The organism is Agrobacterium sp. SORGH_AS_0745 (assembly GCF_030818995.1).
GTDB classification, from domain to species: domain Bacteria; phylum Pseudomonadota; class Alphaproteobacteria; order Rhizobiales; family Rhizobiaceae; genus Agrobacterium; species Agrobacterium tumefaciens.
On record NZ_JAUTBI010000003.1, the window covers coordinates 286,955 to 344,625 of the forward strand.

The 57,671-nt window shown below is 59.1% G+C and carries 47 protein-coding genes and 3 pseudogenes; 24 read left to right on the forward strand and 26 right to left on the reverse strand.

The features are described 5' to 3' along the window. Window positions 1-42 precede the first annotated feature (42 nt). From QE432_RS11340 to QE432_RS11350, 3 genes are all read left to right on the forward strand, one after another. Window positions 43-1,233: an efflux RND transporter periplasmic adaptor subunit gene (locus QE432_RS11340; protein ID WP_306624291.1), complete on the forward strand. Its 1,191-nt coding sequence runs from the start codon at window positions 43-45 to the stop codon at window positions 1,231-1,233. A gap of 114 nt (window positions 1,234-1,347) precedes the next feature. After that, window positions 1,348-4,542 carry an efflux RND transporter permease subunit gene (locus QE432_RS11345; protein ID WP_019565072.1) on the forward strand — a complete coding sequence of 1,065 codons (3,195 nt, stop codon included), beginning with the start codon at window positions 1,348-1,350 and terminating at the stop codon, window positions 4,540-4,542. Between the two features lie 288 nt (window positions 4,543-4,830). Then, complete coding sequence (locus tag QE432_RS11350; protein WP_306624292.1) at window positions 4,831-5,034, forward strand: hypothetical protein; 204 nt, start codon at window positions 4,831-4,833, stop codon at window positions 5,032-5,034. 32 nt (window positions 5,035-5,066) lie between these two features. On the opposite strand, the gene QE432_RS11355 is transcribed toward QE432_RS11350, so the two are convergent. Beyond that, window positions 5,067-5,912, reverse strand: coding sequence for an endonuclease/exonuclease/phosphatase family protein (locus tag QE432_RS11355; RefSeq protein WP_013636769.1), 846 nt, complete (start codon window positions 5,910-5,912; stop codon window positions 5,067-5,069). A 59-nt stretch (window positions 5,913-5,971) separates the two neighbouring features. After that, the gene (locus QE432_RS11360) at window positions 5,972-7,432 is read right to left on the reverse strand and encodes a phospholipase D-like domain-containing protein (RefSeq protein WP_025594389.1); all 1,461 of its coding nucleotides are present in this window, start codon (window positions 7,430-7,432) and stop codon (window positions 5,972-5,974) included. Between the two features lie 270 nt (window positions 7,433-7,702). Here QE432_RS11360 and pdxY point away from each other — a divergent pair, with 270 nt between their 5' ends. Both pdxY and QE432_RS11370 read left to right on the forward strand, forming a co-directional pair. Continuing rightward, window positions 7,703-8,578 (forward strand): pyridoxal kinase PdxY, encoded by an 876-nt coding sequence (gene pdxY / locus QE432_RS11365; protein WP_306624294.1) that lies wholly within the window; start codon window positions 7,703-7,705, stop codon window positions 8,576-8,578. Between the two features lie 74 nt (window positions 8,579-8,652). Further along, a pseudogene (locus QE432_RS11370) lies at window positions 8,653-9,295 on the forward strand (carbonic anhydrase). Between the two features lie 168 nt (window positions 9,296-9,463). Here the strand turns inward: QE432_RS11370 and QE432_RS11375 are convergent. Together QE432_RS11375 and QE432_RS11380 are read right to left on the reverse strand one after the other, a co-directional pair. Then, window positions 9,464-10,279 (reverse strand): lytic murein transglycosylase, encoded by an 816-nt coding sequence (locus QE432_RS11375; protein ID WP_003514072.1) that lies wholly within the window; start codon window positions 10,277-10,279, stop codon window positions 9,464-9,466. 215 nt (window positions 10,280-10,494) lie between these two features. Then, window positions 10,495-11,529 carry an aspartate-semialdehyde dehydrogenase gene (locus QE432_RS11380; protein ID WP_003514078.1) on the reverse strand — a complete coding sequence of 345 codons (1,035 nt, stop codon included), beginning with the start codon at window positions 11,527-11,529 and terminating at the stop codon, window positions 10,495-10,497. 508 nt (window positions 11,530-12,037) lie between these two features. Between QE432_RS11380 and QE432_RS11385 the strand changes: the two genes are divergently transcribed. The 3 genes from QE432_RS11385 to QE432_RS11395 all read left to right on the forward strand — a co-directional run bounded on the left by QE432_RS11385 (window position 12,038) and on the right by QE432_RS11395 (window position 17,137). Continuing rightward, window positions 12,038-13,921 carry an MFS transporter gene (locus QE432_RS11385; RefSeq protein ID WP_003514082.1) on the forward strand — a complete coding sequence of 628 codons (1,884 nt, stop codon included), beginning with the start codon at window positions 12,038-12,040 and terminating at the stop codon, window positions 13,919-13,921. 188 nt (window positions 13,922-14,109) lie between these two features. Continuing rightward, window positions 14,110-15,684, forward strand: a complete 1,575-nt coding sequence (locus tag QE432_RS11390) for a Re/Si-specific NAD(P)(+) transhydrogenase subunit alpha (protein WP_003514084.1) — start codon at window positions 14,110-14,112, stop codon at window positions 15,682-15,684. A 19-nt stretch (window positions 15,685-15,703) separates the two neighbouring features. Continuing rightward, window positions 15,704-17,137 carry an NAD(P)(+) transhydrogenase (Re/Si-specific) subunit beta gene (locus tag QE432_RS11395; RefSeq protein ID WP_003514086.1) on the forward strand — a complete coding sequence of 478 codons (1,434 nt, stop codon included), beginning with the start codon at window positions 15,704-15,706 and terminating at the stop codon, window positions 17,135-17,137. A gap of 170 nt (window positions 17,138-17,307) precedes the next feature. Here QE432_RS11395 and rutF read toward each other — a convergent pair whose 3' ends face one another. The 7 genes from rutF to QE432_RS11430 form a co-directional block, all read right to left on the reverse strand. Then, a complete protein-coding gene (gene rutF, locus QE432_RS11400) occupies window positions 17,308-17,832 on the reverse strand; it encodes an NADH-dependent FMN reductase RutF (protein ID WP_013636774.1) in 525 nt (174 codons plus the stop codon). 26 nt (window positions 17,833-17,858) lie between these two features. After that, window positions 17,859-18,449, reverse strand: a complete 591-nt coding sequence (locus tag QE432_RS11405) for a malonic semialdehyde reductase (protein WP_003514089.1) — start codon at window positions 18,447-18,449, stop codon at window positions 17,859-17,861. 17 nt (window positions 18,450-18,466) lie between these two features. Then, entirely contained in the window at window positions 18,467-19,258 is a 792-nt protein-coding gene (gene rutD, locus QE432_RS11410) for a pyrimidine utilization protein D (protein ID WP_162763604.1), read from the reverse strand. 14 nt (window positions 19,259-19,272) lie between these two features. Next, window positions 19,273-19,659, reverse strand: coding sequence for a pyrimidine utilization protein C (gene rutC / locus QE432_RS11415; protein ID WP_003492069.1), 387 nt, complete (start codon window positions 19,657-19,659; stop codon window positions 19,273-19,275). Window positions 19,660-19,685: 26 nt separating this feature from the next. Next, window positions 19,686-20,426 carry a pyrimidine utilization protein B gene (rutB, locus tag QE432_RS11420; protein ID WP_003514094.1) on the reverse strand — a complete coding sequence of 247 codons (741 nt, stop codon included), beginning with the start codon at window positions 20,424-20,426 and terminating at the stop codon, window positions 19,686-19,688. Beyond that, window positions 20,423-21,514 (reverse strand): pyrimidine utilization protein A, encoded by a 1,092-nt coding sequence (gene rutA / locus QE432_RS11425; RefSeq protein WP_003504013.1) that lies wholly within the window; start codon window positions 21,512-21,514, stop codon window positions 20,423-20,425. The genes rutB and rutA overlap by 4 nt, the downstream gene beginning before the upstream one ends. Before the next feature lie 464 nt (window positions 21,515-21,978). After that, entirely contained in the window at window positions 21,979-22,590 is a 612-nt protein-coding gene (locus QE432_RS11430) for a biliverdin-producing heme oxygenase (protein WP_112154327.1), read from the reverse strand. Between the two features lie 281 nt (window positions 22,591-22,871). Here QE432_RS11430 and QE432_RS11435 point away from each other — a divergent pair, with 281 nt between their 5' ends. The 9 genes from QE432_RS11435 to QE432_RS11475 all read left to right on the forward strand — a co-directional run bounded on the left by QE432_RS11435 (window position 22,872) and on the right by QE432_RS11475 (window position 31,842). After that, a complete protein-coding gene (locus tag QE432_RS11435; protein ID WP_111783468.1) occupies window positions 22,872-23,756 on the forward strand; it encodes a dihydrodipicolinate synthase family protein in 885 nt (294 codons plus the stop codon). A gap of 21 nt (window positions 23,757-23,777) precedes the next feature. Beyond that, window positions 23,778-24,434 carry a GntR family transcriptional regulator gene (locus tag QE432_RS11440; protein ID WP_003504009.1) on the forward strand — a complete coding sequence of 219 codons (657 nt, stop codon included), beginning with the start codon at window positions 23,778-23,780 and terminating at the stop codon, window positions 24,432-24,434. A gap of 104 nt (window positions 24,435-24,538) precedes the next feature. Further along, complete coding sequence (locus QE432_RS11445) at window positions 24,539-25,870, forward strand: ABC transporter substrate-binding protein (protein WP_003514099.1); 1,332 nt, start codon at window positions 24,539-24,541, stop codon at window positions 25,868-25,870. Further along, on the forward strand, window positions 25,870-26,808 hold the full coding sequence (locus QE432_RS11450; protein WP_111795904.1) for a carbohydrate ABC transporter permease: 939 nt from the start codon (window positions 25,870-25,872) through the stop codon (window positions 26,806-26,808). Before QE432_RS11445 ends, QE432_RS11450 begins: the two co-directional genes overlap by 1 nt. Next, window positions 26,808-27,644: a carbohydrate ABC transporter permease gene (locus QE432_RS11455; RefSeq protein WP_003504003.1), complete on the forward strand. Its 837-nt coding sequence runs from the start codon at window positions 26,808-26,810 to the stop codon at window positions 27,642-27,644. Before QE432_RS11450 ends, QE432_RS11455 begins: the two co-directional genes overlap by 1 nt. A gap of 32 nt (window positions 27,645-27,676) precedes the next feature. Next, entirely contained in the window at window positions 27,677-28,735 is a 1,059-nt protein-coding gene (locus tag QE432_RS11460; protein WP_013636780.1) for an ABC transporter ATP-binding protein, read from the forward strand. 49 nt (window positions 28,736-28,784) lie between these two features. After that, complete coding sequence (locus QE432_RS11465; protein WP_111790584.1) at window positions 28,785-29,753, forward strand: sugar kinase; 969 nt, start codon at window positions 28,785-28,787, stop codon at window positions 29,751-29,753. Window positions 29,754-29,896: 143 nt separating this feature from the next. Further along, window positions 29,897-30,955: a P1 family peptidase gene (locus QE432_RS11470; protein ID WP_111790583.1), complete on the forward strand. Its 1,059-nt coding sequence runs from the start codon at window positions 29,897-29,899 to the stop codon at window positions 30,953-30,955. Between the two features lie 20 nt (window positions 30,956-30,975). Then, complete coding sequence (locus QE432_RS11475) at window positions 30,976-31,842, forward strand: D-amino-acid transaminase (RefSeq protein ID WP_003514109.1); 867 nt, start codon at window positions 30,976-30,978, stop codon at window positions 31,840-31,842. A gap of 6 nt (window positions 31,843-31,848) precedes the next feature. Here the strand turns inward: QE432_RS11475 and QE432_RS11480 are convergent, their stop codons facing one another. The 7 genes from QE432_RS11480 to QE432_RS11510 form a co-directional block, all read right to left on the reverse strand. Continuing rightward, entirely contained in the window at window positions 31,849-32,745 is an 897-nt protein-coding gene (locus QE432_RS11480) for a LysR substrate-binding domain-containing protein (RefSeq protein ID WP_080797741.1), read from the reverse strand. A gap of 88 nt (window positions 32,746-32,833) precedes the next feature. Continuing rightward, complete coding sequence (locus QE432_RS11485) at window positions 32,834-34,345, reverse strand: serine hydrolase domain-containing protein (RefSeq protein ID WP_111790582.1); 1,512 nt, start codon at window positions 34,343-34,345, stop codon at window positions 32,834-32,836. A gap of 116 nt (window positions 34,346-34,461) precedes the next feature. After that, on the reverse strand, window positions 34,462-35,202 hold the full coding sequence (locus tag QE432_RS11490; protein WP_111790581.1) for an ABC transporter ATP-binding protein: 741 nt from the start codon (window positions 35,200-35,202) through the stop codon (window positions 34,462-34,464). Next, window positions 35,199-36,029, reverse strand: coding sequence for an ABC transporter ATP-binding protein (locus QE432_RS11495; protein WP_003503986.1), 831 nt, complete (start codon window positions 36,027-36,029; stop codon window positions 35,199-35,201). The genes QE432_RS11490 and QE432_RS11495 overlap by 4 nt, the downstream gene beginning before the upstream one ends. Before the next feature lie 3 nt (window positions 36,030-36,032). Continuing rightward, entirely contained in the window at window positions 36,033-36,935 is a 903-nt protein-coding gene (nikC, locus tag QE432_RS11500; protein ID WP_003514116.1) for a nickel transporter permease, read from the reverse strand. Continuing rightward, a complete protein-coding gene (locus tag QE432_RS11505; RefSeq protein ID WP_003514118.1) occupies window positions 36,932-37,945 on the reverse strand; it encodes an ABC transporter permease in 1,014 nt (337 codons plus the stop codon). Before QE432_RS11505 ends, nikC begins: the two co-directional genes overlap by 4 nt. Before the next feature lie 2 nt (window positions 37,946-37,947). Further along, window positions 37,948-39,543: an ABC transporter substrate-binding protein gene (locus tag QE432_RS11510; protein ID WP_003514121.1), complete on the reverse strand. Its 1,596-nt coding sequence runs from the start codon at window positions 39,541-39,543 to the stop codon at window positions 37,948-37,950. 235 nt (window positions 39,544-39,778) lie between these two features. On the opposite strand from QE432_RS11510, the gene QE432_RS11515 reads away from it, so the two are divergent. Further along, the gene (locus tag QE432_RS11515; protein ID WP_013636788.1) at window positions 39,779-40,819 is read left to right on the forward strand and encodes a dipeptidase; all 1,041 of its coding nucleotides are present in this window, start codon (window positions 39,779-39,781) and stop codon (window positions 40,817-40,819) included. Between the two features lie 60 nt (window positions 40,820-40,879). Here QE432_RS11515 and QE432_RS11520 read toward each other — a convergent pair whose 3' ends face one another. After that, a complete protein-coding gene (locus QE432_RS11520; protein ID WP_003514125.1) occupies window positions 40,880-41,173 on the reverse strand; it encodes a hypothetical protein in 294 nt (97 codons plus the stop codon). Window positions 41,174-41,448: 275 nt separating this feature from the next. On the opposite strand from QE432_RS11520, the pseudogene mprF reads away from it, so the two are divergent. The 4 genes and pseudogenes from mprF (at window position 41,449) to QE432_RS11540 (ending at window position 49,751) form a co-directional block, all read left to right on the forward strand. Then, a pseudogene (gene mprF, locus QE432_RS11525) lies at window positions 41,449-44,050 on the forward strand (bifunctional lysylphosphatidylglycerol flippase/synthetase MprF). Window positions 44,051-44,061: 11 nt separating this feature from the next. Beyond that, the gene (locus QE432_RS11530; RefSeq protein WP_019565052.1) at window positions 44,062-45,432 is read left to right on the forward strand and encodes a virulence factor; all 1,371 of its coding nucleotides are present in this window, start codon (window positions 44,062-44,064) and stop codon (window positions 45,430-45,432) included. Between the two features lie 288 nt (window positions 45,433-45,720). After that, window positions 45,721-47,046 (forward strand): telomere resolvase, encoded by a 1,326-nt coding sequence (locus QE432_RS11535; protein WP_306624316.1) that lies wholly within the window; start codon window positions 45,721-45,723, stop codon window positions 47,044-47,046. Between the two features lie 377 nt (window positions 47,047-47,423). Beyond that, on the forward strand, window positions 47,424-49,751 hold the full coding sequence (locus tag QE432_RS11540; RefSeq protein ID WP_162632858.1) for a DUF1217 domain-containing protein: 2,328 nt from the start codon (window positions 47,424-47,426) through the stop codon (window positions 49,749-49,751). Between the two features lie 53 nt (window positions 49,752-49,804). Here QE432_RS11540 and QE432_RS11545 read toward each other — a convergent pair whose 3' ends face one another. The 7 genes from QE432_RS11545 to graD form a co-directional block, all read right to left on the reverse strand. Then, entirely contained in the window at window positions 49,805-51,091 is a 1,287-nt protein-coding gene (locus QE432_RS11545; protein ID WP_013636793.1) for an MFS transporter, read from the reverse strand. 220 nt (window positions 51,092-51,311) lie between these two features. Continuing rightward, a complete protein-coding gene (locus QE432_RS11550) occupies window positions 51,312-51,650 on the reverse strand; it encodes a YciI family protein (protein WP_113555675.1) in 339 nt (112 codons plus the stop codon). Next, window positions 51,647-52,534 carry a hydroxyquinol 1,2-dioxygenase gene (gene graB, locus QE432_RS11555; RefSeq protein WP_065662121.1) on the reverse strand — a complete coding sequence of 296 codons (888 nt, stop codon included), beginning with the start codon at window positions 52,532-52,534 and terminating at the stop codon, window positions 51,647-51,649. The genes QE432_RS11550 and graB overlap by 4 nt, the downstream gene beginning before the upstream one ends. 40 nt (window positions 52,535-52,574) lie before the next feature. Next, window positions 52,575-53,630, reverse strand: coding sequence for a maleylacetate reductase (gene graC, locus QE432_RS11560; protein ID WP_306624318.1), 1,056 nt, complete (start codon window positions 53,628-53,630; stop codon window positions 52,575-52,577). A 3-nt stretch (window positions 53,631-53,633) separates the two neighbouring features. Further along, entirely contained in the window at window positions 53,634-54,617 is a 984-nt protein-coding gene (gene tsdA / locus QE432_RS11565) for a gamma-resorcylate decarboxylase (RefSeq protein ID WP_174049974.1), read from the reverse strand. A gap of 46 nt (window positions 54,618-54,663) precedes the next feature. After that, window positions 54,664-55,893, reverse strand: a complete 1,230-nt coding sequence (gene graA, locus QE432_RS11570) for an FADH(2)-dependent resorcinol hydroxylase oxygenase component (protein WP_306624320.1) — start codon at window positions 55,891-55,893, stop codon at window positions 54,664-54,666. A 36-nt stretch (window positions 55,894-55,929) separates the two neighbouring features. Further along, window positions 55,930-56,469, reverse strand: a complete 540-nt coding sequence (gene graD / locus QE432_RS11575; protein WP_003514147.1) for an FADH(2)-dependent resorcinol hydroxylase reductase component — start codon at window positions 56,467-56,469, stop codon at window positions 55,930-55,932. 206 nt (window positions 56,470-56,675) lie between these two features. On the opposite strand from graD, the pseudogene QE432_RS11580 reads away from it, so the two are divergent. After that, window positions 56,676-57,108: pseudogene (locus QE432_RS11580) on the forward strand (MarR family winged helix-turn-helix transcriptional regulator). Between the two features lie 104 nt (window positions 57,109-57,212). Further along, window positions 57,213-57,599, forward strand: coding sequence for a hypothetical protein (locus QE432_RS11585; RefSeq protein WP_025594437.1), 387 nt, complete (start codon window positions 57,213-57,215; stop codon window positions 57,597-57,599). Window positions 57,600-57,671 lie beyond the last annotated feature (72 nt).

A 57,671-nucleotide genomic window follows, 5' to 3' on the forward strand; every position in this document is an offset into this window, starting at 1 on the left:
AGAGAAACTGACCGGCTCCTGATCCGAGCCAAGGAGAGACCCATGACGCTGACCACAAAGCGCCGGGCCCTGACGGGCGCCGGTATCGGGCTTGCTATGTCCGTTGCAGCCGCAGCACTCATTTTCGACCTGCCCACCAGCCGTGATGCGACGGCAGCTTCCACCCCGGCTGAAACGCCGGCTATCCCAGTCACCGTCGCCAAGGTGGAAAGCCGCGATGTGATGCGCTGGGAAGAATTTTCCGGCCGTCTCGAAGCCGTCGACCGCGTGCAGATCCGCTCCCGCGTCGCTGGCCAGATCAAGGCCGTGCATTTCCGCGAAGGCGCGCTGGTGAAGGAAGGCGACCCCCTCTTCACCATCGATCCGGCCCCCTATCAGGCAGCCGTTGCAGGTGCTGAAGCCCAGGTCGCCTCCGCCGAAGCCAAGGTCAGCCTTGCCAAGACGGAACTCGACCGTGGCCGCAGGCTTTCCGACAATCGCACGATCTCCCAGAGCGATCTCGACCAGCGGCAAAGCTCGTTTGCGGATGCCGAAGCCCAGCTTCGCGCCGCCCGCGCGACGTTGACGACGGCTCAGCTCGATCTTGGTTACACCGAAATCGTTGCACCGGTTTCCGGCAGGGTCGGCCGCATCGAAATCACCGCCGGCAACCTCGTTGCCGCCGGCTCGACATCGCCTGCCCTGACGACGCTGGTTTCGGTCAACCCGATCTATGCCAGCTTCAACGCCAGCGAAGGAACGGTAGCGAAAGCGCTTTCCGAGCTGCCGAAGACAACCGACGCCCTGCCCGCGCTCGAACAGATCCCGGTGGAAATCGGCACGCTTTCGGATGACGGCACGCCGATCAAGGGCACCCTGCACCTCATCGACAACCAGGTCGATTCCGCCAGCGGCACCATTGGTGTGCGTGCGGTCTTCGAAAATCCTGATGGCAGGCTCATTCCCGGCCAGTTCGTGCGGGTGCGCATGGGTGAACCGAAGCCGGAAAACCGGATAGTCATCAGCGACCGCGCCATCGGCACGGATCAGGACAAGCGGTTCGTCTTTGTCGTCGATGCCGAAAACAAGGTGAGCTACCGCCAGATCAAGCCCGGCGCACCGGCTGACGGCCAGCGCATCATCGACAGCGGCCTTGCCGCCGGCGATACGATCGTCGTCAACGGCCTGCAGCGCATTCGCCCCGGTGCAACCATCGCACCGCAGGCGGAAGACAAGGTCGCCGCCTCGCAATAACGCCGTCCCGCCTCCGGCGAGACGCATTTCACAAAGAACCGGCCCTCACCGGCGGCCATGATGCCGCCGGAACGGTCCTTGCATTTCCAAATCTACCCGGAGAGGGGACTGGATATGAATATTTCCAGATTTTTTGTCGACAGGCCGGTCTTCGCCGGCGTGCTGTCGATCCTGATCGTGGTCGCAGGCCTTCTCGGCATGCGCGCCCTGCCGATTTCCGAATATCCGGAAGTCGTGCCGCCATCCGTCGTCGTCCGCGCCACCTATCCCGGTGCGAACCCGGCCGTTATTGCCGAAACCGTCGCCACGCCGCTTGAAGAACAAATCAACGGCGTCGAGGACATGCTCTATATGGGCAGCCAGGCGACATCGGACGGCGTGCTGACGCTGACCGTAACGTTCAAGCTGGGCACCGACCCGGACAAGGCGCAGCAGCTGGTGCAGAACCGCGTGTCGCAGGCCGAACCGCGCCTGCCCGCGGAAGTGCGCGCACTCGGCATCACCACCGTCAAAAGCTCGCCCGACTTCATCATGGTCGTCAATCTCGTGTCGAAGACCGATGCCTATGACATCACCTATCTGCGCAACTATGCGACGCTGAACGTCAAGGATCGCCTCGCCCGTATCGAAGGCGTGGGTCAGGTGCAGGTCTTCGGCGCGGGTGACTATTCCATGCGCGTCTGGCTGGATCCGCAAAAGGTGGCCGAACACGATCTCGCCGCGAGTGACGTATCCGACGCCATCCGTCAGCAGAACGTCCAGGCCGCGGCCGGCGTCATCGGCGCATCGCCAAGCCCCAACGGCGTCGACCTGCAGCTCAACGTTAATGCCCAGGGCCGTCTGACGACGCCGGAGGAATTCGGCAACATCATCGTCAAGAGCGGCGCGAACGGCCAGATCACCCGTCTTCGCGATGTCGCCCGCATCGAACTCGGCGCTGCCGACTATACGCTGCGCTCGCTGCTCGACGGCGAACCCGCCGTGGCGATCGCCGTATTGCAGGCTCCCGGCTCCAACTCCATCGAAATCGCCGACAATGTCCGCGCGACAATGGACAATCTGCAACTGGCGATGCCTGATGGCGTGAAATATGAAATCGTCTACGACACGACGAAGTTCGTTCGCTCGTCCATCGAAAAGGTCGTTGATACGCTCCTCGAGGCCGTTGGCCTCGTGGTACTGGTGGTCATCCTGTTCCTCCAGACCTGGCGCGCCTCGATCATTCCGCTGATCGCCGTTCCGGTGTCGATCATCGGCACCTTCGCCGTCATGTATGCCTTCGGTTTCTCCATTAACGCGTTGACCCTGTTCGGCCTCGTGCTGGCCATCGGCATCGTGGTGGATGACGCCATCGTGGTGGTGGAAAACGTCGAGCGAAACATCGAAAACGGGCTTTCTCCGCGTGATGCCACCTACAAGGCGATGCGCGAAGTCTCCGGGCCGATCATAGCAATCGCGCTTGTGCTGGTCGCCGTTTTCGTCCCACTGGCTTTTATCTCCGGCCTTTCCGGCCAGTTCTACCGGCAGTTCGCGCTGACGATCGCGATTTCCACCGTCATTTCGGCGATCAATTCTCTGACGCTGTCACCCGCTCTTGCGGCCCTGCTGCTGAAAGAGCACGACGCACCGAAAGACTGGCTGACCCGATTCATGGACCGGATTTTCGGCTGGTTCTTCCGTGGATTCAACCGCGCCTTCGGGGCCGCCTCCAACGGTTACGGCAAAACCGTAGGCGGGCTGGTAACGCGCAAAAGCCTCGTCATGATCGTCTATATGGCGCTGGTGGCTGCCACCTACGGCATGTTCAGCGCGGTCCCAAGCGGGTTCGTACCGGCGCAGGACAAGCAATATCTCATCGGCTTCGCCCAGCTTCCGGACGGCGCAACGCTTGACCGCACGGAAAGTGTCATCAAGCGGATGAGCGATATCGCCATGCAACAGCCGGGCGTCAGCCACGCCATCGCCTTCCCCGGCCTGTCGATCAACGGCTTCACCATCGGCTCCAATTCCGGCATCGTCTTTGCAGTTCTCGACGACTTCGAAAACCGCAAGACGCCGGAACTGTCAGGCGGCGCCATCGCAATGCAGCTGAACCAGAAGTTTGCCGGCATTCAGGATGCCTTCATCGCCATGTTCCCGCCGCCGCCGGTTAACGGTCTCGGCCAGACGGGCGGCTTCAAGCTGCAGATCGAGGACCGTGCCGGTTACGGCTACCAGACGCTTGACGAAGCGGCCAAGGCGGTCATCGCCAAGGCATACCAGACACCGGAACTGGCAGGCATCTTCTCCAGCTTCCAGATCAACGTGCCGCAGCTCTTCGCCGATCTCGACCGCGCCAAGGCCGAGCAGCTGGGTGTTTCGGTCAGCGACGTCTTCCAGACGCTGCAGATCTATCTGGGCTCGCTTTATGTCAACGACTTCAACGCCTTCGGGCGGACATACAGCGTGCGTGTGCAGGCAGATGCGCAATTCCGCGCCCATGCCGAAGATATCGGCCGCCTGAAGGTCCGCTCGTCCACCGGTCAGATGATCCCGCTTTCCACGCTGTTGAAGGTAGATGCAACGACAGGACCGGAGCGCACAAACCGTTATAACGGCTTCCTTGCAGCAGATATCAACGGCGGTCCGGCACCGGGCTTCTCCTCTGGACAGGCGCAGGCAGCGATCGAGAAAATCCTTGCCGAAAACCTGCCGGCCGGGATCGAATACGAATGGACGGACCTGACTTACCAGCAGATTCTTGCCGGTAATTCCAGCCTCGTGGTCTTCCCGCTGGCGCTGCTGCTCGTCTATCTCGTATTGGCTGCGCAATATGAAAGCCTGACCCTGCCGATCGCGATCATTCTGATCGTTCCGCTCGGCGTTCTCGCCGCATTGACAGGCGTCTGGCTGACGGGAGGGGACAACAACATCTTTACGCAGATCGGCCTTGTCGTCCTTGTCGGACTATCGGCGAAGAACGCGATCCTGATCGTGGAATTCGCCCGCGAGCTGGAATTCGAAGGACGAACGCCGCTTCAGGCCGCAGTCGAGGCAAGTCGCCTGCGCCTCCGCCCGATCCTGATGACCTCACTCGCCTTCATCATGGGCGTGGTGCCTCTGGTCATCTCCACCGGTGCGGGTGCGGAAATGCGCGCGGCCATGGGTGTCGCAGTGTTCTCCGGCATGATCGGGGTGACGTTCTTCGGCATCTTCATGACACCGGTATTCTACGTGCTGGTTCGCAAGCTGTCGGGTAACCGTCCTCTCATCCAGCACAAACAGGAAGAACCTGCCAATTCGGACTACAAGCTCGAAAAGGCCGGCTGAGACCTGATCCAATCCACCGCAAACTTCGACGAAAGCCCGCCGCGCATCTAACGATGCGCGGCGTTTTTGTTGGTGGGAACGTCCATGTGCATCGCCTGAAACAGAATCTGTTTCAATGACTTAAGCAGCAAGCACATACATGTTGCGCCGCAATAAAGAAATAACGAATACACTATATCCGCATAAGGCAGCAGATACGTAAAGGAACAACGCTATTTTATGCTTTCCATTTTGTGGTAATTTCAAGAACAGGGTGATTCGGGCTAAATGATTTAGTTCAGGGGTGACATGATGGAGCAGGAATACGAAAACTGGGCGACAACCATTGCCTATTCGATAGTAATGGATGAAGGTCTGGATCTGGCGCTTGCCGCGCAGAATCTGGACAGATGCAAGACCAGAAACAACCGTGAACGGCTGATGGAAGCCATCCGCACATCGCTGCTGGAGGCCCGTTCGCGCAGCCATCTGACGGTAGCGCAGCGGCTCTGAAGTCTGTCGCCGTATCCGATGCTGCCACAGGATCAGGTTGGAAGCAGATCGGTCCTTATCGCGGCTTTCAGCGGCAGGTGGTCCGAGGCAATGCGCGCCAGCGCACTGTCATGCGCTTCCACCTGCTCGATCAGCCCTTCGCGGTTGGCGATGATCCTGTCGAGCGCAAGCACCGGCAGGTTGGATGGAAAACTGGGCACTGCTGGCGGCAGGGCGCCGAATGCATCCCTCAGAGTATTGAGCGACGAGCCATTGCCGAGACGCCATTCGTTCAGGTCTCCCATGAGGATGGTCGCGCATTCGTTTCGCGCTTCCAGAAGACCGATAAGCGCCTTCGCCTGCTGGGCACGGGAATGCCTCAAAAGACCGAAATGCGCGGCGATTATTCGCAGTGCGCCACCGCTTTTCAAATCCAGTTCCACCACCAGCGCGCCGCGCGGCTCCAGCCCCGGCAATTTCAGCGTATGAACATCCCGCACCGCACCTTCCTTGAACAACAGGACATTACCGTGCCATCCATGCGCCTTCACACCCGCCAGAACAGGCACGGGGACAAGCCCGCTTTCCCGCTCCAGCCGGGCAAGATCGAGCAGGCCCGTGCGCTCGCCGAAACGGCTGTCCGCCTCTTGTAGCGCGATGATATCCGCGCCGATTTCCTGAATAACGCGGCTGGTGCGATCAGGATCGAACCTGCGGTCGCGGCCGACGCATTTATGGACGTTGTAGGACGCGATGACCGGAAAGGAGTGATCTCTCTCCACCTGCCCGGCATTCTTCCGTTGGTGGCGGTCGCGCAGCGACTGCATGACGAAGGCGGGCAGGCTGCTGTTTTTCGCCAGTGCCGTTTTTCCACGCTCCAGCAAACTGTTTTTCTTCACGCTGCGACGCCTCCGATGCGCAAATTAAAAGTTTTAGAGCGTTTCCGACGCATGGCGCTCTAAAGATACGGCGAAGCGAGCCACAGGACGCGCTCCACAAAACGGACAACGAATGGCCGCGCATTCAGTTCGCTCAGTCGCACGGGTAAAGCGGTTGCCCGTGCTTCCCGGATGCGGTTTCCGATGGTCGCGGCGAATTCCTCATCCATAACTTCCAGATCGACTTCGAAGTTCAGCCGCAATGAACGAGGGTCCAGGTTGGAAGAACCGATGTAGCTCCAGCGCTCGTCGATCACCAGAAGCTTGGAGTGATTGAAGGGCCCTGTCGCCCGCCAGATGCGGCAGTAATTCTTCAACATCTGGTCGAATTGCGCCGTCATCGCCCTGTCCACAAGCACCAGATTGTTGCTTTGCGGCACGATGATATCCACCACGACTCCCCGCCTCGCTGCGGTAATGAGCGCTGAAATAAGCTCCCGATCGGGGAGAAAATAGGGCGACATGACGAGAATGGAGGAGCGGGCGACGGAAAACGCCCCCATCAGCATCTTGTGATTGGTCTCTATGCTCTTATCCGGCCCCGAGGAGGAAACGCGCGCAACGATCTGTGAACCCGGCACACCATCGGGAATGGCGATATCCCAGACCGGCGTGTGCAGAAGCTCCCCCGTCGTGAACCTCCAGTCCTCCGCCGCAATGGAGAAAAAATCAGAGACAACCGGCCCGCTGATCTTGAAATGAGTGTCGTGCGCCTGTTTTTCGCCGCCGAATTCAAGGGTGAAGCCCTCGCGGATATTCATGCCGCCGCTAAAGGCGAGGCGCCCGTCCACTACCAGGATCTTGCGGTGGGTGCGCAAATTCGCATAGGGCAGCCGCAGCCCCATGATGACATTGCCGTTGAACACATCGGCAACGATGCCTTTTTCCCGGAGCGTCGGCAGGATGCTCGGCACGGAATAACGCGCGCCCACCGCATCCACCAGCACCCGCACCTCCACGCCCCGGAACTTCGCCCTTTCCAGCGCCGCGACAAAACGCGCACCGATCCTGTCATTGTCGAAAATATATGTTTCGAGGATGATCGACCGCTTCGCCTCGCCTATCGCTTCAAGCATGGCGGCATAGGCCGCGTCGCCGGTGACAAGCGGCTCGATGCGGTTACCGGTCGTCAGTGCGTGGCGCGTCACCCGGTCGCCGAGCGTCTTCATCGCCTCGAAACGGCGTCCGAACCGCGCGGCAATCACCTCGCCGCTCGCATCCAGGCGCGCCACGCGATCCATGATCTCGTCCTGCATGAAAGACCGCTGCTGCCTGATACTGGACCGGCGAATCCGGTTGATGCCGGCAATCGCATAAATGACTGCACCGACGATCGGCGACAGAACGATGACGCCCACCCAGCCAAGCGCGGAGCGGACCTCTTCCTTCGTCATCGTGGCATGTACGGCCGCCACGGTTCCCATCAAAATGGAAAGAGCGGCAAGGATATGAGGCCAATAGGCGATGACGAGATCGAGCATGATGCAACTATAGGGCATCGTGCCGAAAAGTGTACCGCAGTTTTGGGAAAACCCGATGCGTAAACAAAAAGGTAGGGCAGTTCGCCGATCCCGCAATACCGGACCGGCACCGGAAAGGCCAAGAAGACCGGACGCCCATCATTTTACGGGATAGACCCTTGCGGGATTAACGGTGGAAAGTGACGATGCGATATGTCATGAGAGCGCATCTTGATCTGTGAGCAGGGGCACTTGCGGGCTTCTGTGGCGTTTGAAAGCAAGAAGGCCGTGATGCAGGAAAATACCCAGGGCGCCGTCATCGTCATTTCCAGCCACGTCATGCGTGGATCGGTCGGCAACCGTGCCGCAGTCTTCGCGCTGGAGACCCTTGGCTATCCGGTATGGGCGGTACCCACAATCGTTTTGCCCTGGCACCCCGGCCATGGCCCGTCCACCCGGATGCGCTTTCAGGACGACGACTTCGACAAGGCCATGACCGACCTCGAAAACGCCAAATGGATCGGCGAGGTCAAGGCTGTCCTGACCGGTTATTTCGGCAGCGCGGCGCAGGTGCGCTCCGTCGCAAGGCTGATCCGCAATCTCAAGGAAAAGAACCCGTCGCTGATTTATGCCTGTGACCCGGTCATGGGCGATCTGGGCGGACTCTACATTCCCCTTGAGACTGCCGAAGCCATCCGCGATCACCTCATTCCGCTTGCCACCGTCGCCACGCCAAACCGTTATGAACTGGCCTGGATGAGCGGTGCCGAGCTTGAGACCAACAATGCCATCATGGATGCCGCGCTCGCACTCGGCCCGCCGAAAATGCTGGTCACCTCAGCCGTGTCGATGATGGCGGGCGGCACGGGAAATCTCTATTTGAGCGGCCGGCACGCGCTGATGGCGGAACACCGCGCCATAGAAAACGCACCGAACGGTCTCGGCGACCTGATGGCGGCGCTGTTCCTTGCCCGGCTGCTGGAAGGCATGGACGACGAGAAGGCGCTGCAACTGGCCACCGCCAGCGTGTTCGAAATTCTGGCGCGAACCAAAAAACGCGACATGAACGAATTGACGCTGGAGACGGATTCTTCAAGTCTCTCCACACCCATGGCGATGGTGCAGATGCGCCATCTCTTGCATCCTTCGCGCAGCAAGCGCAAATAGCGGCTAAAGGATTGGTCTTCAACGCACCGAGTTCTTCTCTTGATCTTGGTCCAAGCACAACGGTACTGCGATAGATGAAAGATTTTCCGGAAAACCTTCTCAACGGCTACAAGAACTTCATGAGCGGCCGCTATGCCGACGAGCGCGAAAGATACCGCGTTCTGGCTGATACCGGACAGAAACCGCAGACCCTGTTCATTGCCTGTTGTGACTCCCGTTCGGCGCCGGAAACGATTTTCGACTGCGGACCGGGAGAACTTTTCGTCGTGCGGAACGTCGCCAACATGGTGCCGCCCTTTGAGCCTGACGGTCAGTACCACGCCACATCAGCCGCCATCGAATATGCCGTGCAGGTTCTGAAGGTGAAGGACATCGTCGTCATGGGCCATGGCCGCTGCGGCGGCATTCAGGCCGCACTCGACCCCAATCTTGAACCTCTGTCACCCGGCGACTTCATCGGCAAATGGATTGAACATGGTGAAATCCGCCGCCGAGCAGATCCAGAGCAACGACGTCATGACCGCTTCCGAGCGCCAGACGGCGCTGGAGCGCGTTTCCATTCGCAACTCCATCGCCAACCTGCGCGGCTTCCCCTTCGTCAAGGCGCAGGAAACCGCTGGCAAGGTGAAGCTGCATGGTGCCTGGTTCGATATCTCGACCGGCGAATTGTGGGTGATGGACGGCAAAACGGGCGACTTTCGCCGCCCGGACCTGTGATTGTCGAAACCTTCTCAAAGCTTCGTCACCCCGGACGTGATCCGGGGCCAAGCGCGATCAAGTCTTTGATTGCTTAGTATTGTTTTCACGGCGCAGACGCGCCGTGACTGGATGCCGGAACTAGTCCGGCATCACGGAAGTGGACGTTCCAATTGGGATAAAGCGGCCTTATTGGCCGTCAATCGCCTTGCCGATAAACGCAATCGCCTGCTGATAAACGCTTGCAGCGTTCCAGCCCTGAATGGCCGCGTAATTCGTCTGCCCCTGCTGATAACCCGCACCGCGCTGCCAGCCGTGGCCGACAAGGAAGTTGGCCGTGGAGGCCAGCGCATCGGCGCGCGAACCGACGAGATCGATGCGTCCGTCGCGGTCGAAATCCACGCCGTAGCGCACAACGTTCAACGGCAGGAACTGCGTCTGGCCGATTTCGCCATGGGCAGCACCCTTGGCGTTAACGTTCAGCGATCCGCTGCCGACGAGCTTCAGGGCCGCATAAAGCTGCTCGGTAAAATAATCCGAACGGCGGCAGTCGAAAGAAAGCGTCGCCACGGCGGACAGCGTGTGCTGGTTGCCCATGAAGCCGCCAAATCCGGTTTCCATGCCCCAGATGGCGAGCAGCGGGCCGGCCGGCACACCATAGGCCTTTTCAATCGAGGCGAAGAGAGCCGCATTGTTCTTCTTCATGGTCTTGCCGCGCGAGATGATCGTCTGGCCGCCACGCTTCTGCATGAACTGGTCGAAGGACAGCTTGAAGCTGTGCTGGCCGCGATCGGCGCGGATGGTCGGCTGATTGTAGGAGACGCCGGAGAAGGCACGATCAAGCACCGAGGCGCTGACACCGCGGCTCGCCGCTTCCTGCTTGAAGGCACCGACCCAGGCGTCGAACCCTGCCGAAGTGTTGCCGCATTGCGCAGCCACAACCGGCGTCGCCGCCAAAACCGAGACCATGGCCACACCAGCCAGAATTGCCTTCATTGCCCGCATCAAAATCTGCCTTCGATATCCTTTGGGGAATTTATCCCGAGAACCAAAACGTCGCTGCTGTATGGGCTCGGGTGCCAAATTGCTTTTTGGCCGCCTAAATTGCCTTTTGGCAGCAAGGCCTGCAAATAAACTGGCCGTGATGATAGCCAATTGGAAAACCCGCCTGCCCCACACAGAACAGACGGGTTATACTTAACGAACCTTAAAAAATCGTATCAAGCCGCCGCCTTGCGGGGCTTGATGAGACCACGATTGACCAGGAGTTCGGCGATCTGGATGGCATTGAGGGCAGCGCCCTTGCGCAGATTGTCCGAAACAACCCAGATGTTGAGGCCGTTTTCAACCGTCGCATCCTCACGGATACGCGAAATATAGGTCGCATCCTCGCCAGCGGATTCAACCGGGGTGATGTAGCCGCCATCTTCATGCTTGTCGATCACGAGGCAACCCGGCGCTTCGCGCAGGATATCACGCGCCTGATCGGCGGTGATCTCGTTTTCGAACTCGATGTTGACCGATTCCGAATGACCGATGAAAACAGGAACGCGCACGGCCGTGCAGGTTACCTTGATCTTCGGATCGAGCATCTTCTTGGTTTCGGCCAGAACCTTCCATTCTTCCTTGGTATAGCCGTCTTCCATGAAGACGTCGATATGCGGGATGACGTTGAAGGCGATGCGCTTGGTGAACTTCTTCGTTTCGACCGGATCGGCCACGAAGACGGCGCGTGTCTGCTGGAACAGTTCGTCCATGCCTTCCTTGCCAGCGCCGGAAACGGACTGGTAGGTGGAGACAACGACGCGCTTGATCTTGGCAAAGTCATGCAGCGGCTTCAGCGCGACAACGAGCTGGGCCGTGGAGCAATTCGGATTGGCGATGATGTTCTTGCGGGTGAAGCCCGAGATCGCGTCGGCATTGACTTCCGGAACGATCAGCGGAACGTCCTGGTCGTAGCGCCATGCGGACGAGTTATCGATGACGACGCAACCCTGCTGGCCGATCTTCGGCGACCACTTCTTGGAAATCTCGCCGCCGGCCGACATCAGGCAAATATCCGTGTCGGAAAAATCGTAGTTTTCGAGGTTGGAAACCTTCAGCGTGCGGTCGCCATAGGAGACTTCCGTGCCCTGCGAGCGGGAGGAAGCGAGCGGCACGACTTCATCTGCGGGAAAACCACGTTCGGCCAGGATGTTGAGCATTTCGCGACCGACATTGCCGGTGGCGCCTACAATTGCAACTTTGAAACCCATGATCAAGCTCTCTTTCTGTCTCTCCTCTTTTGGGTGAGGTGGGGAACCCGCATCGCATTGCGGCTTCCTCGATCCCCAGCCAAACCGGGGAGAGAGCGGTGGCCAGAGACGTCAGACGGTTTTAATCGTCGTTTTGGCCGTAATTCGGATAGAATAAGAAAGACGCGGATCATCGCCGGCGGATTGTGCCGGTCCTTCCATGACAATCATGTCTGCAACATGCCTGCGCAAGGTGATGCTCCTTCTTCGCGAGAAGCTATTAGAAGGTTTGGTGTTCGTGTCAAGAAAAAAGGCACGTTGCGAGCGACCCGGCGCATGAGCGCAAATGCCACCTCGCGACATTTTTGCACGTTATGCATTAGACTAAAGTCATAATCCGAAAGCATCGCTCTCATTGGGGTTAATTTTCTGTCACTCTAACATTACGCGCATTGCACCCTTACGGGGGAGTCCGGAGGAGAGACAGGGCTCTGCAATGCGCTCATTTGACATCTGTGGAGGACAGACAATGGCAAACGTAGCAGCCGTGAGCGGCGCCGCCCGTCCCATGACGGGTGAGGAGAAGAAGGTGATTTTCGCCTCTTCTCTCGGAACAGTCTTCGAATGGTACGATTTTTATCTGTACGGCTCGCTCGCGATCTATATCGGCGCGAACTTCTTCAGCCAATATCCGGAAACGACACGTAACATCTTCGCGCTTCTGGCATTTGCCGCCGGCTTCCTCGTGCGCCCCTTCGGCGCCCTGGTGTTCGGGCGTCTCGGCGACATTGTCGGCCGTAAATACACCTTCCTGATCACCATTCTCATCATGGGCGTTTCGACATTCCTCGTCGGCGTCCTGCCCGGTGCATCGCAGATCGGCATCGCAGCCCCGATCATCCTGATCATCCTGCGCATGCTTCAGGGTCTGGCGCTTGGCGGCGAATATGGCGGTGCTGCAACTTATGTGGCCGAACACGCGCCCAACGGTCGCAGAGGCTATTACACCTCATGGATCCAGACGACGGCGACGCTCGGCCTCTTCCTGTCGCTGATGGTCATTCTCGGCGTGCAGTTCGCACTCGGCAAGGAAGCCTTCGCCGCTTGGGGCTGGCGTATTCCCTTCCTCGTTTCGGTTCTGCTGCTTGGCGTATCGGTCTGGATTCGTCTGAAAATGAACGAATCTCCTGCCTTCAAGAAGATGAAAGAAGAAGGCAAGACCTCCAAGGCACCGCTCAGCGAAGCCTTCGGCCAGTGGAAAAACGCAAAGATCGCCCTGCTTGCCCTCGTCGGCGCCGTCATCGGTCAGGCCGTCGTCTGGTATACGGGCCAGTTCTATGCACTCTTCTTCCTGCAGAGCATTCTGAAGGTGGACGGCCAGTCGGCCAACATCATGGTCGCGGCGGCCCTCATCCTCGGCACGGGCTTCTTCGTGCTCTTCGGCTGGCTTTCCGACAAGATCGGCCGCAAGCCGATCATCATGGCGGGTCTCGTTCTCGCGATGCTGACCTACTTCCCGCTGTTCAAGGCGCTCACATGGGCGGGCAACCCGGCACTGGCGCAAGCGCAGGCCAGCGTTCGCGCAACCGTGACCGCTGCTCCGGGCGACTGCAAATTCCAGTTCAACCCGACAGGTACGGCGAAATTCACCACATCCTGCGATATCGCCACCTCGTTCCTGACACGCAACTCCGTTCCCTATGACGTCGTTGCTGGAGCGGCTGGAACGCCGGCAAGCGTCAAGATCGGCGACGCCACCATTGCGAGCTACGACGCCATCGCAGCCGGCGCGGATGCTGCCGCAAAAGACAGGGCCTTCCAGAAACAGGTCAACATCGCGCTGCATGACGGCGGCTACCCGCTGGTGCGCGGCGTAGCACAGGTGCCGGACGCAAAACTGGATGCCTTCATTGCCGCCAACCCGGAACTCAACCTCAATGCGGAAGCCGTTCGCGCAGCCGACAAGAAGATGGTGGCGACCGACAAGCTGGTGGCCGACAAGTTGCTGACGCCGGCCGAGACCGCCGGAGCGGCGGAAATGGCCGTCTACAGCATTGCCGGTGGTGGTACCTTCGCCATGGTCGCCGATCCGGCTGCCGTGAACTGGGTCGTCATCATCGCGGTCCTGACCGTCCTCGTGATCTACGTGACGATGGTCTACGGCCCGATTGCGGCCCTGCTGGTCGAACTGTTCCCGACCCGCATCCGCTACTCCGGCATGTCGCTGCCCTACCATATCGGCAACGGCTGGTTCGGCGGCCTGCTGCCCGCCACCGCTTTTGCGATGAGCGCGGCGAAGGGCGATATCTATTACGGCCTCTGGTACCCGATCGTTTTCGCAGGCATCACGCTGGTCATCGGCCTGCTGTTCCTGCCGGAAACCAAGGATCGCGACATCCACACCATGGAGTGAGCGGTTTCGCTCCCGACGATAGAGACCCGGCGCTGACGCGCCGGGTTTTTTATTGCCGCAGTACCGCCAGTGCCCGAACTGGCCTTTCGCAGGCTGTCAATCCGCCGCAGGTAGAAACCGCCAAAAACAAGACAAAAACGCTCGAAATAGGCTATGACGCCGTATCGTGCGGAAAAGGGAGAGCCATTTTGAAAATCGGGACGCCTAAGGAATTATATGATGGCGAGGCGCGCGTCGGCATGACGCCCGACAGCGCGCAAGGCCTGCAGAAACTCGGATATGATTGCATCCTCGAAACAGGCGCGGGCAAGGCGGCGGGATTTTCCGACGACGCCTATCGCGCAGCCGGTGTCACCATCGTCGATAGCGCCGATGCGCTTTATACCGGTGCCGACATCATCGCCAAGGTTCGTCCGCCGGAAACGTCGGAGATTGATCGCCTGTCTTCGGACAAGACGCTGATCTCGTTCTTCTATCCCGCACAGAACAAGGACCTTCTGGAGCAGGCGAAGGAAAAGGGCGCAAATGTCATCGCCATGGACATGGTGCCGCGCATTTCCCGCGCCCAGAAAATGGACGCGCTGTCCTCCATGGCCAACATCGCCGGCTATCGCGCCGTCATCGAGGCCGGCAATAATTTCGGCCGCTTCTTCACCGGCCAGGTAACCGCCGCCGGCAAGGTGCCGCCCGCCAAGGTGCTGGTCATCGGTGCCGGCGTTGCCGGTCTTGCCGCCATCGGCACGGCAACCTCGCTTGGCGCCATTACCTATGCCTTCGACGTGCGCCCGGAAGTGGCCGAACAGATCGAATCCATGGGCGCCGAATTCGTCTATCTCGATTTCGCCGACCAGAGCCAGGATGGCGCAGCGACCGGCGGTTACGCCGCCCCCTCGTCGCCGGAATTCCGCGAAAAGCAGCTTGAGAAATTCCGCGAGCTGGCACCGCAGATCGATATCGTCATCACCACGGCGCTGATCCCCGGCCGTGACGCCCCGAAGCTGTGGCTGGCCGACATGGTAGCGGCAATGAAGCCGGGTTCGGTCATCATCGACCTCGCCGCCGAGCGCGGCGGCAATTGCGATCTCACGGTGCCCGACCAGCGCGTCGTCTCCGACAATGGCGTCATCGTCATCGGCTATACGGATTTCCCGAGCCGCATGGCCACGCAGGCCTCAACGCTCTATTCCACCAACATCCGTCACATGATGACCGATCTGACGCCCGCAAAGGACGGGAAGGTCGTTCACAACATGGAAGACGACGTCATCCGCGGTGCGACCGTCACCTATCAGGGCGACATCACCTTTCCGCCACCGCCACCGAAGATCCAGGCCATCGCCGCGCAGAAACCCAAGGAACGAGCAAAAGAGCTTACGCCTGAGGAAAAGCACGCCAAGGAACGGGCCGAGTTCAAGGCGCAGACGAAAAGCCAGGTCGGTCTGCTCGTCATCGGTACGGCGGCCCTGCTTCTCGTCGGCCTTTACGCGCCGGCAAGCTTCATGAGCCATTTCATCGTCTTCGTGCTCGCCTGCTTTATCGGCTTCTCCGTCATCTGGAATGTCAGCCACTCGCTGCACACGCCGCTGATGGCGGTGACGAACGCGATTTCCGGCATCGTCATTATCGGCGCGCTGCTGCAGATCGGTTCCGGCAACTGGCTGGTGGTGATCCTTGCCTCACTTTCCGTCCTGATCGCGACGATCAACATCGTCGGCGGTTTCCTCGTGACACGGCGCATGCTCGCCATGTTCCAGAAGTCCTGAGCCGTGTAGGGGACACATAATGACCATTGGTATCGTTTCCGCGGCCTATGTTGCCGCAGCCGTTCTATTCATCCTCTCTCTCGGTGGTCTTTCCGGGCAGGAAAGCGCCAAGCGCGCCGTCTGGTACGGCATAACAGGCATGGGTCTTGCCATTGTCGCCACGGTCTTCGGACCTGATGTCGGCAACTGGTTCATCGTACTTCTGATGCTGGCGGGTGGCGCCGTTCTCGGCTACTTCGTCGCAAACCGCGTGCAGATGACCGAGATGCCGCAGCTTGTTGCAGCACTTCACTCCTTTGTCGGTCTGGCCGCCGTCTTCATCGGCTTCAACGCCCATATCGAGGAAGCGCATGTCGCCTCGCTCGATGAGACGGCGCGTTCCCTGTTGACAGGCTTTTCCGCCCTCCTCGCCCACAAGACGCCGGTAGAACTGGCAATCATGAAGGTCGAGGTCTTCCTCGGCGTCTTCATCGGCGCCGTCACCTTCACCGGTTCCGTCGTCGCCTTCGGCAAGCTTGCCGGCAAGGTGGACGGCAAGGCGAAGAAGCTTCCGGGCGGACACGTCCTCAATGCCGGTGCCGCGATCCTGTCGCTCGTCCTGCTCATCATGTATTGCAACGGTGCTGGCGCATGGACGCTGGTGCTGATGACGCTTGCCGCCTTCTTCATCGGCTATCACCTGATCATGGGTATCGGCGGCGCAGATATGCCTGTCGTCGTCTCGATGCTGAACAGCTATTCCGGCTGGGCGGCGGCCGCCATCGGCTTCACGCTCGGCAACGATCTCCTGATCGTTACCGGTGCGCTTGTCGGCTCCTCGGGTGCGATCCTGTCCTACATCATGTGCAAGGCCATGAACCGCTCCTTCATCTCGGTCATCCTCGGCGGCTTCGGCGGCACGACGGGTCCGGCGATGGAAATCGAGGGCGAGCAGGTGGCAATCGATGCCGAAGGCGTGGCATCAGCGCTGAACGACGCTGACAGCGTCATCATCGTGCCCGGTTACGGCATGGCGGTGGCACAGGCGCAACAGGCCGTTTCCGAACTGACCCGCAAGCTGCGCGCCGACGGCAAGACCGTGCGTTTCGCCATCCACCCGGTTGCGGGTCGTCTTCCCGGCCACATGAACGTGCTGCTCGCCGAAGCAAAGGTGCCCTACGACATCGTGCTGGAAATGGACGAGATCAACGACGATTTCCCCAATACCGACGTCGTCATCGTCATCGGCTCCAACGACATCGTCAACCCGGCGGCACAGGACGATCCCAACTCGCCCATCGCCGGCATGCCGGTTCTGGAAGTATGGAAATCCAAACTGGTCATCGTTTCCAAGCGCGGCCAGGGCACGGGCTATTCCGGCATCGAGAACCCGCTGTTCTACAAGGACAACACCCGCATGTTCTACGGCGATGCGAAGAAGTCGATCAACGATCTTTTGCCGCTGATCAAGTAATGAAAAGGGCGTTTCCGGTTTCCGGGAGCGCCTTCTTACTGACGTGAAAAGAAAGCTCCGCCGTCATCCTCGGGCTTGTCCCGGTTGCAGATCCTCGGGACAAGCCCGAGGATGACGGCGCGCAAATAGCTGATCGTGAGTTAAGGGTAAACCGGCCCCAGAGACCGCTCTCAAAGCACCCGGTAACGCCGGTTGAAATACATCAGTGCTTCGTCGCCCTCATTGATCTTCATATCGACGACATCGCAGATCAGGATATCGTGCGTGCCGCCATCATGTGCCTCGCGAATGCGGCAATCGAAGGAGACCAGTGCGTCTTCCAGAACAGGCGCGCCGGTTTCGAGCACGCCCCAGCTTCCGGCAGCGAAACGTTCTTCCGCCGGTGTCTTGCCGCCGAACAGGGTGCTTAGTACCTCGTGCTTGGAAGCAAGCGTGTTGACGCAGATGACGCCATTGCCCTTCACCACATTATAAGCGGAAGAGCCGCGGTTGAGGCAGACGAGAAGCGTGGGCGGATTGTCGGAAACGCTGCAAACGGCCGTCGCTGCAAATCCCGCACGGCCTGCCGCACCGTCCGTGGTGACGATGTTGACTGCCGCACCGAGCCGCGCCATGGCGTTTCTATAATCGAGGCTGCGTTCCTGTGCAGTCTTCGTCTCCATTTCCGCTTCCTTTTCAAGAGACATCATCCGCATCTAAACCATCCTTCCTTAACAGGCCCTCAAGCCAGAACACAGGCGTCTTCGAACGCAAGTCGCGGCAGGCGGCCGAACAGCTTCGACGGATCGCCGTAACCAAGATTGATGAGGAAATTGGATTTCCATGTCGTACCCGCAAAAAATGCGGCATCCACCTTGCCCTTGTCGAAACCGGACATGGCTCCGGTATCAAGCCCGAGCGCGCGGGCGGCAAGAATGAGATAACCGGCTTGCAGCGTGGCATTGCGGAATGCCGTTTCCTCGGCCATCGCCGCACTGGAGGTGAACCAGGAACGCGCATCGGCATGGGGAAACAGCACCGGCAGCTTCTCGTAAAATTCGCTGTCGATGGCAGCGATGACCGTGACGGGTGCTGCCATGGTCTTTTCCAGATTGCCCGAAGAAAGCGCTGGCCTCAATTTTTCCTTGGCTTCCGGGCTGCGCACGAACACGAAACGCGCCGGCGAGCAATTGGCCGAAGTCGGCCCCATCTTCGTCAGGTCATAAAGCGCTGTCAGCGTCTCATCCCCGATTGGCTTGTCCGTCCAGCCATTGTGGGTGCGTGCCTCGGTGAAAAGTGTTGCCAATGCAGCGTCGTCCAATGCTCTCGTCATTTTACTCTCAAATCCCGTCAGAATGTTTGTGTTGCCGGTAGCAGAAACTGCAAAAGCCGCGCGTTGAAAAGGTCAGAATCGGTGATATTGACCGCATGCGCTCCGAAATCGAGAAGGCAAAGCTCGCTTTGCGGCAAACCCTCCACAAGACGCAGCGACCGGGTATAGGGCACCAGAAGATCGTCCTTGGTCGCCACTACCAGAACCGGATTGCCGATCTCGCCGAGGCGCGCGTCGATATCAAATGCCCGGAGCGCCGCGATGCGCCGAAGCACATTCGCCCTGCCCTGAAAATGCGCGACGCCATGCGCATCGTCACGTGCCAGCCGCTCCTGATGCTCTGACATCCAGGCCGCCGGATAAAGAAACAGCGGCTGGGCTTTCACGAAAGCCTCGACACCGGATTTTTCCAGAAGCTCGATCCGCACATCGAAGCAGCGCCCGGAATGCGGATCGGCCTTGCTCCAGGCATTGATAAGAACAAGCCTGTCGATGAGGCCGGGCTTGCGAAGCGCGATATCAAGTCCGATCAGACCGCCAAGCGCATGGCCCATGAAGTGAAATTTTTCGAGGTTCAGGGCCGAGACGATCTCCAGCACATCATCGGCCATCGCCGATATGCCGCCATCTGCCGGCACCTCGCCGCCGGTCCGGCCAGTTCCGTGATGGTCATAGGTAACGATCCGGAAATGGCTGGAAAGGGCCTCGATCTGCGGCGCCCAATAAGCGCCCGATCCACCCAGCCCCGATGACAGCAGGATAGTGGGCGCCTCAGGCTCGGCCCGGCCATGAACCTCGAAATGCATCATTTTGCCGTTTCGCCTTACTTGCCGATATGTGCGACGGTGGCGATTTCCACCAGTGCATCAGGCTTTACGAGGCCGCACTGGATGCAATAACGCGCGGGCTTGTCGCCGGGGAAATATTCGGCATAGACCGTGTTCACGGCCTGGTAATTCGCCCAGTCGGTGATGAAGATGTGGTTCATCGTCACGTCCTCCATCGTGCCGCCGGCGGTCTCAATAACGGATTTGATGGTTTCCAGAACATGGCGTGTCTGGGCGCTGGCATCGCCCACATGCACGACATTATTGTCCTTGTCGAACGGCAGCGTACCGGAAACGTAAACCACGCCATCGGCAAGGGTTCCCGGCGAAAAAGGGGCGATGGGTTTGCTTGTACCGGCAGGCACGACGATCTTCTTCGGCATTTCATTCTCCTCTTTGTGTTTGGGGATCAATCCCTGACGGGTGCGGCCTGCGAGATGACGCCGCAGAAATCATTGACGGTCGCCACCCAGCCGAAAAATTTCTCGACATTATAGACCGTCGCCTGCTGGATGTAGTCCGGGCCCAGATGATGCGTGGCATCCTCCAGCATCACCCCGAAATATTCGAGATGGAAAGCGTCGCGCAGCGAGCTTTCGACGCAGACATTGGTGGCGATGCCGACGAACACCAGATTGCGGATGCCGCGGGCACGCAGAACGCTGTCCATATTGGTGTTAAAGAAGCCGCTATAACGCGTCTTCGGCACCAAGATATCGCCGGGCTGCGGCTGCAACTCATCAACGATGGCATAGTCCCATGTGCCCTTGGCCAACAGCTGGCCCTGCAATTCAGGCCTTTTGCGCATTGTTTTCAGCGCGTTGGACTTGTGCCAGTTGGGCGAACCCGGCCCACCGGCCTCGACATAATCCTTGTCCCAGCCATTCTGAAAATAAATGACCTGAACACCTGCCGCCCGCGCTGCATCCAGCGTCTTCTTGATGTTGGCGATGGTGCCCTTGGCGCCGGAAATATCGAACCCGGCAAGATCGACATAACCGCCCTCGGTCGAATAGGCGTTCTGCATGTCGACCACGACAACGGCGGTCTCGCTGGGCTTGAGGGTAATCGGCTCCGGCCTTGCGGGAAGTGTGACACTTTCCGAACGGCTTTCCGGCCCCTTGTAACCCGCCACGACGGCTTCACTCATTCCGCTGCCTCCAGTTCGGCCAGCACATGCTGGCGGCTCTTCATCAGCGGTTGTACATATTTGCCGAATTTTTCGACGCCTTCGAGAAAATCGTCAAAGGTCAGCATCACGCCGCCCGTTCCCGGCACTTCGCTCATTTCATCCAGCATCGCCGCTACTTCCTCATAGGAGCCAATCAGCGTTCCCATGTTGATGTTGACCGCCGAGACGGGATTGGACATGTGCCGGACATTGGTATCAGAGCCGGACTTGGTGTCGACAGAACTCTGCAGGCCGAGCCACTTGATCGCGTCCTCATCCGCGCCCGCCTTGTAATGCTCCCACTTCGCCCAGGCATCCTCGGATTTTTCTTCCGCGAGGATCATGGTCAGCACGACGGATTTAACCTCGCGACCAGACTTTTCCGTTGCCGCCAGAAGTCGCTCATTGGTGGGTGCAAAAGCCTTTGGCGTATTGACGCCGACGCCGAAGCAGAAGCTGTAATCGGCGAATTTGGCAGAGAACGCCATGCCGGAATTGGAGGAACCGGCGCAGATGAGCTTCACATCCCCCTGCGGCACCGGCTTCATGCGGCAATCATCCATCTGGAAGAACTTGCCCTTGAAGTCCGACTGCCCTTCCGTCAGCAACTCTTTCAGCACGGAGGTATATTCGCCGAGATATTCATAGCGATCACCGAAATAATCGTCGCCCGGCCAAAGCCCCATCTGGCTATATTCAGGACGCTGCCAGCCGGTAATCAGGTTGATGCCGAAACGCCCGCCGGAAATGGAATCGATCGTCGTCGCCATGCGCGCAACGATGGCCGGCGGCATGACCAGCGTGGCGGCAGTGCCGAACAGCTTGATCTTGGAGGTCACGGCGGCGAGGCCCGCCATCAGGGTGAAGGATTCCAGATTATAGTCCCAGAACTCGGTCTTGCCGCCAAAGCCGCGCAGCTTGATCATCGACAGCGCGAAATCGAAGCCGTACTTTTCCGCCTTCAGCGTGATTTCCTTGTTCAGGTCGAAGCTTGGCTTGTATTGCGGCGCGTTCTCGGAAAGGAGCCACCCATTATTCCCGATCGGTATAAAAACACCAACTTCCATCTTGCTGTTCCCTTTTTTGGCATCAGGCGTTTTCCTGATTTGAAGAAAGAGTAGCAGGTTCCGTGCCAGACGAAAAAAAATAATTTTATCAATTGGATAATTTTTTGGAGGCCAATTTCTTTTTACCAAAAGATAAAATTTTTATCATTTGGTAAATTAATATGCCTGTTTATTCGGCAAATATCGAACGCAATGTGCGGGAAATGAGCGGCTCTCACAGTGGTTCTGAAGCGTTGCACGACAGCCGAAAACCACTCCTCCGTCACGCCGGACTTGATCCTGTATCCAGCCGCGGCCCGTCCGCGCCGCGAATAGAGCTCCACGCGATCAAGCACTTGATCGCACTAGACCCCGGACCAAGCCCGGGGTGACGGCGTGAGGATGCTAAGACGAGGTCAGCACGAATGTGCAACGAGGCATTTCAAGCGCTGTGAAGACAACCAGCGACAAGCTATGCCAAAACTTCAACCGAGGCGTTGCTGCGCGTAGGCATGCACGGCCCTGAAGGCGGCTTCGGCGCCGGCGACGACCCGCTCCTCTTCTTCGATGGTCAGCGAAATTTCATCGAGCGCGGCCGTAAAGGTACGCCAATGCAGGCCGCGCCCTTCCGGAGCACCGGCCAGATGGCGCGCGCCGAATTCTTCGGTGAGGCCAAGCCTGGCTGCATCTTTAAGAAGGAAGGCCGCGCCGAGGTTCGAGCCTTCGACCACATAAAGCCAGCCCATGGCCTCAGGTAGATCGAACGGCGTTTCGCTGGTAAAGCGCGGCTCGTTTGTTTCAGGAATGGCGTGTCCCAGATCGGCAAGGTCCTGCTCTATCATGGAGAGACGGCGACGACCCTTAAGATCAGGCAGCAGGCCATCAAGCGTTTCATTGGAGAAAAACGCATCGAGGTCCCGATGGAAAAGATATTGCGTTTCCACGAATTTGCCGAAGTTCTCCCGGCTCTCGAACGGCTTCGCTGCCATGATGAAAGTATCGAGACCACCATGCGCGCCACGCGTGGCAGCCCTCAGGCGCTTCACGCGGCTCTGCTCGATCTCTTCCACAGGCGCTGATGGCTCGACAATGGTCATGACGCTTCCCTTTATCCCATATTCAGATTGCCTGATAAAAATCTTTACTTAAACAGTCAAATTTATTTTAGCATTTTTCCTGTGCATCGCTAAAAAATGGCATTCGCGTAAACCGGTGTAAACATTCCATGCCCCCACCGGGCGCAACACAGATCCTGAGGCAGCTTTAGAAGCCAATTCCCCCCGTTCCAGCCTCCCGAACAATCATTCTGTAATTACCGCTTTACAACTAACATGTCAGTGTGCCATCAATCTGCAGCCACCTTGGAGGAGCATCTTAATTGACCCAGAAATTCGGCCTTTCGGCAGCACTGACGACCCCTTTCAAAACTGACGGAACCGTCGATACAGACGCCATGATCGCGCATGCCCGCCGTTGCCTTGCAAATGGTTGCGACAGCGTGACACTCTTCGGCACCACCGGCGAGGGATGCTCCGTCGGCAGCCGCGAACGGCAGTTCATTCTCTCCCGCTTCATTGAGGCAGGCATTGCGCCTTCCCGTCTGGTCACCGGCGTTCTCGTGGATTCCATCGAAGATGCGGCCGACCAATCTGCCGAGGCCCTGAACGCAGGTGCCCGCAATATTCTTCTGGCCCCACCATCCTATTTCAAGAATGTCAGCGATGACGGCCTGTTTGCCTGGTTCTCGGCGGTTTTCGAAAAGATCGGCAAGGGCGCGCGCGACATTCTCGTCTATAACATCCCTTCCGTGACCATGGTAACACTGTCGGTCGAACTGGTGGGGCGGCTGAGACAAGCGTTTCCGGGCATCGTCACCGGCGTGAAGGACTCCTCAGGCAACTGGAGCCACACAGAGCGCCTGCTGAAAGAACACGGCGATCTCGCAATTCTGATCGGCGATGAGCGTGATCTGGCCAAGGGCGTTCGCCTGGGCGGTCAGGGAGCCATCTCCGGCGTTGCCAATTTCCTGACGCAGGAAGTCCGCGCCATGGCCGTTGACGGCAAGGACGATGCGCGCATCGTCGATCTTGTTGTGGAACTTCTGAAATTTCCGGTTACGCCCGCCGTCAAGGTGCTGGTATCACACACGACAGGGGAAAATATCTGGTCTGACGTGCGCGCGCCGCTCGTTGCCATTTCACCGGAGGGCCGGCGGCAGATCGAAGGCGCATTCGACGCGCTGTTTCGCAAACAGGCCGCCTGAACAGACCTTGAAAGGTTGAGCATGGACGATACCGGCGAACAGACATTGCGGGAACGGGCGTATGAAAGCTTTACGCATCACCTTCTCTCGCGCGACGTTCGCCCTGGACAATTCATCTCGCAACGCCGCCTCGTGGAATTGACGGGTCTGCCGCTGGGCGCGATCCGGGAAGCAATTCCACGGCTGGAGGCGGAAGGTCTGATCAAGACCGTGCCGCAGCGGGGATTGCAGGTCGCCCATATCGACATCAACCTCATCCGCGAGGCGTTCCAGTTCCGGATCTTTCTCGAGAAGGAGGCCGTGGCGCTCTTTACGCGTTCGGCCTCGGACGAGACCATCGCCAAGCTGTTGAAACAGCACCGCGATATCGTCGAGGCGACGGAAAACGGTGGGGAATCGCCGGAGCTGGACCAGCACGCGCAGCAGGTGGACTGGGGCATGCACGACGCCTTCATCGATAGTCTCGGCAACTCGATCATCTCGAACGCCTACAGGGTCAATTCCATCAAGATGCGCCTCATCAATCAGGAGCGCTTTCGCATCGCAGGCCATGTCAAATCGGTGATGAAAGAACACCTCGCCATTCTCGAAGCCATTGAGAAGCGATCCGTCGAAGACGCCGTGGAGCGGCTGACCGCCCATATCCGCAACGCAAGGGACAGGGCGCTGGCAGTATAGGGCAATTCCGGTAGGGCAGAAGAAAGGTCCTGGCCGGAATTGCATGAAAATAAGCAACAAGCCGGAGGTGAGGAGAATTTCCGGCTAACTGGAGGAGAACTGACATGACGCATTCATTGCTCAACCCGACGCGTCGCGCCTTTCTGGCAGGCACGGCAGCGATCGGTGGCAGCGCGGTGCTCGGCATCCGCCCCGCATCGGCGGCGGTGAACTGGAAAAAACACGCCGGCACCACGCTTGAAGTCAACCTGGTCAAAAGCCCGCGCAGCGAAACGCTGATCAAATATCTGGGCGAATTCGAGGAACTGACCGGCATCAAGGTCAATGCCGAAGCAACGCCTGAACAGCAGCAGCGCCAGAAGGTGGTAATCGAGCTTTCCTCCGGCAAGCCGAGCTTCGACGTCGTTCATCTGAGCTACCACGTGCAGAAGCGACAGTTCGAAAAGGGCAAGTGGCTGGCCGATATCAGCGGCTTCCTGAAGGACCCGTCGCTGACCGATCCTTCCCTCGTCGAAAAGGATTTTGCCGAAGCCGGCATGCTGTTTGCCAAGGATAGCGACGGCGTGCTGCGCTCGCTGCCATTCTCGGTGGATTACTGGATCGTCTACTGGAACAAGGAACTCTTCGAAGCCAAGGGCCTGAAATACCCTGAGACCTTCGAGGAACTGGTGACGGCAGCGGAAAAGATCACCGATCCCGCAACCAACACCTACGGTTTCGTCGCCCGCGGCCTGAAGAACGCCAATACCCCGGTCTGGACTTCGTTGATGCTGGGTTACGGCGCAAAGCCGATCGGCGCGGACGGAAAGGTCGACACCGAATCCAAGGAAGCGGTCGAGGCCGCGAAACTCTATCAACGCTTGATGACCAAAGCCGCCCCTCCCGGCGTTTCCGGCTTCAACTGGGCCGAAGCGCAGTCTGCCTTCCTTCAGGGCAAGATCGGCATGTGGTTCGATGGCGTCGGTTTTGCACCGCCGATCGAAAACCCGGAAAAATCCCGCGTTGTCGGCAAGGTCGGTTACGGTGTCATGCCGAAGGGCCCGGCAGTACAGGCGGCCGGCACCTTTGGCGATGGCCTTGGTGTCGTCGAAGCCAGCAGCAAGAAGGAAGCGGCCTACCTCTTCTGCCAATGGGCGATCTCGCACGACATGGGCGCGCGCCTGTTGCAGGCGGGTGCAGGCGTCCCGTTCCGCCAGTCCATCCTCGAAGACCAGAAGGTGCGTGAGGGCGTGAAGATGCCGGCCGCCTGGCTGGATGCGGTCGTCGGTTCTGGCAAGGTCTCGCAGCTTGCCCTGCCGGTCATCATTCCGGTCACGGAATTCCGCGACATCTACGGCGTCGGCCTCACCAACATGATCGGCGGCGCCGACCCGGCAGCTGAGCTGAAAAAAGCGACGGAACAGTTCGCACCCGTTCTGGCGCGTAGCGAGGGATAATGGTCTCCGTGAGCATCGAAAACACCAAAACAGGCGTCAGCCGGAAAGAAGGGAGCAGGCCCGCAAGGCTTGCTCCCAACTACTGGCCTTTCGTCATACCGGCACTTGTCGTCATCTCGGCGGTGATCGTTTTTCCGTGGGTCTTCACCCTGTGGATGAGCGTGCATCGCTGGACGCTCGGACAGGAGCAGAGCTTTATCGGTTTCGATAACTATATAAGGCTCGCAAGCGACGTGAGGTTCTGGGAATCGCTCTGGCACACCCTCATCTATACCGTGCTGTCGGTCGTCGCTCCGCTGTTTCTGGGAACGTTGGCGGCGCTGGTTTTCGATGCGCAGTTTCCGCTGCGCGGTTTTCTGCGCGGCGTGTTCGTGATGCCGATGATGGCGACCCCGGTCGCCATCGCGCTCGTCTGGACCATGATGTTCCACCCGCAGCTCGGCGTTCTGAACTATCTCTTGTCCTTCATCCATATCGGACCGCTGGAATGGATCTACAACCAGTCCACCGTCATCCCCTCGCTGGTGCTGGTGGAAACCTGGCAGTGGACGCCGCTCGTCATGCTGATCGTGCTCGGCGGACTGGCTGCAGTACCCCGCGAACCCTATGAGAGCGCCGAAATCGACGGTGCCAACGCTTGGCAGAAGTTTCGTTACCTGACCATGCCGATGATCGCGCCGTTCCTGATGATCGCCGTCATCATCCGTTCCATCGATGCCGTCAAAAGCTTCGACATCATCTACGCGATGACGCAGGGCGGCCCTGGCACGGCCTCGGAAACCATCAACATCTACCTCTACAACACGGCGTTTTCCTACTACGACATCGGTTACGGCTCGGCCATGGCCGTCGTCTTCTTCATCATCATCGTAGCGCTGTCCTTTGTGCTTTTGATGGTGCGCCAGCGTGCGCAATGGAACGAGATGGAGGATCGCTGATGGCTCGCCAATTGCTCAAACGTAAAAACCTCGACCGCATCGGCCTGTTTTTCGTGGCGCTGGTGATGATTTCGCCTGTCATCCTGTTCTTCATCTGGATGATTTCGCTATCGCTGAAATATGAAATCGACAACGGCGCCTATCCGCCGATCCTCATCCCCGAACGCTTCGCATGGTCGAACTATGTGAAGGTGTTCGAGGAGAATAATTTCTTCCTCTATTTCTGGAATTCGGTGCTCGTCACCGGTGCGGCCACTATTCTGGCGCTGGTGATCGGCGTGCCTGCCGGTTACGGCATCGCCCGGCTGAAGGCGGAAAAGTCGGCTGTCGTCATCATGATCGCGCGCATGACGCCCGGCCTCTCCTTCCTCATTCCGCTATTCCTCCTGTTCCAATGGCTGAACCTGCTCGGCACGCTCTGGCCGCAGATCATCATCCATCTCGTGGTGACGGTTCCGATCGTGGTCTGGATCATGATCGGTTATTTCGAAACCACGCCGAAGGAACTGGAAGAAGCGGCAAGCATCGATGGCGCATCCTCCTGGCAGGTGTTCCGGCTGGTGGCGTTGCCGATTGCCAAGCCCGGCATCGTCGTTTCCTTCATTCTGGCGGTCATCTTCTCGTGGAACAACTTCGTCTTCGGCATCGTGCTGGCCAGCCGTGAAACGCGCACCCTGCCGGTGGCGGTCTACAACATGCTGTCCTTCGAACAGGTGAGCTGGGGACCGCTTGCCGCAGCCGCGCTGATCGTGACGCTGCCGGTGCTGCTGCTCACCATGTTCGCGCAGAAACAGATCGTGGCGGGCCTGACCGCCGGCGCCGTCAAGGGCGGCTGAATCAACCAATTAAAAATACGGGAACCAAAAACATGGCACCGGTCAATATTCTAAACGTCCAGAAGCGCTTCGGCGCAGTCAACATCATCCACGGCATCGATATCGATATCAAGGATGGCGAATTCGTCGTGCTGGTCGGCCCTTCCGGCTGCGGCAAATCCACCCTGCTGCGCATGATTGCGGGCCTGGAAGAAGTCAGCGACGGCGAAATCCACATCGGCGCGCGTGAGGTGAGCAACCTGCCCGCCCGCGACCGCGATATCGCCATGGTCTTCCAGAACTACGCCCTTTATCCGCACATGACGGTGAAGGATAATATGGGCTTCGCGCTGAAGCTGAAGAAGGTGAGCGCCGACGAAACCAAGGCCAAGGTCGATAAGGCTGCCGCCATTCTGGGACTGGACAAGCTGCTCGACCGTTATCCGCGCCAGCTTTCCGGCGGCCAGCGCCAGCGTGTGGCCATGGGACGCGCGCTGGTGCGCGATCCGCAGGTCTTCCTGTTTGACGAACCGCTGTCAAACCTCGACGCCAAGCTGCGCGTGCAGATGCGCGGCGAGATCAAGGCCATGCACCAGCGCATCGGCACCACCACCATCTACGTCACCCACGACCAGGTGGAAGCCATGACCATGGCCGACAAGATCGTGGTGCTGCATGACGGCGTGATCGAGCAGATCGGCGCGCCGCTCGAGCTTTACGACCGCCCGGCCAACCTCTTTGTTGCCGGTTTCATCGGTTCGCCTGCGATGAACTTCATTCGTGGACGCGTCGAAGAAGGCGTGTTCCGCACCGTGAAGGGCTTAAGCCTTCCCCTGCCCGCCAACAGCGACATTGCCGCACTGGGCGGCCGCGACCTCGTCTACGGCGTGCGCCCGGAACATATCCGTGCAGCAAGCGGCGGTATCGAAGGCCGGGTCGAACTGGTCGAAGGCACCGGCTCGGAAATCTATGCCAAGCTGAACTGCAAGGGCGACGAGATTGCCTGCCTGTTCCGCGAGCGGCTGGACGTGAGGTTCGGCGATACGATCCATATCGCCATCGACCCGGAAATGGTTCACCTTTTCGACAAGGCAACCGGCAAGCGCATCTAACGCGCATGCCGAGTAAAATTGCGTAAGACAAAGACATAGGGTGACGGGCATGGACAGCCAACACGAGAGCCGCAAACATGTGCTGTGCGTGGGTGCAGCCGTGCTCGACACCCTGTTTCGCGTCCATGACATGCCAAAGGGCGAAGGCAAGGTCCTGCCCTACGAAATGTTGCAGATCGCCGAGGGCATGGCATCCAGCGCAGCCTATGCGGTGCACCGCATGGGCGGGCGCGCCAGCCTCTGGGGTGCGGTGGGCGACGACGAGACCGGAACCCGTATCCTGCGCGATCTCGCCGAAAGCGGTATAGACACCACAGGCATGACAGTCGCCGCCGGCGCACGCTCGGCACTCTCCACGATCATTATCGATGATCGCGGTGAAAGGCTGATCGTGCCTTTTTATGATCACAGGCTGCATGAGAAGAAGCGCTCCTGCACATCAGCGGACCTCGCCGCTTACGACGCCGTGCTGGTGGATGTGCGCTGGCCGGAACTGGCGCTCGATGTTCTTGATGTGGCACGCGCGCTCGGCAAACACGCCATTCTCGACGGCGACGTCGCGCCGGTCGAAACCCTCGAAAAGCTCGCACCCGCCGCAACCCACATCGTTTTTTCCGAACCCGCCGCCGCCCGGCTGACGGGGCTTGAGACGGTAGAGAACATGCTGCCGGTGCTGCACGCCCGCCACCCGCAAACCTTCATCGCCGTCACCGCCGGACCGGCAGGCTGCTGGTGGACGGAAGCTGGCGATCCCACTGTCCATTTTCAGGAAACGATTCAGGTCAAGGCGGTGGATACGCTGGCGGCAGGCGACATTTTCCACGGCACCTTTGCGCTGGCGATGGCCGAAGGCATGGAAAGCCGCGCGGCCATCCGGCTCTCCTCCGTTGCGGCTGCACTGAAATGCACCGTCTTCGGTGGTCGCATCGGGGCGCCCACACGCGAAGAGACCGAGGAAGCCATGCGGCAATGGCTGGAGCGGGAGCGTGAACGGGGACCGGCGCTACGCGCCTCCTGAGCGCATCCATTGCCCGCATAAAACTATTCCATTTTTGCGATGCCGTTTCCCGGCGAACTAGGCTAACGTCAAGTCAGAGCAAAGCTTTTCGCAAGCCGCGCTTGTTTCACCTTGAGCCTGCATTCCGCAAAAGTGATCGCCCGATGCATCAGACGACCCGCCCGAGACTGCGCGATATCGGCTTGCCGCCCGGCCATTTCGAGACCGGCCCGCTCAATGCCATCACCGATGTCGAAGGCGTGACGATCGGCCATTCGACCGTCATCGAAGGCGACACGATCCGCACCGGCGCAACCGCGATCCTGCCGCATGGCGGCAATCTTTTTCAGGACAAGGTGCCCGCCGCCTTCGCCGTCTATAATGGTTTCGGCAAGTTTGCAGGCTCGACCCAGATCGAGGAACTCGGCGAACTCGAAACGCCTGTCATCCTCACCAATACGCTTGCAACCGGCCGGGCAATCGAGACGATCAACCGCCACACACTGGCGCAGCCGGGTAACGAAAAAGTGGTGTCGATCAATGCGGTCGTCGGAGAGACCAACGATTCCCGCCTCAACGACATCCGCGCTGGACGCCCGACCGTCGAGGAAATTTCGGCAGCGCTGAAAAACGCTGCCACAGGCCCGGTGGCCGAGGGCGGCGTTGGAGCCGGGACAGGCACGGTGGCTTTCGGCATGAAGGGCGGCATCGGAACCGCATCCCGCATCGTCACCGTCGCGGGGGAGGCCTATACGCTCGGCGTTCTCGTGCAGTCCAATTATGGCGGCCATCTTCTCGTCTGCGGCAAACCCTATGTGAGCCCGGAGCACAAGGACAAGGACGGCTCGATTGTCATCATCATCGCAACCGATGCGCCGCTGTCGTCGCGCAATTTGAAGCGCTTGGCCGCTAGGAGCTTCGGCGGCCTCTCGCGCACCGGCGCGGCACTGAGCAATGGTTCCGGCGATTACGCGCTGGCATTTTCGACCAACGAGCGGCTTCGCAAAACACCCGCACGCCGCAAGGCCGTGGCGGATTTTCCCGAGCTTTCGAACGATGCGATCTCGCCACTGTTCGAAGCTGCGATAGAGGCGACCGAAGAGGCGATCCTCAATTCGCTCTGCGCCGCAACAACAACATCAGGCTTCAACGCTGGAACCGGCAAGGTCTCCACGGTCGAGGCCATTTCCATCGATACGCTTAAAACCCTTCTTTCAGCCTGACTTTTCCAGACGGAGTTTTCATGACTAGCCAATCCGGTCGCATCGTTTATCTCAACGGCGAATTCCTGCCAGAGGCGGAAGCCCGCCTTTCCATCTTCGACCGCGGCTTCCTGTTCGGCGACGGCATTTATGAAGTCACCTCCGTTCTCGAAGGCAAGCTGATCGACAGCGACCTGCACATGGCGCGGCTGGAACGCAGCGCCCGCGAAATCGACGTGCCGCTGCCGGTCACAACAAAGGAAATCGTCGAGGCCGAACGTCGCCTGATTGCCGACAACAACCTTGTCGAAGGCATGATCTACCTGCAACTGACGCGCGGCGCGGAAGACCGCAACTTCCTGTTTTCCGCCGATTTGAAGCCGACGCTGGTGATGTTCACGCAGGCCAAGAAACTCGTCGGCACAGCCGTGGAAGAGGCCGGCATTGCGGTCAAATCCGTTCCCGACCAGCGCTGGGCGCGCCGTGATATCAAGACCGTCTGCCTGCTGCCGCAGGTCATGGCAAAACGCATCGCCAAGGCTGAAGGCTGCGATGAGGCTTGGATGATCGAGGATGGTTTCGTCACCGAAGGCGCATCCTCCACCGCCTATATCATCACCGGCGACAGGAAGATCATCACCCGCGGCAACAGCAACAAGACCCTGCCCGGCTGCACCCGCCTTGCCGCCCTGCAACTGGCCAAGGAGGCCGGTTTCACGCTGGAAGAACGGCCTTTCACGTTGGAAGAGGCGATGAACGCAGACGAAGCCTGCCTGACCAGCGCCTCCAACTTCGTGGTTTCGGTGACGAAGATCGACGGCAAGCCGGTGGGTGATGGCAAACCAGGCGCGATGGTGAAACGCCTGCGCGCGCTCTATCTCGAAAACGCCCACCGCACCGCGATCTGACCAGGATCAATCTTCGAGAACCGCCCATATGCGCTCGACAACGGGACGGCGGTTCTCCTTGGAACGATAAAGCCGGACATCCACGGCAATATCGAAACTGTGATCGGCGGCACGCACCAGCGCGCCGCTATCCAGCTCGTGCCGCATCAGGCTTTCCGGCACCCAGGCAACACCCCATCCCGCCATCGCCATGGCTTTCAGCCCCACCGACATGCTGCCCTCATGCACCCGCTCGAATTTCGGCAGGCGCGCACTCAGGAGATCGCGCAACAGCGGCCCGAAGAACGATGCTTTTTCGTAATCCAGATAGGCAAAGGGTTTTTTCGCGCTTTCCGTCAGGCTGTGCAGCGGTGCGCCGTCCTCTGTGGGGGCGGAAACGGGAATGATGTTTTCCGCGCCAAGCACGCGGAATTCGAAGGTCTGCGCATCGAGCAGCATCGGCACTTCGGGGTGGGCGTAGGTCAGAAGGAAATCGCTCTGCCCGTCCACCAGCGAATTGAGGTTCTCCTCCATGCTGCCGGAATCAGGCCGCAGAACCGAAAACAGCGGTCCCGCCTTCTCGTTCACCCGTTTCAGCCAGTCCGGGAAGAAGGTGAAAGACAGCGTGTGCAGCGCCGTCAGCCGCACTGTTCTGGCATCCTCACCGTCTTCCTGCAACAGGGTGCGACGGGCGTGGTAAAGCTGCTTCAGGGTTTCCTGCGCCACCGGAACGAACTTCACCCCGGCCTCGGTCAGCCGTGAGGGATAGGAAGCGCGATCGACCAGCGTCGCGCCCACCCAGGCTTCCAGCTGCTTGATCCTCCGGCTGAAAGCGGATTGCGTCACATGCCGCTCTTCCGCCGCCTTCGAAAAATTGAGCGTTCCGGCCAGCGCCAGGAAATCCTCGAGCCATTTGACTTCCAAGGGCCTGTTCTCCCACAAAGATGTTGAACCGGCCTTTAGCTGGAACAAGGGTCTTTATTAGGAGCAATAGCAGCTGATTGAAACCCTGTTAAAGGCTTCTTGAATATTCGATCATTCGCGCCCGGCTCGCCACAAGCTCTATCCGGCTGTCGCTCAATTGATTGAGGCAGATGCGCTTCGTCCACGGCCCGTCCGAGAGCGTGAAGAGGAAGCGACCATTGCCGAGCGCCGTCAAAGGCATGGAGCGGCGCGTGGGACCGATACCCATGGTCAGCGACGAACCGGAAATCGTAAATTCCGCCCCTTCGATAGAGCGCCAAGATCCGGAAAGCTCATCGGGCACCGCATGGTCACCAACCGGCAGGAACCGACGAGCGGCGTGGCCTGCCTCGCCGACGATGGCGTCGCCCTCGAGCCTCAGAAGCATCGGAGAGGATGCGGAGCGCGATGACACCCAGCCATCGGCATCTTCATAAAGCGTGTCGTCGCCATCGATGAAGGTCGAGGTACTGCCCTTGATCTCCAGCCACCACGGTCCGCTTTCGGTGACATAGAGGCCTTCCGGCAAGCGGGCGGCGGGTTTGGGTAAAGGCAGACCGGTCAGGGCCGCCATGCTTTCCAGCGCAATCTTGAAGCCGTTGGTATCCTCGCGGTTCGATACCACGACGAAACCCGTGCCGTTTTCCGGGTCGAGAAGGAAATACGTCTTGTAGCCGGGATGCGAACCGCCATGACCGACGAAACGTCTGTCGCCGAGATGTGACCAGCGCAGGCCGAGACCATATTCGCTCATCCGTCCATCGGCGAGCCGCCGCTCGGTGGAAAGCCCGTCCAGAACGCCGGCAAAGCTGCCCTCTCCCCGCATCAGCCCCTGCAGCCAGCGGGTCAGCGCTTCGGCACTGCCGGCAAGACTGCCGGAAGCGGAAATATGCAGCCCCGCCGCCGAAAGTTGCCAGTTGCTCTCAGCCTTCCAGTAACCCGGCACCAATCCGTCGACCGGATCGTTCCAGACGTCCGGCGCCTTCAGGAAAACACCGAACGGTCCGGCAATTTGCGTCTGCACGAAATCGTCAAAACGGAAGCCATGGCGCTCCAGCGCCGCCTCGACCAGACGATAACCGGTATTCGAATAGGAAACCTCGCTGCCGGCCGGAAAGTTCAGCCGGGTCAGCCGCGACAGATAGTCGAGAAGCGGGCCGGCCTTCGTTTCGGTATAGACGGAAAGACCAAGCAGCGAGAGGCATTCGCGCGTGTCCGGCAACCCGCCGCTCATATCCAGCGCCTGCCCGACAGTGACGTCGCGGAGTGGCGATTGCAACTCCGGCAGATGCTTTCCGAGCGGATCGTCAAGCCCGATCAGATCGGAATGGGCAAGCACCATGGCGCAGAAGGCATGTTTGGTGACGGAAGCGTAACGCACCACGCTTTTCGGCGTGAACGGTGCAAACGTCGAAAGGCTCTCAACCCCGCCCGCATGGGCAAAACGGATACCATCTAGATCGAAACCGATCACCGCTCCGCCTGGCTCGTTGCCGGCCCATTGCGAGACGAAACTCTCGGCAAGCGTTGAAGCGGCGTTCCAGTCGAATTGCTGTGACATTGTTCGGTCTCGTATCTTCGTGGGTCCTGTGGGAAGCCTCATACCGCTGCCGCGACCTTCTCCCCGGTGGGAAGAAGAAGCGAGCAGCATCCGCTCGATCTATGTGCGACGTGGGCTCAAGCCGGCTCTTCCAACCGGATACTCAGGCTGCGCAACTCTTCGGTATGCGGGTGTTTCGTGCGGCCTTCGCGTAGATCTCCTGCATTCAGCTGCTCGACCATTTCACCATTCAGCATCACGCCCACCTGTGGGCACAGATGCGCGATAACAGCCAGATTGTGGCTGACGAGGATATAGGTGAGGTTGCGCGCCGCCCGCAGATCCTGCAACAGGTTCAGGATTTCCGCCTGCACTGAAACATCGAGCGCCGAAGTCGGCTCATCGAGCAGCAGAACCTGCGGATCGGCAATCAACGCACGCGCAATCGCCACGCGCTGACGCTGACCGCCGGAGAGCTGGTGCGGGTAACGGAAGCGCACTGCCTGCGGCAGGGCCACATCCGATAGCGCCTGCTGGATGCGTTTTTCGATATTGTCCATGCCGTGCACCAACGGCAATTCGCTGAGAATGCGGTCGATGGTCTGGCGCGGATGCAGCGAACCATAGGGGTCCTGAAACACCATCTGCACCTGCCGGAAGAATTCCGGCGTGCGCTTCAGCGGCGCATCCTTGCCGGCAAAGGCAATGCGGCCTTCCCAGCTTTCATTAAGGCCGGCCATGGCGCGCAGGATGGTGGACTTGCCCGAGCCGCTTTCGCCAACTATGCCGAAGCTGCCGCCCTTTTCGACCGAAAAGGACACGCCCTTCACCACTTCACGGTGGCCGAACTTGATACGGAGATTTTCGACGTCGATCATAGGCTGGACCACGCTGCATCACGGTTGAGAACGGGAAGACGCTCGCGCGGATGCGTCAGCGAGGGAATGCAGTTCAAGAGACCCTGCGTGTAAGGATGCTGTGCTTTCAGGAGTTCGGAAGCCTTCAGTTCCTCCATCACCCGGCCGGAATACATGACAGCCACGCGGTCGCAGAAATGCGAGACTAGCGGCAGGTCGTGGCTGATGAGGATGAGACCCATGCCGCGTTCAGATACCAGCTCCTCGATCAGCCGCAGGATTTCCGCCTGCACCGTGGCATCGAGAGCACTCGTCGGTTCGTCGGCGATCAGAAGCTCGGGATCGGGCGCCAGCATCATGGCGATCATGACACGCTGGCCCATGCCGCCGGAAACCTCGTGAGCATAGGACGAAGCGACCTGGCGCGGATTGCGGATCTTCACCTGATCGAGCAGAGCGATTGCCGCCTCCATGGCCGCACGCTTGCTGCCGCCCTTGTGGGCGCGCCAGGCTTCCGCGATCTGTGCACCCATGGTCTTGACCGGGTTCAGCGAATATTTCGGATCCTGAAGGATGAAACCTGCCCGTTTTCCTCGGATCTGGCGCATCTGCTTTTCACTGGCGGAAAGCACGTCGATACCGTCGAAGGAGAGCTTGTCGGCCCTGATATCAGCATTGGAGGGCAGAAGCTTCATCAGCGCGCGCGCCGTGAGGCTCTTGCCCGAACCGGATTCACCGACGATGCCGAGCTTTTCTGTTCCGAGCTTCATGGAAACACCGCGCACCGCCTCGAAGCGGCTGGTGCGGGTCTGGAACGCGATCTTCAGATTTTCGATTTCGACCAGCATGGCTCAATGTCCCTTCGGGTCGAGCACGTCGCGCAGACCATCGCCAAGGAAGTTGAAGGCGAGCGAGACGAGGAAAATGGCGATGCCCGGAATGGTGGCGACCCACCATTGTTCGAAGATGAAGCGCTTGGCCGTCGCAATCATCGCACCCCATTCCGGCGAAGGCGGCTGCGCGCCCATGCCGAGGAAGCCGAGGCTTGCGGCGGTGATGATGATCGAGCTCATGTCGAGCGTGATGCGCACGATGAGGCTCGGCACGCAGAGCGGCGCGATGTGACGGGCGATGATGCGCCAGGCGGAAGCGCCTGTCAGCCGGTAGGCCGCAACGAAATCGCTGCCGCGAACCGTCATGGTTTCGGCGCGAGCGAGACGCGCATAGGGCGGCCAAGCGGTGAGCGCAATGGCGAGAATGGCGCTTTCGACGCCAGGCTTCAGCGCCGCGACGAAGGCAAGCGCCAGGATGAGGCGCGGGAAGGCCAGGAACACATCGGTCACCCGCATCAACACCGTATCGACGATACCGCCGAAATAACCGGCGATGCAGCCGATGGCGAGACCGATCGGCGCAACGAGAACGACGACGGCAATGACCATGCCGAGCGTGACGCGACCACCATAAAGAATGCGGGAAAGAATGTCGCGACCCAGCTCATCCGTGCCGAACCAGTGCTCGGCACTCGGGAAGGCAAGGCGGTTGCCGAGGTTCTGCGCGGCCGGATCATAAGGCGCGATGAACGGCGCCAGCAGCGACAGCGCAATGAAGACGATGATGATCGTGAGACCGACCACCGCCAGCGGATTGGACTTGAGGTTCAGCCAGATGCGGTACCGGTTTCCCCAGGCAGCTTGCCTGCGGGAATGCGGCGTCTCATCCAGAGCCCAGTTTCTGAAAGTTGCTAACATCATCGAACGCGGGGATCCATTACTCGGTAAAGTACGTCTGCGAGCAGGTTGAGGCCGACATAGATCAGGCCAATCAACAGGGTCGCTCCGACGACAGGGTTCATGTCCGCGTTCATGAGCGAGACGGTGAGATATTGGCCAAGGCCCGGCCAGCTGAAGACGGTTTCCGTCACCACGGCACCTTCCAGAAGGCCGGCATAGGTGAGTGCGAGAACCGTGACGAGCTGTACGGCAACCGTCGGGAAGGCGTGCCCCCAGATAACGGTCATTGCCGAAAGCCCCTTGGCACGGGCGGTAATGACATATTCGCCCTTCAGCGCATCGATCATGAAGGCGCGTGTCATGCGGGTGATATAGGCCATGCTGAAATAGGCAAGGATGCAGACGGGCTGCACCATATGGGCGATGGCGTCGTAAAACGCGTCCCAGTCGCCCGCAAGCAGCGTATCGACCGTCATTAGCCCCGTGACCGGCGAGATCATGCCGTCATAGATAATGTCCTGCCTGCCCGGTCCGGGTGCGACGCCAAGCGTGGCGTAAAATACCAGCAGCGAAATCAGCGCCAGCATGAAGACGGGCACGGAATGGCCGGCAAGGCAGACGACGCGGATGATCTGGTCCGTCAACTTACCCTGCTTCACGGCGGCCCATACGCCGAGCGGAATGCCGATCAGCGCAGCGAGAATGAGTGCTGCCGTAGCAAGCTCGAAGGTGGCGGGGAAAACGCGCTTGATATCGATCCAGACCGGGTTGCGGGTCAGGATGGAATTGCCGAAATCACCGTGCAGCACTTGCGACACATAGTGGAAAAACTGAACGACCAGTGGCTGGTCCAGGCCCATTTCGGCCCGAACCCGCACAATGACGTCTTCAGGCGCGTTGTCGCCGACTGCCGCAATGACGGGATCGACAGGCATGACGCGCCCGATCAGGAAGGTGATGACCATCAACCCGAACAGCGTCAGAATGACGCTGCTCAGTGTCGACGATATGCTTTTGACGCGCTTGTTCAATGTTACGCTTTCTTAGCATCGTGGTAGGAATTGCCCTCGGAGAGAACGCCGAGTTCAAAGCCGGAAACGCCCTTGCGGAACGCGGCAGTCTTCGTCGTCTGGAACATGAAGACGAAGGGGCTGTTTTCCATATGCTCGCGCTGCAGCGCTTCATAAAGCTCGATGCGCTTTGCCGGGTCCTTCTCGTCGCGGGCGGCTTCTGCCTTCGCGGCAAAGTCGTCGTTCTTGAAGCGCGAACGCCACAGGAAGGGCTTGGACTTGGCGTCGTCGCCATTGTCCTTGTTGATGTTGAAGACATCGGCATTGGAATGCGGATCGAAATAATCCGTGCCCCAGGCGGAAAGCGCCATCTGGTGTTCGCGCCCGCGCATCTTGGTCAGAACCTGACGGTTCTCGGCAGATTGCAGACGCACCTTGATGCCGATATCGGCAAGGTTTGCCTGGATGGCCTGCGCCAGATCCGGGTAAGGCTGGGCGGAATAGTGATCCATGGTGATTTCGAAACCGTCGGCAAGACCGGCTTCCGCCATCAGCGCCTTGGCCTTTTCGACATCGCGCTGGTACGGCGTGTCGTTGACGGCGCCGGGGAAACCTTCCGGCTCGAAGCTCTGGTGAACCTTGTGCGTCAGCGGCACAATGTTTTCCTGCATGCCCTTGTAGTCCAGCGCCCATTTGATGGCCTGCCAGACCTGTGGTTTGGCAAGGTTCTCATTGCCCTGATTGAGCGAGATCAGCACCAGCGAGGCGATGCTCTTGCGCTGCAACTCGATGTTGGCGTCGTTCTGGACGGTACGCAGCTGTTCCGAAGTCAGGTCGCGGGCAATGTCGATATCGCCTTTCTGCAACATCAGAAGCTGGGAAGACGGATCGGTGACATGGCGCAGGATGACGCGCTTGATGTTACCCTTGTAGGGGCCATTCGGGTTGACGGTGAGCGCTACGCTCTCGCTCGGCTTCCAGGCCTGCAACATGAAATCGCCGGAACCGGCGCTGTTTTTCTGCAGCCAGCCATTGCCGAGGTCTTCGCCCGAGGCATTTGCCAGCACGGCCTTCTTTTCAACGATCGCGCCGATATTGGCGGAGAGGCAATAGAGCAGGAACGAGATTGCGGTCGGCTTTGCCGTCGTCAGCTTCACCGTCTTTTCGTCGGCGGCAACGATGGTGGTTTCGGCATTGTCAGGCGTGAAGCCGAACTGGCCGATGATGAAGGCCGGGCTCTTGTTCATCTTGATGGCGCGCTGCAGAGAAAAGGCCACGTCTTCCGCGGTCACTTTCGCACCGCTCGAGAAGGTCGCATCGTCACCGATCACAAAGGTGAAAACCTTGCTTTCCGCATCGGCTTCCCAGGACTTCGCGATGACCGGATCGACCTTGGTGGAATCTTCACGGTTCGCCCGCACCAGCTTCTGGTACATGTTGGACATGATTTCACCGCCGACGGCTTCGAAACCCTCATGCGGATCAAGGCTCGTCATGTTGTCCAGCTGCTGCGCGACCACCAGAATATCCTTGGGTGTCGCAGCAAATGCCGGAATGTGCGCATAGGACAGGAACGGTACAGCAGCGCCGGCAATCAGCAGGTTGCGTCTTGAAATCATCGAAAATCCCCTTTCGGACCTTATTTTTCGGAAACGGTATGGGTTCGCCCCAATCCAGTCATTTTTTTTATGTTTTCCCGCGATTACCACGAGCAAACGAGGCGCGACCAATTCCAAATTTGGCAGAGCCTATGCACGGATTGCATTTGCTCCGACCTTGACCTTTCCTCTACCAATTCTCAAAAGTCTGACGACCGCGCGCCCGCGCCCCGCCCGTATCCAAAGGTGAATGACCATGACCGATGAAAAAACCGTACCCGTCTTCGACGGCCACAACGACGTGCTTCTGCGGTTATGGCGATCGGGCAATGCCTCTCCCGAAACGCTTCTCATCGAGGGTGATACGGTCGGCCACATCGACCTGCCGCGCGCCAGGAAGGGCGGGTTGGCCGGTGGCCTCTGCGCCATCTACGTCCCCTCGCCCAGCATGGAGAAGGACGCGAACGGCGACTTCACGACACCGGCTGAAGCGGACGCGCTGAAGGCGACGCTTGGCATGGCGGCCCTACTGTTCCGCGCCGAGAAACAATCAGGCGGTGCGCTGAAAGTCTGCCGCACGGCCGCCGAGATCCGCAGCGCGATGGCAGAGGGCGCCTTTGCCTCCGTCTTCCATATCGAGGGCGCAGAAGCGATCGGCGCCGATCTGGATGCGCTGCATGTTCTCCACGAGGCTGGCCTTCGCACGCTCGGCCCGGTCTGGAGCCGCCCGAACATCTTCGCCTACGGCGTTCCCTTCCGCTTCCCGTCGACACCGGATATCGGCCCCGGCCTCACCGATGCCGGAAAACGGCTGGTAAAGACCTGCAACGAACTGAAGATCATGGTCGACCTGTCGCACATGAACGAACAGGGTTTCTGGGACATCGCGAAGATTTCGGACGCACCGCTGGTGGCGTCCCATTCCAACACCTATGCGCTGTGCAACCACAGCCGCAACCTGACGGACCGCCAGCTGGACGCGATCCGCGACACAGGCGGTCTTGCCGGCATCAATTTCGGCGTTCTGTTCCTGCGCCAGGACGGCGTGAAGAACCCGGCTACCGATCTTGGCGAACTGGTCCGCCATGTCGACTATATCGTCAACCGCATCGGCATCGATCACGTCGCACTCGGCTCGGATTTCGACGGCACCACCATTCCAGCAGCCATGAAGGATGCGGCCGATCTGCAATTGCTGGTCACAGCCCTACGCAACGGCGGTTATGACGACGCCGCACTCGCCAAGATCTGCCATGGCAACTGGGTACGCGTGCTGGAGAAAACGTGGGGCGCGTAACGCGCCCCGACTTTGGCATTCTCCCCGGACTTCCGTGCCGGAGACATGAAGCGGCAGGCCTCAGGCCTTTGCCGCTTTCTTTTTGCCCGTGGACCGAAACGCCAGCAGGCCTGCGACCAGACCAGCAATGGCCCATTTGATCGGCAGTACATCCGCCGTCTCGCTACGGATCGGCAGAACGGTCACTGTTCCCGGACGCGATTCATATCCGGCCTGCCCGCCGGCCTTCGCATCAGCGATCTGCTGCGGCGAGACAACCCATTCGGCGCCCCGCATCTTGTCATAAGCCATGTAGCCGCCGCCCACCAAAAGGGCTGCGATCAGCGAAATTACTATTCTTGTAGGCATGTTCATTTTGCATTTCCTTCAATTGAAAGAAGCGTTTAATCACATCAAACATCGCCTCCAAGCAATCGGAACGTTTAATTCACGGAGTTTTTGATCTAAAATTTGAACATCGCTCTTTTTGGTTGCATTTTTCATTTTAACGGCGAAAATCCCGTTGGTTTGTCGCCAAACTTCACATCGACACGTCACGCATTTCTGCTAAGCAAATTTCCTCAACCGAAACGAATTAGCGACACAATCCTGTGGTTCGCCAACCAAGGGACTGGCGCTGGAAAAAGCAAATGGCAGACAAGAGCGAAATTATACAGACCGATATTACCGAATCCCCGGTTGAAAGCTTCTTTGCCAGAAACCGGCCCTATCTGACGGCCATCGCCATTACGCTCATCTTCGTGATGATGACGTTTGCGATTTACCGCCTCACATCCGAAGTGCGGTACGATGATGTGATCGCAGCCCTTCTGGACACTTCGCTTCCGGCCATTCTTCTTGCAATGGTCTTTACGGCGCTGAGCTTCCTGTCGCTGATTTTCTATGACGCCAACGCGATCGAATATGTCGGAAAAAAGGTGCGCTTCCCGTCCATGGCGGCCACCGCTTTTGCCGCTTACGCCATCGGCAACACTGCTGGATTTGGCCCCTTGAGCGGCGGCGCCATACGCTTTCGCGCCTATTCCAGGCTGGGACTTTCGCCGGGTGACATCGCCCGTGTCATCGCCTTCGTCACGCTGTCCTTCGGGCTGGGGCTTTTGTCGGTCAGCGCCCTTTCGACCTTCATCGTCGCACCACGCATCGCCGCCATCATCGGTCTCGACCCGACTGTTCTAAGGGGCGGAGCGCTCGCCGTCATTGCCGTTCTCGTTACCACCGCCTACGTCGGCCGCAACGGCAAGGCGATCCGGCTTGGCAAATGGCGACTGCGCCTTCCCGACAGCCGCACCTCCTCGCGCCAGTTCCTCGTCTCCGCCTTTGATATCGCCGCCTCCGCCTCCGTGCTTTACGTGCTCCTGCCCGAGACACATCTCGGCTGGCCGACATTCTTCGCGATCTATGCCACCGCCGTTGGCCTTGGCGTTCTCAGCCATGTTCCCGCCGGTCTCGGTGTGTTCGAAACGGTCATGGTAGCCGGGCTCGGCAACGCGATCAGCGTCGATCAGCTGCTCGGAAGCCTCGTTCTTTATCGCGTCATCTATCACGTCCTGCCGCTGGTTGTTGCCATTCTGGTGATGATCGTTTCCGAAATGAAGCAGTTCGCGGCCAAGCCGGTGGTCTCCGATATCAGCCAGCTTGCCGTGCGGCTGGCGCCACCGCTGCTCTCCACCTTCGCGATTATTCTCGGCACCATGCTGATCTTTTCGAGCGTGACTCCGACGCCCGGCAGCAATCTGGATTTCCTGTCGAATTTCGTGCCACTGCCGATCATCGAGGCGGCGCACTTTCTGACGAGCATTCTCGGCCTTGGCCTCGTTGTCGCCTCCCGCGGCCTCGGGCAGCGGCTGGATGGGGCGTGGTGGATTGCCCTTGTCGCCGCATCGCTGGCGCTCATCCTGTCGCTGGTGAAGGCGATCGCCGTTTTCGAGGCAATCTTCCTCGGCATCTTCATCGCGGCGCTCGCCCTCAATATGCGCAGCTTCAACCGTCATGCCTCGCTGGTCAAACAGGCGCTGGGACCGAGCTGGCTCGCCGCTATGGCCGTCATCATCGCCGGCGCGGCAACGATCCTTCTGTTCGTCTACCGCGACACCGATTACAGCCACACATTGTGGTGGGAATTCGAGTTCTCCGAAGAAGCCCCGCGCGGTCTGCGCGCCCTTCTCGGCCTGGTGCTCGCTTCCTCCACCATTGCAATTTTCAGCCTGATGCGGCCGGTCACTTTCAAGCCGGATTCCATCCAGCCGGAAGACGTTGAACGTGCAACCGACATCGTCATGCAGCAGGATTCGGCCGATGCCAATCTGGTGCGCATGGGCGACAAGCATGTGATGTTCTCGGAAAGCGGCAGCGCCTTCATCATGTACGGCATTCAGGGCCGATCATGGATAGCCTTCGCCGACCCCGTCGGTAACGAGGAGGATTTTCCCGATCTGGTCTGGCAATTCGTGGAATCCGCCCGTTCGGCGGGTGCGCGCGCCGCCTTCTACCAGATTTCGCCCTTCCTCCTGTCCCATTGCGCCGATGCGGGCCTGCGTGCCTTCAAGCTTGGCGAACTGGCGCTGGTCGATCTTACCGCATTCGAATTGAAGGGCGGCAAGCTCGCGACCCTTCGCCAGTCACTGAGCCGCGGCGCCCGCGACGGGCTGACCTTCGAAGTTGTCGAGCAATCGCATGTTGCCGATATTCTGGATGATCTCAAGCAGGTCTCGGATGGCTGGCTCACCTCACCACAATACAAGGGAAAAGCGATTTTCTCTTGGTGCGTTCGAGCCCAACTACATTCTCTCCCAGCCCGTCGCCGTGCTGCGCAAGGATGGCAAGATCACCGCCTTCGCCAATCTGATGGTGACGGACACGAAAAAGGAAGCCACCGTCGATCTCATGCGCTTTTCACCGGATGCACCGCGCGGCTCGATGGATTTCCTCTTCGTCAGCATCATGCAGCACCTGCGCGAGGCGGGATATGAAAGCTTCAATCTCGGCATGGCACCCATGTCCGGCATGTCGAAGCGCGATGCGGCACCGGTCTGGGACCGCATTGGCAGCACGCTTTTCGAACATGGCGAACGTTTCTACAACTTTAAGGGCCTTCGTGCGTTCAAGACGAAGTTCCACCCGAAATGGGAACCGCGTTACCTCGCCGTACAGAATGGCGCAGACGCCGCTCTGGCGCTGATGGACGCGACGGTTCTGATCAGTGGCGGTGTCAGAGGAGTGATCGGAAAATGAGAAAATACAGCATGCTGAAGGCAGCCCTTGCCGCTTCCGCCCTGTTCCTCTCCCCGTTGTTTGCTTCCAGCGCCGCCTTTTCGCAGGACAAGCCAGCCTATGACACCGGTATGATTCCCGCCGAGCACATCATGGTGCCGGATGGTGAGATTCTCGCCAGCGTCTTCCTGATTTCCGATGCGGACGGATGGACCGGCACCGACGAAGAACGCGCCAAAGCACTGGTGGAAAAGGGTGCCGCGGTGGTCGGCATCGATTTCAAGGAATATCTGAAGGCACTCGAGGCCGATGATGACGAGTGTATCTATATGATCTCGGACATCGAGTCGCTGTCGCAGCAGATCCAGCGCACCGCCGGGACGGCCAGCTATCGCCAGCCTATCCTCACCGGCATCGGCAAGGGCGGAACGCTGGCGCTCGCCATGATCGCGCAAAGCCCAGTCTCCACCGTTCAGGAAGCCATCGCGGTCGACCCCAAGGCTGGCCTGCCGCTTGAGAAGATACTCTGCACCCCCGCCACCAAGGACAAGGTGGACGGTGAAACGGTTTATGGCCTGACCGATGGCCCGCTGCCAGCTCCTGTCAGCGTGCTGTTCACGCCCGATGCGGATCAGAAGGGCCGCGACCACGTTAACGCCCTGGTGAAGCTTCATCCAGATATCGAAGTGACAGATGTGACAGGCAAGGCGGATGAGATTTTGTCCCAGACCCTGTCCGACAAGGTCGATGCGGCGGGCGATACCAGCAGCCCGCTAGGCCTGCCGATCACGGTTCTCGAAACAAGCCCGGCGATGGACACCATGGCGGTGATCTATTCCGGTGACGGCGGCTGGCGCGATCTGGACGAGGAAGTCGGCGGCGCGCTGCAAAAGCAGGGGATACCTGTGATCGGCGTCGATGCCCTGCGTTACTTCTGGAAAGAAAAACAACCGCAGGAAGTGGCCAATGACCTTGCGCGCATCATCGACACCTACCGCAAGGAATGGAAGGTTCGGAATGTCGTGCTGATCGGCTATTCCTTTGGCGCTGATATCATTCCCGCCACCTATAATCTCCTGCCCGAACGCGCGAAATCCCATGTCGTGCAGCTGACGCTGCTTGGACTTTCGACCGAAGTCGATTTCGAGATTTCCGTCCAGGGCTGGCTCGGCGTTGCCGGCGAAGGCAAGGGCGGCAAGACCATCGACGACATCGTCAAGATCGATCCGAAGCTGGTGCAATGCGTCTATGGCACGGAGGAAGAGGATGAAGACCCCTGCCCCGGCCTGAAGGCAAAGGGCGTGGAGACGGTCGGCATCGAAGGTGGCCACCATTTCGATGAGGACTATGAGGGGCTTGCCAAGCGCATCGTGACCTCCCTGAAAACCCGGCTACCGAAATAGGCTGTCGCAACCTCTGCGGTTTCGGGAGAATTCCCGAAGCCCATACTTCCATCAGAATTCAATCACCCGAAGCGCCGCCGGCAGGATGCCGGCTCCCCGAATTACCGATCTCGGGTCGCAAACCTTCCTTGAAGGTTCCACGCATCACGGCCATACTTGCGGAATCGATTAAACTATTATTCAAAAGAAATATGCTGGCGGCGGATATCCATGGCATTTCCGCAACCATGCTTCTGTTGATTACCAATCATAGATTTTATATTTCCCGACCGGTTCAGGGGCCGCCGCATGCTCGCACGAAAGACCAAAACTCCAGTTCTCGTGGAACGCATCGACCAGTTCGTCGGTCGGGTCAGGGAGGCGATGAAAAGCAGCGAGGCGTTGCGAAACAAAAAAATCCGCGATCTTTGGGACGCAGAGGTCCGCTACCATTTCGACAATGGCCGCACGGAAAAGACGCTCGAACTTTACATCATGAAATATCGCTATGCCCTGAAGGCCGAATTTGGCGCAAAGAGCACCCCGCTTGCCATCTGCAACATGAAAAAGCTGCGGGAGCGGCTGAAGACCTATATAGAGCGGGCCGACTATCCGAAAACCGGCGTGGCGACCTCCATTGTCGAAAAGATCGAACGGGCGGAGTTCAACACCGCCGGCCGCAAGCCGACAGTGCTTTTGCGGATCGCGGATTTTATTGCAGCGATGAACGGCCTGGGCTCGAAAGAAGAGATGCAGGCCTTGTGGGACGCCGAAATCGCCGTCATAAAGGGCCGCGCCCAGACGACGATCATTTCCTACATCACCAAATATCGTAACGCCATCCGCGAAGCCTTCGGTGACGAGCATCCAATGCTGAAGATCGCCACCGGCGATGCCGCAATGTATGACGAGGCACGCCGGGTGAAGATGGAGAAGATCGCCAACAAGCATGGTGCGCTGATCACTTTCGAAAATTACCGGCAGGTTCTGAAGATTTGCGAGGATTGTCTCAAGTCCAACGATCCGCTGATGATCGGCATCGGCCTGATCGGCATGACGGGGCGACGCCCCTACGAGGTCTTTACGCAGGCCGAGTTTTCACCCGCCCCCTATGGCAAGGGCGTTTCCAAATGGAGCATCCTGTTTAACGGCCAGGCCAAGACGAAGCAGGGCGAAGGAACGAAATTCGGGATTACCTACGAGATTCCGGTCCTTGCACGCTCCGCAACCATCCTGTCCGCCTACCAGCGCCTGCGCGAAAGCGGGCAGGGAAAATTGTGGCGCGGCATGTCGATCGACGATTTTTCATCGGAAACCCGCCTGCTGCTTCGGGACACGGTTTTTAATCTGTTCGAGGATCTCTGGCCGAAGGAAGAACTGCCCAAGCCCTATGGCTTGCGGCACCTTTATGCGGAGGTGGCGTATCACAATTTCGCGCCGCCCCATGTCACCAAGAACAGCTATTTCGCGGCCATCCTCGGACACAACAATAACGACCTCGAAACCTCGCTGTCCTACATGACCTACACGCTGCCGGAAGACCGCGACGATGCATTGGCGCGAGCCAAACGCACGAATGAGCGCACTTTGTTGCAGATGGCGACCATCGCCCCCGTCTCCCGCAAGAACCCGTAGCGGTACCCGGAACTGCCCTAGAAAAAGCCTCTAATCCGGCCTTGCCTCAGGATAGCGCTGAACACGCTGCCAGCGGTATTTTCGCATGTCTGTCCCAACAGCCCGGACAAATGTGCCGCCCTCAGCTTTTGCCAAGTCTTTCCCCTTTGTCTGCCGGCGTGGTGTTGGCGTTGGCGCTTGGGGCCGCTTCTGCCTGCACGCGATCTGAACGCAGCCACGCACCAAACAATCAATATAAATCTCAACTAATTTAATAATACAAAATATTTACTCTAAATATTACTTTTAATTATACAGCTACGCGCAAGACTATACTGCAATTATCCGCTTCATAACTGGTTCACGCACAGATTTTGCCATAGTTTTTTCGGAGACAAATGGTGCTGCCCGCATATACGACTTACGCTCTTTACAATCGTGATATGGAATTGTCGCTGAAACGCGTCGCGAACGACCCCGTCGTATCGCGCGACGCCAAATATTATGCGGATAATATCGGCAAGGTCAAAAACCTCGACGCGTTCCTGAAGGACTTCCGGCTCTATTCCTACGCCATGAAGGCACATGGACTGGAGGAAATGATCTATGCCACCGCCTTCATGAAGAAGGTGCTGGAAAGCAATCTCAACGATCCGAACAGCTTCGCAAACAAACTGAAGGATACGCGATACCGCGACTTCGCTGCCTCTTTCGATTTCGGCACGATCAAAGCGGAAAAATCGGTTCAGACAAAATCCCAGCAGGACCGGTTGATTGCCACCTATCACGCTACGATCGAACAGGAAGGCACCGAATTAAAGGAAGAGACCCGTTTTTATAACATTGCCATCGAGAAGGTCGGGCATGTCGACGATATCTTCAAGAACACGCGGCTTCGGGATTATATCTTCAAATCCTTCGGCATCGACCCCGAGACCTTCAGCTACAAGCACGTCAAAAACGTTCTGACGAGCGATATCAGCAATGCCGATAGCTACATCAACAAGACCTACAAGTCATTGATACCGGAGTGGAAGGCAAAGGCGGCCGATCTGCGCATAGAACGTGCAGGCGTCGCGTCCACCGACAAACCGGCGCTCGCAAAGATCGACTACCTGATCAGCCAATATAACAAGCGTATCAACGATGCCAACAAACTGTTCGAGATGGCGGCCGCGTTTAATTTCCGGGACGACGGCCGCGTAGATGACGGCATGCCGGCGCAGACGACTGCGCAGAGGCGACTGATTAACGAAACCTACGTTCTTTCAAATCCCCGCCTGACACAGGCCGGAGCTGTTCTCAACCGCGAGTATTTCGCCGACAAGATGAAAACCATCACCGAGGCCAGCCAGATGACGCAGTTTGCGCGCCTGAGAACGATGCTCATCGTCAGCTTCAATCTGACCGACAATGATGAGACGGACAAGAAAATCGGCTGGGCCGTCTTGCAGGATCCGAATGATCCGCAAAGCCCTATCCACAAGGAGAAGGACAAAGGTCTTGTCGATCTGGCACGCGCCTTCAATTTCGGTGCGGATGGCAAGATCAAGACCGGCAAGGTCGCGCAGACCGCCGAACAGCTCAACACCATGATGAACCTCTACTTCAGCCGTTACGATGACAAGGACGAAGCAGCGGACGAAAAGGCAATCAAGAACTACCAGCGCTACATCGGCCTGACGAAAAATCTCGAGGATTTTCTGTCGAACGCGCAGGGCGCGGTCATCATTCGAAACTTCGCCCTGAAGGCCTTCGATATTACCGCTGAAGAAGCCTCGTCCTTCACGCTGAAACGGGTATTTACCAGCGATCTGTCAGACACGAAAAGTTACGTTTATACTTTGAAAGACGAGCGTTTCGTGCGGCTGGCCAAGGCTTTCAACTTTGATGCCGAGGGCAAGATCGGCTCACCCCGGCTCGCCCAGTCGGAAAACGAGATCACTCGAATATCGCGAAATTATCTGAAGGAAGTTACCCGTTGGGACAAGGACAAAAAGGTCAGGGAGAAAGGCGAAAAGGAGGTCACCTACTATCGCCAGAAAATGGAAACGATTGAAACCGTCGATCAATTGCTCTCCGACCGCCGCCTTCTCGATTTCATGCTGATTGCGCAGCGTATCGACCCCAAAACGGTCACCACCGACTACCTCAAGAAGATCTTCAAGTCCGACCTCAAGGACCCCAAAAGTTTCGCCAATACCGAAAAAGATGCCCGCTTCCGCGCACTTGCCGGCTCCTTCAATTTCGACGCCAAGGGGAATATCGTCGCGAAAGCCGGCCAGAGCGTGCAGAACACCCGCAGCCTCATGGAAACACGCGACAAATATGTTCGGCAGACGCTGGAACAGCGGGTCGGCGAAGAAAATTCCGGCGTTCGCCTTGCGCTCTATTTCAAGCGCATGGCTGCCAGCATTTCCAATCCCTACGACATACTCGCCGATAATGCGCTTGCGGAGTTCACCCGCACCGCCCTTGGAATTCCCGCAGAAACCGCAAACTCCAAGGTGGATGCGCAGGCAAAGATGATCGAGAAGAAGTTGAAGATAAAGGACCTGCAGGACCCCAAGAAGGTCGAAAAACTGGTCAATCGCTTTTTGCTGACATTCGAAGCGAACAACGCAACGTCGGATCCGCGTCTCGCTCTATTCGGCAGCGGCAGCACGTCCATCAGCGGCAATACACTCGCGACGTTGGGGCAACTCCGCAGCCGCCGCAGAGGTTAGACCATCTATTAGTGCTGGCCGCAGGTTTTGCCCTGCGGCCAACATCATCTTAGTCAAACCCGCCCGTCGCCTGAAGTGCGGTAGAGCAGGGTCAATACGGTCAAAGCCAGCCCGACCAGCGCGACCGAGCCGAAAATGTAGAAGTTCCACTCCGGAGCCAGGCCCCGTTGCAGCACGAGACCGCCGATCATCGGACCGGCGATGCCGCCCAGCCGCCCGACGGCCAGGGAAAAGCCAAGACCCGTACCGCGAATATGGACAGGATAAAGCCGCCCGACCAGAACGTTGGCAAGAATCTGGGTTCCAATCGTTCCCGCACCCGCAAGGGCAACGAAGAGATAGAGCAACGGCCCCTTGTTTACCGTCAACGCCCAGATCGAGGCCGCACCAATGGCAAAAAGGACGGCCACAACCACTTTAACGTTACCCTTGTCGGCGAAACGCCCGCCGATGAGAATGCCAATTGCGGCTCCGACATTGAGCATGATGGAAAAGCTGAGCGCCGAACTGATGTCGTAGCCCATCTTGTTCATGATGGTGGGCAGCCAGTTGACCATGCCGAAGGTCAGCAGAAGCGAGCAAAAGTGAATGCCCCAGGCATTCAGCGTCGAAAGCAGCCGGCCTTCCGAGAAGAGGGCGCCCACGCCGCCCTTTTGGATCTTGGCATGCGGCGTAATGCGTTGCAGGCCGTAAGTGTCGCAAATCCCGTCTGCCTCTGCCTGCCGGCCCTTGCTTGCCAGCCATTCCGGCGATTCCGGCAGGAACCGCATGAAGATCGGCAGAAGAATAAGCGGCAGGCCGCCGATCAGCATCAATGGCCGCCAGCCATAGCTCTCCAGAAGCAAAATACCCATGAGGCCGGAAATGATGCCGCCGATAAGATAACCGAGGAAGGAAAGGGAATTTGCCTGCGCCCTGCGCTTGGGCGGCGAGAACTCCAGCACCAGCGCCGTCACCGTCGGCAAGAGCGCGCCAAGGCCGAGACCGGCGAAGAAGCGCGTGATTTCGAAAGCAAGAAAGTTCGGCGTCATGGCCGAGGCAATCATCATCGCTGAAAATCCGGCAAGGCTGATGAGAACGACCTTCCGGCGGCCGATACGGTCCGCCATGGTGCCGGCAAACAGCGCGCCGAGCAGCATGCCCACCAGCGTCAAGGCGGCAGCGCGCCCGACCATGGCCGGATTGAGCGCCCATGCGCCTTCTTTCAGCAACGCCGGTGCAACCGCGCCGTAAACGACAAGATCGTAACCGTCGAACATGATCATCAGGCCGCATGTCGCGATGACGCCAGCCGGGTTCTTCGTCCGCACCGAGGCGGCGCTCATATAATTCGTGGACATATTCCTCCCTTTCACGCATGAACGCGCCACCCGGAATGGATCGACGTCTTCCCGTTCCTGCGATTGCTCCCTGGGTGCCCGGCTTGCTCCACCCTGATGTGCGTCTCGCTCCTGTCAAGACACATATCGCCGGTATCACCCGCCTTCGATTACATGTTGCGTTTGCAAAAATTGCAATTGAAATATTAACAATTGCCAACAGCCATTGGAGGCGTGGATTTCAGTCGCCTTCCAGCCCCGAAATCCTCGACAAAGTCGGCGTCCAGCTCAAAATACGAATGCGGTTATAGACGCCGTGAATGACAAAAGGGTCGGCGTCGCTAAAAGCCATGACGTCCTCGATACAGCGGGCTTCAGCAATGATGAGGGCCGCGGCAGACCCTCCGCTTTCCGCCTGCATCGGGCCGGATGCGAGAATTCTGAATCCTTCCGGAACGCCATCTTCGTTGCGTAAATGAGCCTTGTGGGCACTCATCTGCGCCAACCTTTGCTCAGCGGCAGCGGGATCACTTTCCGCAAAACGCACATAGAGCCGGGGACGGTCGCTACCGGCGGTCATCGGGCGAGCACGAAATCGTGGTCCACCGACCAGAACCAGCCGTTGGCGAACCCAAGCTCCTGCGCCCTCTGCGCATCCTCCACGCGCTGAAAATCGGCCAGCAGGCTTTCCTTCACACCGAAAACCGCATCCGAACGAATGTAAGGATCATCAGGGTCGAAAATATGCGTGACGAGCGTGGTGAAGCCTTCTGCCGAAACGATGTAGTGCAGATGCGCTGGTCGGTAGGGATGACGCCCCATGGCCCGCAGAAGCTGCCCGACAGGGCCATCATCCGGTATCGGGTAATATTTCGGCTTCGCCGCCCGGAACCAGTAGCGTCCGTCCTCACCGGTGACGAATACGCCACGCAGGTTGAAATCGGGCTGAATGCCCTTCTGCTGCACGTCGTAGAAACCTTCGTCATTGGCCTGCCAGACGTCAATGCGGGCGCCTGCGACCGGCATTCCGTCGGTGTCGAGAATGCGGCCGGTTACCAGCATGTCCTCGCCCTTGCCGTCGAGGCAGATATTGGCGCCCATCGGCATCTCAGGCGCATCGGCCACATGAAAAGGCCCGAGAACGGTGGATTCCGACGCGCCGCTCGGCTTGCGGTGGTTGATCGCATCGACCAGCATGGAAACGCCGAGAATATCGGAGAACAGGATCCACTCCTGCCGCCATTCATTGCAGATCTGGCCGACCTCGGTCAGAAAATGGATCGCCTTCATCCATTCCTCTTCAGTCGGCTCAATCTCTTTCACCGCCTCGTGAAGCTTGCGGGTGACGACCGCCATGATCTCCTTGAGACGCGGATCGTCACAATCGCGCATACGGGCAATCACGGTTTCGGCCGAACGTTCCTCGACGAAATAGCCGTCGTCACCGGTTGTTTTCATGTCCATAATGTCCTCCTCCCATCATTGCCGCTCCCCGCTTGCCGGATCACTCCGGCCTTGCGCCCTCGAAGGCGCGTTGCAACAGGGCGCGGATCGCGGTTTTTTCAACTGGCCGCGGGCACCAGTAAGGATTGGCGGTCGCAAGCTCGGCCATAGCGTCGAGATCTTCCTCGCCAACACCGAGTGCTGCAAGGCTTGCCGGCGCGCCGAGCCGGGCGGCAAAATCGTAAAGACCCGTCCCTGCCCTGCCACCGACAAGTGCGGCCAGCGGCGCAAGCTGATCCGGCACCGCCTCTTCCACATAAGCGATGGTGTGCGGCAGGAGCACCGCATGGGTTTCCGCATGCGGCAGGTCCAGACTGCCGCCCAGCGTATGACAAAGCTTGTGATGCAGCGACATGCCAACAGCGCCCAGCACCGTGCCACACAGCCACGCGCCGTAAAGTGCCGTTTCGCGCGCCTTGGTATCTTGCGGCTCCATCCTCACACCGGGAAGCGCCTCGATCATCGCCCGCAACCCTTCCACCGCCATCATACTGGCGATGGGATTGCGATCCCGAGCATAAAGCGCCTCTGCCGCGTGGGCCATGGCGTTTAGCCCGCTGGTCATGCTGATGCCAACAGGTAATCCAAGTGTCAGCTCGGCGTCGTAAATCACCACTTCCGGCAGGATTTCCGGACCGCGCAGGATGGTCTTCACGCCATTTTCCGTCTGGCCAAGAATGGGCGTCACCTCAGAGCCGGCATAGGTCGTTGGAATGACGATCTGGGGCGCATCGGTGCGCAAGGCAATGGCCTTGCCAAGACCGGTGGTAGAGCCGCCGCCGAGCGATACGACGCAATCGGCACCGGCAGCGCGATAGGCCTCGACCGCCCGTTTCGTCACCTCGACCGGCGTGTGCATGGCCGCATCGGAAAAAACACCGGCAGCCAATGGGCCAAGCCGGGCGGCCAAAGCCTCCGCATCGCCCTTCTGATGGGGTGTGGAAAGCACCAACGCCCGTGACAGCCCGAGGCGACGGATTTCCTCCGCCACCCCCACGGAGCTACCCGTGCCAAAGACGATGCGGGCCGGGGCCGTCGTATAGACGAACGGCTGCATGGCTCAGGCTCCGTCGAGCTTGAACAGGCGACGCGCATTGGTGCGTCCAATCTTTACCCGGTCGGCCTCGGCAATGCTCGTCGCATTGAACCAGTCGGAGGCATGATCGATGTTCTCGAAGGGCCAGTCGGTGGAGAACAGGATGCGGTCGGCACCGATTTCCAGAATGGCGTCGATCAGGGTCTGGGTGCGGAAATTGCCAGAGGTGGTGATGTGGAAATTCTCGTTGAAATAATCCATGAAACGGCGCTTGGCCGGATAGCGCGGCGGCAGCTTCACCCAGGCATTGCGGTGGTCGATGCGCCACATCATGTAGGGCAGGCCCTCGCCCATATGGCCAAGAATGATGTTGAGGCGCGGATGCTCGTCGAACAGGCCTGATGCCATGAGGCGCAGCGCGTGAACCGCCGTTTCCTGCGCAAACGCCCAGGTGGGGCCAAGCAGCCAGGGGTGGCCGTCATAGATGCGGGAATCCTGCGGTAGCGGATTGCGCGGATGCAGATAGAAAGGCACATCAAGCTTTTCCACCTCGCCCCAGAATGGACGATATTGCGGCAGGTCGTAATAAAGCGGTGTCTGGCCATCGCCCTCCTGGCTGAAGCCGTTGACGAGCGCGCCGACGAAACCGAGATCGTTGACGCAGCGCTGAAGCTCATCGGTCGCCGCATCCGGGTCCTGCAACGGCAGGGCTGCGAAGGCGAGGAAGCGGTCCGGCCGCTTGGCGCATTCTTCAGCCAGGACGTCATTGGCGCGGCGCGCAATCTCGATCGCCTTCTTCTTGTCGGGAATAGCCTGCACCGCCGGCGCATTCAGCGACAGGATCATGGTTTCGATGCCATGCGCATCCATCAGCTTCAGGCGCGTATCCTGAATGTCGAGCAGGCGATGCTGCAGTTCCTTCCAGTAATCACCGGGCACGAACCCGGCCGAATCCTGAAGTGTTTCCGGGATTGCGAAATGCTCTTCGAGAGCGACCTTGCCTTGCATGTTATTTCCTCCGAAAATCGCTGTTCAGTTGCCGCCACGTGTGCGGTCAATATTGGCCCTTGGGTTCCAGGCCGAGCATGCTCTGGCCGATCATGGTGCCCACGGCATCCCAGTTCATGCTGATATGGCGGCCCACCGCATTCGCATCCCGCCAGGCCCGCTGGACCGGATTGGAAAGATCGAGCCCGACACCGCCGGTGGAATCGTTGAGTGCCTGCACGGCGCGTAGCGCCAGAGAGACCGAAAAGGACTGGCCGCGACGGCTCAATAGCCGGTCGTCCACCGAAAATTCCGCCCGCCCTTCAAGCCTTGCCTGTGAGAGTGCCTGAGCCCGCGCAACGTCGCGCAACAGGATTTCACAAGCGGCATCCACGCTCGCAGCGGCTTCCGCGACACGCAGCTGGATGGTTGGAAATTCCGCCATGCGGTTATTGCCGCCCGCCACCGCACCGCGGGTCACCCGGCCACCGACATGATCGACATAGGCTGCCAGGGCACCCTTGGCTGCGCCGACGCCAGCCGAGGCGAGACAGGAAGGAATGCCGGTAAGAAGCGGCATGTTGAAGAGACCTTCCTGCGCATAAAACCGCCCGCCCGGCGTGTGGCCGCTGGTCGCGTCCGGAAAGGTCAGAACCCGATGTTTGGGAACAAAGACATCATCGAGAACCAGCGTCTTGGAACCCGTGCCGGCCAGTCCGACCACATGCCACGTGTCTTCAATGGCATATTGGCTTGCAGGCACGAGAAGGAAGGCCGGAACCGGCCTGCCTTCGCCCTGCGGCGGCAGGATGGCGGCGCAGAGAGACCATTGGGCATTCTCGCAGCCCGAGGCAAAGGCCCATTTGCCGCTCAGGCGGTAACCGCCGTCAGCGGCCTCCGCCATCTTTACCGGCGCATAGGAACCACACAGAAGCGCGTCAGGGTTTTCGTCCCAGACATCCGCCTGCGCCTCCTCTGGAAACATCGCCAGCAGCCATTGATGGGCGGAAAGCAGGCCGGCAACCCAGCCAGTCGACGCGCAGGCCGCCGAAAGCTCGATATTGGCTTCGACAAGCTCGGCAAATTCACCGCCCTGCCCACCGAAAGCCCGCGGTTTGACGACATCGAAATAGCCGATGCCGCGCAGCGCCGCGATATGACTGGCGGGAACGCGGCGCGTCTCCTCTGTTTGTCGGGCGCTGGACCGGAAAAGATCCGCTACACCGGCAACGCGACCGACGAGGCGGACATGCGGGTTCGTTTGCGCCGGCTGCGGCGCATGGCTCATATCGTTCATGATTGTCTCCTCCGAGAATAGTCTAGCCGGGAAATATCAGGCGGACAGGCCTGCCGGGCTTGCGGCGCAATATTGGGCATTTTCGTAAAGCAGCGGTCGTGTCGTCTCGCTTACATCGGCCGACACCACCTGTCCGATAAACACCGTATGCGTTCCATATGGCATTGCCGCGACACGGCGGCAGGCGATGGCGGCATGGGCCGTGGGCAGATAAAGAACACCGTTGTCATGACGCTGCCACTCGCCGTTGCGGAAACGCTCCTCCGGTGAAACCTTGCCGCTGAAAGCATCAGACAAGGCAATCTGGTCCTGCGTCAGTACATTCACGATGAAATCGGGCCGGCAGAGCAGCAATTCGTGCAGAAACGTGCGGTTGTTCAGGCAAACCAGAAGAGAGGGCGGCTCCATCGAAACCGAGGTGACGGCGGTAACCGTCATGCCGTGATCGCGCTGATCACCCGTGGCACAGGCAGTGATGACCGTCACGGTCGCCGGAAAACGGCGCATCGTCGTGCGGAAATTCTGGCCGACGCCTTCAGGCGCAAGATTGTTCAGGCCAAACAGTGCTGATGTCATGAGATCCTCCCAAATCCTGCATTCTTAAATATTTTCATTTGCAACATTTGTCAATGCAAATGTTTTATGGCGGAGGAAGCTGCGATATGGCCTCGCCGTCCCCGGTCTTCTGGAGCGAAACTATTGAAACTGATAGATTATGCCGGTACAGCCGATGGGTGCGCCACGTCATCCGCGCACGTGTTTCTCAAAACGGGGTTTTGCTTGTGTCTTATCAGTTCACTGACTCGGTACCCTACCTGCTCAACTGGGTAGGTGTTCGGCTTGGAGAGCGCTTCTCCCTGAGGCTGGCATCCTATGACATCACCCTGCCGATGTATCGTGTGCTGGCAACGCTGAGACAACAGGAAAGCAAAACGCTGACCGAGCTTTCAGACCTCGTGTCGGTGGAGATTTCCACGCTCTCCCGGCTTGTTGGCCTGCTCGTCAGACGCAACCTCGTCAGCCGCGAGCGACCTGTCGACAATGCGCGGATCGTGCGCATCACGCTGACGCCAAAGGGTGAAGAACTTGCCGAGGAACTGATGCCCATCGCCGCCATGTTCGAAAAGACCGCGATCGAAGGCCTTGACCCGGCCCGAAGTGAAACTTTTCAAAAGCATCCTGCGCCACATCGGCCGCAACATTGCCGGTCTCTGATCCCCCAAGGATCCGCTGACCCGTCGCGACCTTCGCGTGCAATGTACTTGTAATGGCTGGTTCCTATCCCTGTGGCAACTCACCACAGCGGAGGAAATTTGCCCATGTCCGAGAGATTGTCACCCGCCTTCCTGACAACGCTCGCCCTTGTCACAGCATCGATCCTGGTTTCGGCCTGCGCCTCGACAGTCATGAAAAGCTACATCGGCGCGCCCATCACCAGCGTGATGCTGGACTATGGGCCGCCGGACAATATCTATAGCCTTGGCGGTGGACAGCAGGCCTACCAGTGGCGGAAGAACAAGACACAGGCTGTCGCCGGATCATCGAGTGGCGAAGTGCGGACAACACGGCGCGGAGAGCGTTACGAAGTGTCCGAGACGCCGGGTTATGTCGAGCGCATCGACTGCTTCTACACTTTCTACACACGCAATTCCGGCGGCGAATGGTATGTAACGAGCTTCCGGCAACCGTCACTCGAATGCGAGTGATTGTTCCCGGATTTCAAACTCAGCCCTCCCAGATTTTTGACCGCCGCTTTGATGCTCGAAGCGACGGTTTTC

Coding starts and splice junctions, on each gene's coding strand:
- QE432_RS11340 (WP_306624291.1), top strand. CDS start 43: ATGACGCTGACCACAAAGCGCCGGGCCCTGACGGGCGCCGGTATCGGG.
- QE432_RS11345 (WP_019565072.1), top strand. CDS start 1,348: ATGAATATTTCCAGATTTTTTGTCGACAGGCCGGTCTTCGCCGGCGTG.
- QE432_RS11350 (WP_306624292.1), top strand. CDS start 4,831: ATGATGGAGCAGGAATACGAAAACTGGGCGACAACCATTGCCTATTCG.
- QE432_RS11360 (WP_025594389.1), bottom strand. CDS start 7,432: ATGCTCGATCTCGTCATCGCCTATTGGCCTCATATCCTTGCCGCTCTT.
- pdxY (WP_306624294.1), top strand. CDS start 7,703: ATGCAGGAAAATACCCAGGGCGCCGTCATCGTCATTTCCAGCCACGTC.
- QE432_RS11375 (WP_003514072.1), bottom strand. CDS start 10,279: ATGCGGGCAATGAAGGCAATTCTGGCTGGTGTGGCCATGGTCTCGGTT.
- QE432_RS11380 (WP_003514078.1), bottom strand. CDS start 11,529: ATGGGTTTCAAAGTTGCAATTGTAGGCGCCACCGGCAATGTCGGTCGC.
- QE432_RS11385 (WP_003514082.1), top strand. CDS start 12,038: ATGGCAAACGTAGCAGCCGTGAGCGGCGCCGCCCGTCCCATGACGGGT.
- QE432_RS11395 (WP_003514086.1), top strand. CDS start 15,704: ATGACCATTGGTATCGTTTCCGCGGCCTATGTTGCCGCAGCCGTTCTA.
- rutF (WP_013636774.1), bottom strand. CDS start 17,832: ATGCGGATGATGTCTCTTGAAAAGGAAGCGGAAATGGAGACGAAGACT.
- QE432_RS11405 (WP_003514089.1), bottom strand. CDS start 18,449: ATGACGAGAGCATTGGACGACGCTGCATTGGCAACACTTTTCACCGAG.
- rutD (WP_162763604.1), bottom strand. CDS start 19,258: ATGATGCATTTCGAGGTTCATGGCCGGGCCGAGCCTGAGGCGCCCACT.
- rutC (WP_003492069.1), bottom strand. CDS start 19,659: ATGCCGAAGAAGATCGTCGTGCCTGCCGGTACAAGCAAACCCATCGCC.
- rutB (WP_003514094.1), bottom strand. CDS start 20,426: ATGAGTGAAGCCGTCGTGGCGGGTTACAAGGGGCCGGAAAGCCGTTCG.
- rutA (WP_003504013.1), bottom strand. CDS start 21,514: ATGGAAGTTGGTGTTTTTATACCGATCGGGAATAATGGGTGGCTCCTT.
- QE432_RS11430 (WP_112154327.1), bottom strand. CDS start 22,590: ATGACCATTGTCGAGCCATCAGCGCCTGTGGAAGAGATCGAGCAGAGC.
- QE432_RS11440 (WP_003504009.1), top strand. CDS start 23,778: ATGGACGATACCGGCGAACAGACATTGCGGGAACGGGCGTATGAAAGC.
- QE432_RS11445 (WP_003514099.1), top strand. CDS start 24,539: ATGACGCATTCATTGCTCAACCCGACGCGTCGCGCCTTTCTGGCAGGC.
- QE432_RS11450 (WP_111795904.1), top strand. CDS start 25,870: ATGGTCTCCGTGAGCATCGAAAACACCAAAACAGGCGTCAGCCGGAAA.
- QE432_RS11455 (WP_003504003.1), top strand. CDS start 26,808: ATGGCTCGCCAATTGCTCAAACGTAAAAACCTCGACCGCATCGGCCTG.
- QE432_RS11460 (WP_013636780.1), top strand. CDS start 27,677: ATGGCACCGGTCAATATTCTAAACGTCCAGAAGCGCTTCGGCGCAGTC.
- QE432_RS11465 (WP_111790584.1), top strand. CDS start 28,785: ATGGACAGCCAACACGAGAGCCGCAAACATGTGCTGTGCGTGGGTGCA.
- QE432_RS11470 (WP_111790583.1), top strand. CDS start 29,897: ATGCATCAGACGACCCGCCCGAGACTGCGCGATATCGGCTTGCCGCCC.
- QE432_RS11475 (WP_003514109.1), top strand. CDS start 30,976: ATGACTAGCCAATCCGGTCGCATCGTTTATCTCAACGGCGAATTCCTG.
- QE432_RS11485 (WP_111790582.1), bottom strand. CDS start 34,345: ATGTCACAGCAATTCGACTGGAACGCCGCTTCAACGCTTGCCGAGAGT.
- QE432_RS11490 (WP_111790581.1), bottom strand. CDS start 35,202: ATGATCGACGTCGAAAATCTCCGTATCAAGTTCGGCCACCGTGAAGTG.
- QE432_RS11495 (WP_003503986.1), bottom strand. CDS start 36,029: ATGCTGGTCGAAATCGAAAATCTGAAGATCGCGTTCCAGACCCGCACC.
- nikC (WP_003514116.1), bottom strand. CDS start 36,935: ATGATGTTAGCAACTTTCAGAAACTGGGCTCTGGATGAGACGCCGCAT.
- QE432_RS11510 (WP_003514121.1), bottom strand. CDS start 39,543: ATGATTTCAAGACGCAACCTGCTGATTGCCGGCGCTGCTGTACCGTTC.
- QE432_RS11515 (WP_013636788.1), top strand. CDS start 39,779: ATGACCGATGAAAAAACCGTACCCGTCTTCGACGGCCACAACGACGTG.
- QE432_RS11520 (WP_003514125.1), bottom strand. CDS start 41,173: ATGAACATGCCTACAAGAATAGTAATTTCGCTGATCGCAGCCCTTTTG.
- QE432_RS11530 (WP_019565052.1), top strand. CDS start 44,062: ATGCTGAAGGCAGCCCTTGCCGCTTCCGCCCTGTTCCTCTCCCCGTTG.
- QE432_RS11535 (WP_306624316.1), top strand. CDS start 45,721: ATGCTCGCACGAAAGACCAAAACTCCAGTTCTCGTGGAACGCATCGAC.
- QE432_RS11540 (WP_162632858.1), top strand. CDS start 47,424: ATGGTGCTGCCCGCATATACGACTTACGCTCTTTACAATCGTGATATG.
- QE432_RS11545 (WP_013636793.1), bottom strand. CDS start 51,091: ATGTCCACGAATTATATGAGCGCCGCCTCGGTGCGGACGAAGAACCCG.
- QE432_RS11550 (WP_113555675.1), bottom strand. CDS start 51,650: ATGACCGCCGGTAGCGACCGTCCCCGGCTCTATGTGCGTTTTGCGGAA.
- graB (WP_065662121.1), bottom strand. CDS start 52,534: ATGGACATGAAAACAACCGGTGACGACGGCTATTTCGTCGAGGAACGT.
- graC (WP_306624318.1), bottom strand. CDS start 53,630: ATGCAGCCGTTCGTCTATACGACGGCCCCGGCCCGCATCGTCTTTGGC.
- tsdA (WP_174049974.1), bottom strand. CDS start 54,617: ATGCAAGGCAAGGTCGCTCTCGAAGAGCATTTCGCAATCCCGGAAACA.
- graA (WP_306624320.1), bottom strand. CDS start 55,893: ATGAACGATATGAGCCATGCGCCGCAGCCGGCGCAAACGAACCCGCAT.
- graD (WP_003514147.1), bottom strand. CDS start 56,469: ATGACATCAGCACTGTTTGGCCTGAACAATCTTGCGCCTGAAGGCGTC.
- QE432_RS11585 (WP_025594437.1), top strand. CDS start 57,213: ATGTCCGAGAGATTGTCACCCGCCTTCCTGACAACGCTCGCCCTTGTC.